Source organism: Gordonia phosphorivorans, from assembly GCF_042432625.1.
In the GTDB taxonomy this organism is placed as follows: domain Bacteria; phylum Actinomycetota; class Actinomycetes; order Mycobacteriales; family Mycobacteriaceae; genus Gordonia; species Gordonia phosphorivorans.
This window is the reverse complement of record NZ_JBHLWV010000013.1, coordinates 1-56,337: the sequence shown is the minus strand read 5'-3', so window position 1 is coordinate 56,337 and position 56,337 is coordinate 1. Positions and strand designations below refer to the sequence as shown.

Here is a 56,337-nt window from a genome sequence, read left to right as displayed (position 1 = left end):
CCAGATACGATGGTCGGCATGAGTGTGGCTACCGACGACCTGATGGATTTCGACGAGGCTCTCCAGCGATTCGATCCCGTGATGGGCATGGAGGTGCACGTCGAACTCGGCACCGCATCCAAGATGTTCTGCGGCTGCCCGACCACCTTCGGCGGCGACCCCAACACCCAGGTGTGCCCGGCGTGCCTGGGCCTGCCGGGCTCGCTGCCGGTGGCCAACAGCAAGGCCATCGAGTCGGCCGTGCGGATCGGTCTGGCGCTGAACTGCTCGATTCGCAGGTCGAGCGTGTTCGCGCGGAAGAACTACTTCTACCCGGACCAGCCGAAGAACTACCAGATCAGCCAGTACGACGAGCCCATCGCCTATGAGGGCCACCTCGACGTGATCCTCGACGACGGCACCACCTGGCGGGTGGAAATCGAACGCGCGCACATGGAGGAGGACACCGGTAAGTCGCTGCACGTCGGCGGCAGCACCGGCCGCATCCACGGGGCCAGCCACTCGCTGCTGGATTACAACCGCGCCGGGGTGCCGCTGGTGGAGATCGTCTCCAAGCCCATCGTCGGCGCAGGGGAACGCGCCCCCGAGGTGGCCCGCGCCTACGTGACCGCCCTGCGTGATCTGCTGCGCGCCCTGGAGGTCTCCGACGTCCGCATGGACCAGGGTTCGATGCGCTGCGACGTCAACCTGTCGCTGATGGCCAAGGACGCCACCGAGTTCGGCACGCGCACCGAGACCAAGAACGTGAACTCGCTCAAGAGCGTCGAAGCGTCGGTGACCTACGAGATCCGTCGGCAGGCCGCGCTCCTGACCTCCGGCGGCGAAGTGATCCAGGAAACGCGTCACTTCCACGAGGCCGACGGCAGCACGTCGGCCGGCCGCCGCAAGGAGACGGCCGAGGACTACCGGTACTTCCCGGAGCCGGACATGCCGCCGGTGATCGCCGAGCCCGCCTGGGTGGACGAACTGCGCGGCACCCTGCCGGAGCTGCCGTGGGTGCGCCGGGCCCGGATCCAGGCCGACTGGGGCGTGTCCGACGAAGTGATGCGCGACCTGGTGAACGTCGGCGCCGTGGAACTGATCATCGCGACGGCCGAGGCCGGTGCCAGCCCGGACGCCGCCCGCAGCTGGTGGGTGTCGTTCCTGGCGCAGCAGGCCAACACCCGCGGCGTCGAACTCGACGGCCTGGCCATCACCCCCGGCCAGGTGGCCGAGGTGATCGGGTTGGTGGACGAGGGCAAGCTCACCAACAAGCTGGCCCAGCAGGTGGTCGTCGCCGTGCTCGACGGCGAGGGCGAGCCCGCCCAGATCGTCGCCGACCGCGGCCTGGAAGTGGTGCGCGACGATTCGGCGCTGCAGAAGGCCGTCGACGACGCCCTGGCCGCCAACCCCGACATCGCCGACAAGATCCGCAGCGGCAAGGTGCAGGCCGCGGGCAAGATCGTCGGTGACGTGATGAAGGCGACCCGCGGTCAGGCCGACCCGGCCCGCGTCAAGGAACTGGTGCTGGCCGCCTGCCAGTAGGCCCGAACAGCCGACGGCCCGGCACCACCCGCTTCCGGGTGGTGCCGGGCCGTTCGCGTCGGCGCTCCAGGCGTTGTCTGCGTCAGGTGTTGTCGTCGGCGGAGGACGCGCCACCGGTGTAGATCGCCACCCGATCGTTGGTGGTGGTGGGCGGAGCCCCCGGCACCGACTTGTTGACGGTGGCGATCTGCATCGCCGCGCCGAACGAGGTCATCCGGCCCACGGCGCCGTACTGCTCCTTGACGTCGCCCTGCTGCGGGTTGCCCACCGCGGGGTTCGCATTGGAGGGCGCGGCCAGCGAATCGATGCGGAAGGCTTTGGCCATCGACACCGAGATCACGCCGCCGGACACGGCGCAGCCGGTGATCCCCGGCCGGTCGGCCCAGGTCCACAGGCTCCGCAGCCCGCCGGCCTCCACCTGCTGCAGCCGGTCGCCGGCCGGTCCGCTGTCGGCGACGAAGAGGTTGCCGCTCTCGGGGTCGGGGCACAGCGCGACGTTGGCTCCGAATCCCGAGGCGATGATCTTGGGTCGCGGCTCGGTGAGGTTCGGGTCGATGGTGAACAGCTTGCCGGCCAGGGACCCCGGGTCGGCGGCAGCGGCCGCGTTGCCGGCGTTGCCGGTGGCCACCCGCAGTTCGGTGGGGGACACGAAGCTGATCGACCCCATGTTCCCGGTGGCGCCCTTGGGGATGCCGGTCAGGATCGGCTTGACCGAACTGCCCGAGGCGATGCGGACCACCCGATTGTCCGAGCCGGTGCTGATCAGCGCGTAGATCATCTGATCCTGCAGGTAGGTGGGGGACAGTTCGAAATCGATCAGCCCACCGTCCCCGGCGGCGTCGACCGGCACCGTCGCCACCGTGCGCTGCGGACCGTACCGCTGCGAGATGATGATCTTGCCGGTGGTGCGCTCGGCCACGTAGGTGGACTTGCCCTCTGGATCCGCTGGACGGACACCGCTCGTGGTGCCCAGGCAGGTGGCGATCACCGCCGGATTGGGATCGACGCACGGGCCGCTGGGCACCGGTCGGTCCTCTTCGGTGGGCGGTGGTGGAGGAGGCGGCGGCTTGGGGCCCGCGGCGCCGTCGGGCACCGTCGTGAAGCTCCCCGCCTCGGCGGAGCGCTCCTGCTCGCTGAAGTCCGCGCAGCCCGCCGCCGACAGCACGGTGATCGCGGCCACAGCGGTGGCCGCGAGCGCACGACGGGAGGCGATTCCCGGGATCGGCAAAGGCATGCCCCAACACTATGCGATCGTTACCAAATCGTCGGGTGGCGATCCCCCGGTGCGCGCGCGGGCGCACCTACCCTCGAGGGTGTGAGTAGTTCAGACGACGCCCGACCGGCGCGGCGACCGCAGCCAGACCGGGATTCCTTCTACGACAAGCATGCGCGCACCCCTGCGCCCGCCGTTGTCAACGACATCGACGACGACGTGCCCGCGACCACCGTCATCAACACCTCCGACGACGACGCACTGCCGACGGTGCAGATTCAGCAGCCGGACGACGACGAGACCACCGAGACCCCCGCGGTGCGGTCGGGTGCCACCCGCACCGACGTGCGCAGCGACTCGGACACCGTGGTGACCGAGCCCTTCGTCGACGTCGACGACGAGACCGCCGACGAGGCGGCGTCCGCCCAGAAGCGGCGGGCCGCCGAGCACCTCACCGAGGATCCGCTGCCGTACATCGAGCCGCAGCCCACCGCGCGCCTGGACTGGGAGGACGAGCCGCCGGTGCCCGAAGCGGGTACCGCCTACGCGGCCGCGCCGGTGGAACCGGTCGACGAGCCCGGTCGCGACCGCGACGACGAGGCCGACGTGGAACCGGTCGGTCGCGGCACCGCCGACCTGGGTCTGCTGATTCTCCGCGTCGTGGTCGGCATCGTGTTCGTGATGCACGGGCTGCAGAAGCTCACCACCTGGACCTGGCTCGACGGTTTCGGGATCGACGGCTTCGCCGCGTTCCTCGCCAACACCGCGCCCGGAGCGGACCCGAACCTGGGCTTCGACCCCGACGTCACCCGCACCCTCGCCCTGCTGGGCGGGCTCACCGAGACCATCGGCGGCGCGTTCCTGATCCTCGGCCTGATCACGCCGATCGCCGGGTCCGCCGTGCTCGGGGTGATCCTGGTGGCCGGCGCCTACAAGATGACGCTCGCCGGCGGCGTGTGGTTCTTCACCGCCCAGGGCGGCGGAGGCATCGAGTACGAGCTGGTGCTCGCGGCCGCGGCCGTCGCCCTCATCCTGTGCGGGCCGGGCACCTACTCGTTCGACCGCCAATGGGGCTGGTCGCGTCGACCCGCATGGGGCTCGGCCGCGTGGCTCATCATCGCGATCGCCGCGGCGGTGGCCGTGTGGGTTGTGTTCAATGGGTCCAACCCGCTCCTCGTCGGGGCCTGAGCTGCTTCTTCTCTTCGTCGTGTCCGCGCGGGCGGGCACCCACGATTCTCACTAGTCCTCGCCGATCGGCGAGGAGGGTCCCCTCGCGCGTCAAGGTAATCGGCTGCGGAGGGTTCGAATCGCGGGTGCCCGCCCGCGCTGCGCGTGTGGGTGTGCCCCGGCTTGAGGGTCCGCGCGGGCGGGCGCCCTCGATTCTCACTGGTCCTCGCCGATCGGCGGGGAGGGTGCCGTCGCGCGTGAGGGTAATCGGGCTCTTCCCAGATGAGGGTGTAGGTCGGTCGGGCGCGTCGGTCCGCAGATAGACGTCGAGGTCTCCCGACGATGGAGGTTCCTACGCCATCCATCCGAAAGACCTCGACGTGACCGACACAACCCCGCCGGCCGGCTTCGGCCGCCCTGACCTCACCGCCTTCGCGGCTCATCCCAATCGACCCTGATCGGGTCTGCTGACCCCCTCGACGAGAACGCAGCGACATCACAGCCACCCAACCCCGACCGTCCGGGAAGCTGGGGCACGTCACACGGCCTGTGCTGCGGGCGTGTCGAGTGGGTCGTCCAGGGGCGACGCAGGAGCGTCGACGCGACGTGCTGAGAGGTGGTTCCAACCGAGCGCTAGGACACTGGCTACAGGCATGGCGATAGGTCAGGAACGGCGTCGCTCCCTGCGCAGGAGGGAGCGCAGAGTCTCGGCGTTCGCGTAGCCGACCCGTAGCGCGATCTCGGCGGAGGTGAGGTCCGTGGTTGCTGAGAGGTGCCGAGCTCGTTCGATGCGAAGCCGTTGGACGAAGCCGAGCGGAGTGAGGTTGAGCGCCGCACGGACTCGTCGTTCGAGGGTGCGCCGGCTGGTGCCGAGCGACTGCGCGACGAAGGCGACGCTGAACGGCTCGTCCAGGCGGGCGCGCACGAAGCGTTCGAACTCGACGACGATCGGGTCCTCGTGCCGGAGATGTTCGTAGGCGACGAAGGCCGCCTGCGACGGACGCTCGTCTATGATGAGGAGCTTGGCGACATGTTGGGCCAGGTCGGGGCTGATCGATCGCACGAGTGAGAGCGCGAGGTCGATGTGGGCGAACGCGGCGCCGGCGGTGACGAGGTTCCCGTCGACCACGACCATGGTGTCGAGATCGAGGGCGACGGTCGGATAGCGCTTCAGGAACTCCGGCCCCAGGAACCAACTGGTCGTCGCCCGCCGATGATGCATCCGTCCGGTCTCGGCGACAGCGAACACGCCGGTGCACGCCGCGGCGATCCGGGTGGTCGCCTCGTCGAGGCGCCCGAGCGAGGCGATGACCGAACGAGCATCTCGGCTCTGGAGGGCGTCGTGGGTCGCGGCGGCCGTGAGGGTTCCAAGCGCAGGGACGACGACCACGTCGAACTCTCCGGACTCCGACAGCGGGTGGTCCACCGACAGGGTCATCGATGCCGTCGTGGTCACTCGCCGTTTCGGTCCGAGGATGGCGAGTTCGATCGCGTCGATCCGCGGGTCGACATCGCTGCGGGCTCCGTCGGCCACCCGCACGATGTCGATGATCGACGCGACAGCCGAACCGAAGCAGCCGTCGATCGCGATCAGTCCGATACGCATGGCGCAAACAATAGCAATACTGCCGTATACGCCACTTCTCACATGCCCTTGCTCGTCATACGCTGAACTCGCTTCACCAAGAAACCTCGACACCTAGGAGAACCCCTCATGTCCACACCCGCATCACTTCCGTATGCCTTCGTCGCCAAGATCGTCGCGGCCGATGGACAGCACGACGCGCTCGCCGATCTGCTCGCCGGCGCTGTCGCGCTCGCCAACGAAGAAGTAGGAACGATTGTCTGGTTCGCGGTCAGGACCCACGCCGACACCTTCTGGATCTTCGATGCATTCCCCGACGAGGCCGCTCGCGACGCCCACGCCAACGGCGCCATCGTCGCAGCCCTGATGGCCAACCAGCACCTCCTCGGCGCAGCACCCGAGATCCTGGCGGCCGACGTCCTCGCGTCCAAGCTTCCGTAGTCCGCCAACGCACGAGACGATCGCGCCCCGCCGAGCCGTCGCCAGGTCGCGACGCAGCGCCACGCTGCGTTGCCGAGCGGTGCGAGGCCTATCGGCACACGGACAGGATGTCCGAGCGTTCATCCGGCGAGGGGTCCGTCGCAGAGGAGAGCGACGTCGGGTGTCGGGCAGAGCGGTGAGGCCAGCGCATCGCGCGACCATCAGAACCGAACCGCCCCTGCCCTACGTTTCCGCAGGTCAGGGGCTGTTCGCCGGAGCCGCCTGTCGGAATCGAACCGACGACCTAATCACGTCGGCTTTGCGTCTATCGCCTGATGCGCCCACTGGGCGAACGAGCCGCTGACCTGCGCGAACGCCGAGCGTGGGGGACGCCGCCATCCGGTGGTGACCGACGACGACCGACTAGTACCGACCGTTTCACCGGAGCTTGCGGCGGCGTCGAAGCCGAGCAAGCTCCATTCTTTTAGCTCACCGCGCCCTCCTCCTCGCCGGTCCCGTCTTCGTCGAAGACGTTTCAGGGGTCTTCTCAGATGCCGGTGTAGGTCGGCCGGGCGCGTCGGTCCGCAGATAGACGTCGAGGTCTCCCGACGACGGAGGTTCCTACGCCATCCATCCGAAAGACCTCGACGTGACCGACACAACCCCGCCGGCCGGCTTCGGCCGCCCTGACCTCACCGCCTTCGCTCGACTCGACGGCCTCGGTCTGAGCGTGACCGGACAACGACTTGAACCGGATCGTGCGGTCCTAGCGTGCCGCGTGGTGGAACCAGATCAGTGGTGCCGACGGTGCGGCAGCGAAGGCGCTGCTCGTGACACCGTGATCCGGCGGTTGGCCCACGAGCCGCTGGGCTGGCGACCGACCGTGCTGGAAGTTGTAGTGCGCCGCTACCGCTGTGCCGACTGCGGACACGTGTGGCGCCAAGACACCAGCGCCGCTGCGGAGCCACGCGCGAAGCTCTCGCGCACCGGGCTGCGGTGGGCGCTGGAAGGGATCGTGGTCGCACACCTCACCGTCGCCCGTGTCGCCGAGGGACTCGGGGTCGCGTGGGACACCGCCAACAACGCGGTCCTGGCTGAAGGCAAGCGGCTGCTGATCAACGACCCCACGCGGTTCGAGGGCGTGAAGGTCATTGGCGTCGATGAGCACGTCTGGCGCCACACCAGGCGTGGCGACAAGTACGTCACCGTGATCATCGACCTCACCCCGGTCCGCGATGGCGCCGGCCCAGCAAGGCTGCTGGACATGGTCGAGGGCCGGTCGAAGGCGGCGTTCAAGACCTGGCTCGCCGACCGCGACGACGCCTTCCGTGACGCGGTCGAGGTGGTCGCGATGGACGGCTTCACCGGGTTCAAGACCGCCGCTGCGGAGGAGATCCCGGACGCGGTCACGGTGATGGATCCCTTCCACGTCGTGCGCCTGGCCGGTGACGCCCTCGACAGGTGCCGGCGCCGGGTCCAACTCGCGATCCACGGGCACCGTGGGTTCAGGGACGACCCGCTCTACAAGTCGCGGCGCACGCTGCACACCGGCGCGGACCTGCTCACCGACAAGCAGAGCGACAGGCTACGCGCGCTGTTCGTTGATGACGCTCACGTCGAGGTCGAGGCGACCTGGGGTGTCTACCAGCGCATGATCGCCGCCTATCGCCACGAGGACCGGCAACGTGGCCGCGAGCTCATGGAGAAGCTGATCACCGACCTCAGCGCCGGCGTCCCCAAGGTGCTCACCGAGCTCACCACCCTGAGCCGGACCCTGAAGAAGCGAGCCGCTGACGTGCTCGCCTACTTCGAACGACCCGGCACCAGCAACGGGCCGACCGAGGCGCTCAACGGACGGCTCGAACACCTGCGCGGCTCCGCACTCGGGTTCCGCAACCTGACCAACTACATCGCCCGAAGCCTGCTCGAGACCGGCGGCTTCAGACCCCAACTCCTACACCCCCGATTGGGATGAGCCGGTAATCGGCTGCGGAGGGTTCGAATCGCGGGTGCCCGCCCGCGCTGCGCGTGCGCCCGGCCCCCCGCGTTCGCGCCGGTCGGACGCGTTCGCGCCCGCGGGGTGCGTTCGCGTCGAACGGGAGCGACGCGAGGGTGCGCGAGGGGCGCGAACGGGAGCGGAAAGCACTCGGGCGGCGGACACGTGAGTGCCCGCCGCCCGAGTTTGTGCGGTGTGTCAGTCGACGACGCGGACGGCGCCCTTGTCGGCGGAGGAGGCCAGCTTCGCGTAGGCGCGCAGCGCCTGGGTCACCGGACGCTCGCGGTCCTTCGGCTGCCAGGGACGCTCGGAGGCCTCCATCTTGGCGCGCCGGTCGGCGAGGGTCTGGTCGTCCACCAGCACCTTGAGGGCGCGGGTCTCGACGTCGATCAGGATCTGGTCGCCGTCCTCGATCAAGCCGATGGTGCCGCCGCCGGCCGCCTCGGGCGAGACGTGGCCGATCACCAGGCCCGAGGAGCCGCCGGAGAAGCGGCCGTCGGTCACCAGACCGCACTTCTTGCCCATGCCGGTGCCCTTCATGAAGGCGGTCGGGTGCAGCATCTCCTGCATGCCGGGGCCGCCCGCGGGACCCTCGTAGCGGATCACCAGCACCTCACCGGCCTGCAGCTGCTTGGACAGGATCGCGTGCACGGCGTCCTCCTGGCTCTCCACCACGCGGGCCGGGCCCTGGAAGTGGAACAGGTCTTCGTCGATGCCCGCGGTCTTGAGCACGGCGCCGTTCTCGGCCAGGTTGCCCTGCAGCACGCAGAGGCCGCCCTCCACCGTGTAGGCGTTCGCCAGGTCGCGGATGCAGCCGCCCTCGGCGTCGGTGTCGAGCGAGCTCCAGCGGTTCTCGGTGGAGAACGGCTCGGTGGTGCGCACACCGCCGGGCGCGGCGTAGAACAGGTCGACGGCGTCGTCGGTGGCCTTGCCGCCGCGGATGTCCCAGTCGTCGAGCGCGGCGCCCAGGCTGGGGGCGTAGACGGTGGGGACCGAATCGTCGATCAGTCCGGCGCGACGCAGCTCACCGAGGATGGCGGGGATGCCGCCGGCACGGTGCACGTCTTCCATGTGGTAGTCGGAGTTGGGCGACACCTTCGACAGGCACGGCACCTTCCGGCTGATCGCGTCGATGTCGGCCAGGTCGAAGTCGACCTCGCCTTCCTGGGCCGCGGCCAGAATGTGCAGCACCGTGTTGGTGGACCCGCCCATCGCCACGTCGAGCGCCATCGCGTTGGCGAACGCGGTCGAGGTCGCGACACTGCGGGGCAGCACCGATGCATCGTCGTCCTCGTACCAGCGCTTGGCGGCCTCGACCACGGTGGTGCCGGCGCGCTGGAACAGGCGACGACGGTACTCGTGGGTGGCCAGCGTCGAACCGTTGCCCGGCAGCGACAGGCCCAGGGCTTCGGTGAGGCAGTTCATCGAGTTGGCGGTGAACATGCCCGAGCAGGAACCGCAGGTGGGGCAGGCGGACAGTTCCACCTCGGTCAGACCCGCATCGTCGACCGCGTCGTTGGCCGACGCCGAGATCGCGGTGATGAGGTCGGTGGGGGCCTGGGCCACGCCGTCGACCACCACGGCCTTACCGGCCTCCATCGGACCGCCGGAGACGAACACGGTCGGGAGGTTCAGCCGCATCGCGGCGTTGAGCATGCCCGGGGTGATCTTGTCGCAGTTGGAGATGCACACCAGCGCGTCGGCGGTGTGCGCGTTCACCATGTACTCCACCGAGTCGGCGATGATCTCCCGGCTGGGGAGCGAGTACAGCATGCCGCCGTGACCCATGGCGATACCGTCGTCGACGGCGATGGTGTGGAACTCGCGCGGCACGCCACCGGCCTCGCGCACCGCCTCGGCCACGATGTCGCCGACGTTCTTCAGGTGCACGTGCCCGGGCACGAACTGGGTGTACGAGTTCGCGATCGCGACGATCGGCTTGCCGAAGTCGTCGTCGGTCATTCCGGTCGCTCGCCACAGCGAGCGTGCTCCGGCGGCCTCCCGGCCGACAGTGGTGGTGCGAGACCGCAGTGCGGGCATGTTTCCTCGTTCGTAGCAGGATTGACGGGGCTGGAGTCGACTCATCGACCCATCAGAGGAGTTTACGCGTCCGCCGCGAGGCGAAGCCGCCTGCACCCGGCGCGCTGGCGCGAGTGCAGGCGCCCGAGGCGAGGAAGTCCGGCGTTAGATCCCGAGGACCGTCTTGGCGATCATGAAGTAGATGATCAGGCCGGTGGCATCGCAGAAGGTGGAGATGAACGGGGTGGAGAACACCGCCGGGTCCACGCGGACGGTCTTGGCCAGCAACGGCATCAGGCCACCGACGGTGGCGGCCATGGTGCACACCGACAAGATCGTCAGCCCGATCACGGTGCCGATGTCGAGGCCGTAGACGGCCGCGGCCACGCCGAAGCCGGCCAGACCCAGCGCCGCACCCATGGTGAATCCGACCCGGATCTCCTTGCCGGCCACCCGTCCGACGTCGCGCGGGGCCACCTCGCCGGTGGCCAGCGCGCGCGTGACCGTGGTGGCCGCCTGCGACCCGGTGTTGCCGCCGATCCCGGTCAACAGCGGGATGAACAGGGCCAGGGCGACGCGTTGCTCCAGGGTGCCCTCGAAGAACTCGAGCACGTTGACGGTCAGGATCGCCGACACGGCCAACACGAACAGCCACACCACCCGCGAGCGGGTGATGGCGAACACCGACGCCAGCAGGTACGACTCGCGCAGTGGTTCGCGGGCGCCGGCGCGGGCCTCGTCCTCGTCGCGGGCGGCGTCGACGATCTCGATCGCGTCGTCGAGGGTCAGCACGCCCACCAGACGGTCCTCGGCGTCGACCACCGGCATGGCCGAGATGCCCCGGTCCACGCAGCGGTCGGCGGTGGTCTCGGCGTCGTCGAGGGCGTGCGCGAAGATCGGGGTCTTGGCGATCGGCCCGACCGCTTCCTCGGGTTCGGCCAGCAGCAGGTCGCGCAGGCTCACCACGCCGAGCAGTCGTCGGGAACGATCGACCACCGGGACGATGTAGATCGAGGACACCTGGTGGCCGCGGGCCCGCACCCGGTCGAGCACCTCGTCGGCGGTGTCGTCGGCGAAGGCGTGAATGAACTCCGGGCTCATGCGGCGACCCACGGAACTGCGCGGGAAGCCGAGCACCACGGCGGTCAGTTCCCGCTCCTGGGGGGACAGGGTGCGCACGAGTTCCTTGGCGACGGAGGCCGGGAGCTCGTCGAGCAGCTCGGCCCGGTCCTCCGGGTCGAGATTGTCGAAGGCCTCGGCGACGTGCGCCGAACCGAGCTCGCCGATCAACTCCACCTGAACCTCGGCGTCGAAGTCGTCGAAGATCTCCACCGCCTGGTCCTTGGGCAGCAGGCGGAAACCGATGGTGCGCAGCTGGGGCGGCATCTGCTCCAGCAGCGCCGCCACCTCCTGCGGAGCCAGCGAGGACAGCAGGGCCGCAGCCTCGGGGAGGCGCTTGTCGCGCAGGGCCTGTTCGAGTGTGCGCAGACTGGCCGTGGTCATGGACGTTCGGGGCGATCGGTCTCGGACGAGTCGTCGGCGTCGAGCTGCTCCGCGGTTGCGGCCTCGCGGGCGGCGGCGTACGGGTCGGGGACACGACCGCCGGAAATGGCCGAGAGCGCCGGCAGGTCGGCGAAGGTCACCGCGGGCAGGCTCACGGTGCCGCCGTCCGGCCGGACCGCCTTGACCGCCGACCACTTGGGAAAGCGCAGACCGGCGACGTCGTCCCAGGAGATTCTCGTCGAGCCGAACAGGCGCATGGCTTCCAGTCCGTTCCGGTCGGCCTCGGTGCGCACGCGAGCGATCCACCAGATCTGGACGATCGGGACGAGCACGGTCCACCCGAACCATGCGGGCGAGATGCCGATCATCATCAACACCACGATCAATGTCACCAAGACGGTGAGGTAGGCCAGCCGCGAGATCGCGAAGGTCGCGGACTGCGGGGCGCCGGTGGTCGAATGGGGGGCGGGGCGGGAGGCGGCAGAGTCGGACACGCTGCCATTGTGGCACTGCCGGGTGGATTTGACGTGGCTGCGGCCGCTGCCTTACCGTGGCACGGTGATGAACAAGAATCTTCTCGTAGTAATCGGTCGGCGCGTCCACGCCTGATCGGTCACTTTTGAGACCTTTCGAATTTCATCGACGCGCCCCTCGCACAGCTTCGCTGTCGGGGGTTTTTTCTTGTCAGGACTACCAGGATGAGGATCGTGCAGTGAGCACTCCAACAGCCCGCGGGGCGGCTCGGCCGCAGTCGCCGTCCACCGAATCTCTGCGCTCGGGCGTGACCGTCGCCCCCGAGCGGGTCACCGGCGCCCAGTCCGTCGTGCGGACGCTCGAAGAGCTCGGTGTCGAGATCGTCTTCGGCATTCCCGGTGGTGCGGTACTCCCGGTGTACGACCCGCTGCTCGATTCGCAGAAGGTGCGCCACGTCCTGGTCCGCCACGAGCAGGGCGCGGGCCATGCCGCGACCGGCTACGCGCAGGTCGCGGGCAAGGCCGGCGTCATGATGGCCACGTCCGGTCCGGGCGCCACCAACCTGGTGACCCCGCTGGCCGACGCCCAGATGGACTCGGTGCCGGTGGTGGCCATCACCGGCCAGGTCGGCCGCGCGCTGATCGGTACCGACGCCTTCCAGGAAGCCGACATCTCCGGCATCACCATGCCGATCACGAAGCACAACTTCCTGGTCAGCGCCGCCGCGGACATCCCGCGGATCATCGCCGAGGCCTTCTACATCGCCGAGAGCGGCCGCCCCGGCGCGGTCCTCGTCGACATCCCGAAGGACATCCTGCAGGCGCAGACCACGTTCTCGTGGCCGCCGCAGTTCGACCTGCCCGGCTACCGCCCGGTGACCAAGCCGCACGGCAAGCAGGTGCGCGAGGCCGCACGCCTGATCGCCGAGGCCAAGCAGCCGGTGCTGTACGTCGGCGGCGGCGTCATCAAGGCCGAGGCCGCGCCGGAACTGCTCGAACTGGCCGAGCTGACCGGCATCCCGGTGGTCACCACGCTGATGGCGCGCGGCGCGTTCCCCGACAGCCACGACCTGCACATGGGCATGCCCGGCATGCACGGTGCCGTCGGCGCCGTCGGCGCGCTGCAGCGCAGCGACCTGCTCATCACGCTGGGCGCACGCTTCGACGACCGGGTCACCGGCCAGCTCGACTCGTTCGCGCCGAACGCCAAGGTGATCCACGCGGACATCGACCCGGCCGAGATCGGCAAGAACCGCGAGGTCGACGTGCCCATCGTCGGCGACGTGCGCAACGTGATCATCGATCTGATCGAGGCACTGCGCAACGACGAGGCCACCGGTGGCCGCCGCACCGACCTGACGCAGTGGTGGGCGTACCTCAGTAACCTCCGCTCCACCTACCCGCTCAGCTACGACAAGCAGTCCGACGGCTCGCTGTCGCCGGAGTTCGTCATCTCCGAGCTGGGCAAGGCCGCCGGACCCGACGCGGTCTACTGCGCCGGCGTCGGCCAGCACCAGATGTGGGCCGCGCAGTTCGTCAAGTACGAGAAGCCGCGTACCTGGCTCAACTCGGGCGGCCTGGGCACCATGGGCTACTCGGTCCCCGCCGCCATGGGCGCCAAGGCGGCCTCGCCGGAGACCGAGGTGTGGGCCATCGACGGCGACGGCTGCTTCCAGATGACCAATCAGGAGCTGGCCACCTGCGCGATCGAGGGCATCCCCATCAAGGTGGCCCTGATCAACAACGGCAACCTCGGCATGGTGCGGCAGTGGCAGACGCTGTTCTACGACCAGCGTTACTCGAGCACCGACCTGGCCACGCACACCCGGATGATCCCGGACTTCGTGAAGCTCTCCGAGGCGCTCGGCTGCGTCGCCATCCGCGTCGACCGCGAAGAGGACGTCGCCCCGGCCATCGCCAAGGCGCGCGAGATCAACGACCGACCGGTCGTGATCGACTTCATCGTCGGCAAGGACGCACAGGTCTGGCCGATGGTGGCCTCCGGCTGCGGCAACGACGAGATCATGGCGGCCCGGGACATCCGGCCGCTGTTCGACGACGACGAGTCGGCCGGCGACACCCCGGCCGACATCCACGACACCATGGTGCGTCCGCGCGAGCAGGCACCGGAAGGGGACGACTCGCTGTGAGCACCCATACCCTCAGCGTCCTGGTGGAAGACCGTCCGGGCGTGCTGGCTCGTGTGTCGGGCCTGTTCTCCCGGCGCGGATTCAACATCGAGTCGCTGGCCGTCGGCCCGACCGACCTGAAGGGCATCTCGCGGATGACCATCATGGTCTCGGTGGACGACTTCCCCCTGGAACAGGTCACCAAGCAGCTCAACAAGCTGGTCAACGTCATCAAGATCGTCGAGCAAGAACCGGAGAACTCGGTCTCTCGCGAACTGATGCTCATCAAGGTCCGGACCGATTCGACCAATCGTTCCGAGATCGTCGACGTGGTGAACCTGTTCCGCGCCAAGGTGATCGACGTGTCGCCGGAGTCGTTGACCGTGGAGGCCACCGGCACCTCGGACAAGCTCGAGGCGCTGCTGCGCATGCTCGACCCGTACGGTATTCGGGAGATCGCGCAATCGGGCGGCGTCACGCTCGGACGTGGACCCAAGAGCATGTCGGCTAACCGCTGACGGAACAATCAATACCTAACCGAACAACACCAACGCCTCGCCGACGCCGGTCGGGGCACATCGAAGGGAAAACACTGTGGCTGTCGAGATGTTCTACGACGACGATGCCGACCTGTCGCTGATCCAGGGCCGCAAGGTCGCTGTGATCGGCTACGGCAGCCAGGGCCACGCGCACTCGCTGTCGCTGCGTGACTCGGGCGTGGACGTCGCCATCGGTCTGCGCGAAGGCTCGGCCTCGCGCGCCAAGGCCGAGGAGCAGGGCCTCAAGGTCATGACCGCCGCCGAGGCTTCCGCCTGGGCCGACGTCATCATGCTGCTGGCACCGGACACCAGCCAGGCCAAGATCTTCACCGAGGACATCGAGCCGAACCTGAAGGACGGCGACGCGCTGTTCTTCGGCCACGGTCTCAACATCCACTTCGGTCTGATCAAGCCGCCGGCCAACGTCACCATCGCCATGGTCGCGCCGAAGGGCCCGGGCCACCTGGTCCGTCGTCAGTTCGTCGACGGCAAGGGCGTCCCGGCGCTCATCGCCGTCCACCAGGACCCGAAGGGCGAGGGCCAGGCGCTGGCGCTCAGCTACGCCAAGGGCATCGGCGGCACCCGCGCGGGCGTCATCAAGACCGACTTCAAGGAAGAGACCGAGACCGACCTCTTCGGCGAGCAGGCCGTGCTCTGCGGCGGTACCGAGGAACTGGTCAAGACCGGTTTCGAGGTGCTGATCGAGGCCGGCTACGCGCCGGAGATGGCCTACTTCGAGTGCCTGCACGAGCTGAAGCTGATCGTCGACCTCATGTACGAGGGCGGCATCGCTCGCATGAACTACTCGGTGTCGGACACCGCTGAGTTCGGCGGCTACCTGTCCGGCCCGCGCGTGATCGACGCCGACACCAAGCAGCGCATGCGCGACATCCTGAGCGACATCCAGGACGGCACCTTCGTCAAGCGTCTGGTCGCCAACGTCGAGAACGGCAACACCGAGCTCGAGACCCTGCGCAAGGAGAACGCCGAGCACCCGATCGAGGTCACCGGCCAGAAGCTGCGCGACCTGATGAGCTGGGTGGATCGTCCGATCACCGAGACCGCCTGAGTCTTGTTCCCACCGCGGTCGCGGCGGCACCGCCGCTGACCGCATCCGGGACGTTCCGACAGCCCCGCATCCCGATGGATGCGGGGCTGTCGGCATCTGTGCCGGGCGGCACAGTCGCGGCCGGGACCGGCTACCATTCGGCCGAGGCCACACCGCGGTCGTCGGTGCTCGTCGAACCGCGCGCACCCCAGAGGAAACCAGGAGTCACGCATGGGTCAAGTCCGGCACGAAGTGTTCATCAACGGTCCGCGGGAGAAGGTGTTCGCCTACATCGACGACTACCGCAACGTGCCCGAGTACATGTTCGGGGTGGGCCGCTTCACCCCGACCACCGAGCAGACCTCCGGGCTCGGATCGGTCTTCGAGACGGCCATCAAGGTGGGCCCGAAGGAACTCAAGGCCACCGTCAAGTGCACCGAATGGACCCGGAACGAGCTGATCCGCATGGAGTCGGTCTCCGGCTTCGGCGCCGACACCTGCTGGTCGTTCGCCGACGGTCCGGAACCGGGCACCACCGTGCTCCTGGCCGAGTTCGGCTACACCCTGCCCGGCGGACTGGCCGGCAAGGTGCTCGGCGGGTTGATGGGTCCGTTCGCCGACCAGGCCGTCAAGCACACCGAGAACAAGGTCAAAGCGGCCGTCGAGGGCTGAGCCCCGACGTCCGCCACCGGCATTCACCGAAGAGCCGGCACTCACCGAAGAGCCGGCGCTCACCGAAGAGTCGGCATTCACCAAGAGATTGAGGAGATCGTATGAGCCAGATCGTCAAGGGTGTCATCGCCCGCGCTAAGGGTGCACCCGTCGAGACGGTCAACATCGTCGTGCCCGACCCGGGGCAGGGGGAGGCCGTGGTGAAGATCCTCACCTGCGGCGTCTGCCATACCGACCTGCATTATCGCGAGGGCGGCATCAACGACGAGTTCCCGTTCCTGCTCGGGCACGAGGCCGCGGGCATCGTCGAGGCCGTCGGCGACGACGTGACCGACGTGGCCCCCGGCGACTTCGTGGTGCTCAACTGGCGCGCGGTGTGCGGCCAGTGCCGGGCGTGCAAGCGCGGGGAGCAGCAGTACTGCTTCGACTCCCAGAACGCGACGCAGAAGATGACCATCGCCGACGGTGAGGGTGCCGGCACCGAGCTGTCCCCGGCCCTGGGCATCGGCGCCTTCGCGGAGAAGACCCTGGTGGCGGCCGGCCAGTGCACCAAGGTCGATCCGCAGGCCCGGCCCGCGGCGGCCGGTCTGCTGGGTTGCGGCGTGATGGCCGGCCTCGGCGCGGCGATCAACACCGGCGGCGCCGGGCGCGGCAAGTCGTTGGCCGTGATCGGCTGCGGCGGCGTGGGCGTGGCCGCGATCGCCGGCGGCGCGCTGGCCGGCTCGATGCCGATCATCGCCGTCGACATCGACGCCAAGAAGCTCGAAGCGGCCACCAAGCTGGGCGCCACCCACACCGTCGACTCGTCGAAGGTGGATCCGGTGGCGGCCATCGCGGAGATCTGCGACAAGTACTACCCGGGCGCCGAGGGCGCGGACGTGGTGGTCGACGCCGTCGGTATCCCGGCCACCTGGAAGCAGGCATTCTACGCCCGCGACCTGGCCGGCACCGTGGTGCTGGTGGGCGTGCCGAACCCCGGGATGACGGTCCCGGAGATTCCGCTGGGCGACGTCTTCGGGCGCGGCGGGGCACTCAAGTCCAGCTGGTACGGCGACTGCCTGCCCAGCCGCGACTTCCCGATGCTCGTCGACCTCTACCGCGACGGCCGACTGGATCTGGACGCCTTCGTCACCGAGGAGATCGGCATCGACGACGTGGAGGCGGCGTTCGAGAAGATGCACCACGGTGACGTGCTGCGTTCGGTGGTGGTGATCTGATGACCGCGCGGATCGACCACGCCGTCACCTCGGGCACCTTCAGCCTGGACGGGGAGACCTTCGACGTCGACAACAACGTCTGGGTGATCGGCGACGGCGACGAGTGCATCGTGCTCGACGCGCCGCATTCGGTGGAGCAGATCCTCGAGGTGGTGGCCGGCCGCAAGGTGGTCGCGATCGTGTGCACGCACGCCCACGACGACCACGTCCGGTTCGCACCGGAACTGGCCGCCGCCACCGGCGCCCCGATCTGGCTGCACCCGGACGACGCGCCGCTGTGGGAACTGACCCACCCCGGGCGCGCCTGGGACGCGGATCTGACCGACGGTCAGCGGATCGAGGTCGGCGGCACCACGCTGACGGTCCTGCACACCCCGGGTCACGCGCCCGGCGGGGTCTGCCTGTACGCCCCCGACCTGGGCGTGCTGTTCACCGGCGACACCCTGTTCCACGGCGGGCCGGGCGCCACCGGGCGCTCGTTCTCCAGCCGGGAGCTGCTGGAGGACTCCATCCGCAGCCGCCTGTACGGCCTGCCCGACGACACCGTCGTGCACACCGGCCACGGTGACAGCACCACCATCGGCGCGGAGAAGGCGGCCCTGGGCTGACGCCTCGGCACCCGCGAGAGACAGCGAGGGCGGCCCGGGAGATTCCCGGGCCGCCCTCGCGGTGTCTTCGGCGGTGAGCCGGTGCGCCTGACGGCGTCAGACCACCTTGAATCCGGGGTACCCGGTGGCGTTCAGACGACGCACGATGGTGCCCATGTTGGTACCGGTCTCCGGGCCGACGCAGGAGACGAAGTAGTAGGCGTTGACCATGCCGACCAGGGTGTCGCCGACGACGACGGGGCTGCCGGAGTCGCCTTCGATGACGCACATCTGCGAGAAGTGCGCGGTGCGGTCGGAGAACCAGGCCACGCCGCAGGTGTTGCCGGTGGTCCGGCCTTCCTTGCAGACGATGGTCGGGAAGCCGACCGGACGGGTGCTGTAGCGCTTGATGGTCACCCCGCCGACGGTGCGGACCGGGCGGACCTTGGCGGCGTCGAGTTCGATGACCGCCAGGTCGATGTCGCTGTAGCTGCGAGTGATGGTGCCGATGACGCCGCGGTTCTGGGCGCGCTCGGCGAGCACCAGCTGGCCGGGCTTGCCGCAGTGACCCGCGGTGAGGGCGATCAGCTTGCCGTTGTTCGGTCCCGAGGTGGGACGGCCGACGGCGGTGACGGTGCAGGCCGAGGCGGAGTTCCCGCCCTTGAGAACCAGGATTCCGGAACCGCCGCCGAGTGAAGTCTTGGGGGTGGCAGCCGTACTGGCGCCCAGTCCGATCCCGGTGAGGGACAGGATCGCGGCGATGATGGCCGCGAAGACCAAGCTGGTCTTCTTCATGTAGATACTCCACTCGTCATGTTCTCGACGCCGCAGCGTCGCGGACGTGCCCAGTCTATTCAGGGTCCCCCCGATTCCCGCTATGGAGAAGGCACGGCTCGCTGAAGCCGTGTCCTAAACGAGACACGCTGCATGAATCTACCCTGCGGGGGGTGGCGGACACCACATCGGCGGGCGGCCGAATGTGCTGACCGCGGCCGCGACGCTTAAAGTAGTGGCGATAGACGTATGTGCACGCACATGCCGCACCGATCGAATCTGGAGATACCTATAGTGACCGCATCCGGCCGTCCAGTCGTCCTGATCGCCGACAAGCTCGCTCCTTCTACCGTCGAAGCGCTCGGCAACGACGTAGAGGTCCGCTGGGTCGACGGTCCCGATCGTCCGAAGCTCCTCGAGGCCGTCGTCGACGCCGACGCGCTGCTGGTGCGGTCGGCCACCACCGTCGACGCCGAGGTGCTCAACGCGGGTCCGAACCTGAAGATCATCGCGCGCGCCGGTGTCGGCCTGGACAACGTCGACGTGCCCGCGGCCACCGAGCGCGGCGTGATGGTGGTCAACGCGCCCACCTCCAACATCCATTCGGCCGCCGAACACGCGGTGGCGCTGCTGATGGCCGCCGCCCGTCAGGTGCCGGCCGCCGACGCCACCCTGAAGGACAAGACCTGGAAGCGGTCCTCGTTCAACGGCGTCGAGCTCTTCGACAAGACCGTCGGCGTGGTCGGTCTGGGCCGTATCGGGCAGCTCGTGGCCGCCCGCCTGGGCGCCTTCGAGACCCACCTCATCGCGTACGACCCGTATGTGTCGGCCGCTCGCGCCGCCCAGCTGGGCATCGAGCTGGTGAGCCTGGACGAGCTGCTCGAGCGCGCGGACTTCATCACCATGCACCTGCCCAAGACCAAGGAGACCGCGGGGCTGATCGACGAGGCCGCGCTGGCCCGTACCAAGCCCGGCGTGATCATCGTCAACGCCGCACGCGGTGGCCTGATCGACGAGGCCGCGCTGGCCGCGTCGATCAAGTCCGGTCACGTGCGGGCGGCGGCGCTGGACGTCTACGCGACCGAGCCGTGCACCGATTCGCCGCTGTTCGACCTCGACGAGGTCGTGGTGACCCCGCACCTGGGTGCGTCGACCTCGGAGGCGCAGGATCGCGCAGGCACCGATGTGGCCAAGAGCGTGCAGCTGGCCCTGTCCGGCCAGTTCGTGCCGGACGCGGTCAACATCACCGGCGGCCCCGTCGACGACGAGGTGGCCCCCTGGCTGGACCTCTCGCGCAAGCTGGGCCACCTGGTCGGCATCCTGGGCGAGGCCCAGCCGACCGCGGTCACCGTGGAGATCCGCGGCGAGCTGGCCGCTCGGGACGTGCACGTGCTGGGCCTGTCGGCCACCCGCGGCCTGTTCTCGGCCATCGTCGACGAGCCGGTCACCTTTGTGAACGCGCCGAGTGTGGCCGCCGAGCGCGGGGTCGACTGCGAGGTCACCACCGCCACCGAGAGCCCCAACCACCGCAGCATGATCGACGTGCGCGCGGTCTTCGCCGACGGCTCGCACGTGAACGTGGCCGGCACCCTCACCGAGCCGCGCGAGGTGGAGAAGATCGTCAACATCAACGGTCGTAACTTCGATCTGCGCGCCGAGGGCAAGAACCTCATCATCAGCTACTCCGACCAGCCCGGCACGCTCGGCAAGATCGGCACCCTGCTCGGCAACGCCGGCGTGGACATCTGCGCCGCCGGTCTGGCCCAGGACCTGGAGGGCCCCGGCGCCACCACGATCCTGCGTCTGGACCGTGCCGTCGACGAGGCCACGCTCGAGGCCGTCGCCGACGCCGTGTCGGCCACCCTGATCAAGCAGGTGGACTTCTCGTGAAGATCGCTCTGATCCCCGGTGACGGCATCGGCCCCGAGGTCGTCGACCAGGCGCTGCGGGTGCTGACCAAGCTGCACCCCGAGGTGGAGACCACCGAATTCGATTTCGGCGCCCGTCGCTACCACGCGACCGGCGAACTGCTGACCGACGCGGACATGGCGGCGCTGCGCGAGCACGACGCCATCCTGCTCGGCGCGATCGGCGATCCGTCGGTGCCCTCGGGCATCCTCGAGCGCGGTTTCCTGCTGAAGCTGCGGTTCCTGATGGATCATCACGTGAACCTGCGGCCGTCGATCCTGTTCGACGGTGTCGCCTCGCCGCTGGCGAATCCGGGCACGATCGATTTCGTCGTGGTCCGCGAGGGAACCGAGGGGCCGTACACCGGCAACGGCGGCGCCCTGCGCGTGGGCACCCCGCACGAGATCGCCACCGAGGTGAGCGTCAACACCCGCTTCGGTATCGAGCGCGTGGTGCGCGATGCGTTCGCACGCGCCCAGGCCCGCGGCAAGAAGCTGACGCTGGTGCACAAGAACAATGTGCTGACCTTCGCCGGTTCCATGTGGGCGCGGACCGTCGACGAGGTGGGCAAGGAGTTCCCCGAGGTCGCGACCGACTACCTGCACATCGATGCGGCGACCATCTTCATGGTCACCGACCCGGCGCGCTTCGACGTGATCGTCACCGACAACCTGTTCGGCGACATCATCACCGACCTCGCCGCCGCGGTCACCGGCGGCATCGGCCTGGCGGCGTCGGGCAACATCGACGCCACCGGTGTGAGCCCGTCGATGTTCGAGCCGGTCCACGGCAGCGCACCGGACATCGCCGGTCAGAACCTGGCCGACCCGACCGCCGCCATCCTGTCGGTGGCCCTGCTGCTGCGTCACCTCGGTGACGTCGACGGTGCGGCCCGCGTGGAGGCCGCCGTGGCCTCCGACGTCGCCTCGCGAGGCGAGACCCGCGGATCGACCACCGAGGTCGGCGACCGGATCCTGGCGCTCGTCTGACCCGCTTTTCTCTCCCGCGATGACCGTGGGCGCGAGTTCCTCGCACCCACGGTCATCGTCGTCTCACGGGGGCGGTTCGTCGTGGTGGTCCCCGTCGTCGGGTCGGCCCCCGATCGGTCCTGCTAGCGCTCGGTCCTGCTAGTCCAGGACCGGTTCTTCGCGGCGGACCGGATCGCCCGGAATCAGGGGGAGGGCCAGCACCGGCGCCACCGCGACGAGGCCGAACGCCGCCGAGTAGCCGACCCGTTCGATGAGCGCGCCGAGCAGCGGGGTGGTGACGGCCATCGTGACGAACTGGGCGGTGTTCTGCACGCCCAGTGCCCGCCCGCTCCAGAACGGCCCCGCGGTCTCGGCGATCGCGGTGAAGGCCAGCCCGTTGTCGGCGACGGTGGCGATGGACGCCAGCACCATCAGCACCGGCGCGAGCACCGAGTCGAACTGGTCGGTGAGTGCCAGCAGCGCGAGGCTGACCGCGGCGGCCACCGCGATGACCCGGATGGGGGCCATGCGTGAACCCACCACGTCGGACACGCGACCGGCCACGATGCGGCCCAGTGCGCCCATGATCTGGGTGACGGTCACCAGCACGCCCGCGCTCAGCGGGCTCCAGCCCTGCGCCAGAATCAGCCACGCCGGGACGAACGTCCACAGCATGCTCTGACCGATCACCAGCAGCACGCTGAAGGCGTGGATCCGCCACAGATAGGCGCCGGATCGGTACGGGTTCCCGGTCGGCTGCGCGGTCAACTGCGAGGGCGGCAGCTCCGGGTCCACGATGCCGGCGTACACCACCACCAGCCCGAGGACGGCGACGACGGCGGGCACGGCCAGGGCCGCGGTCACCGAGACGCGCTCGGCCAGGACCGGCATGGTCAGGGCCAGGACGGCGATGCCCAGGGGCTGGGCCATCTGCCGGATGCCCATCGCGGTGCCGCGCTGATCGGCGGGGAAGAAGCCCACCACGATCCGTCCGCTGGCGCCGTTGGCGGCTCCCGAACCGATGCCGCCGACCAGCAGTGCCGCGCCCAGCGCGAGGGGTCCGGCGTCGGTCGCGACCGCCAGGACGGCGCCGACGGTGCCCAGGACGGTGACCGACAGGGAGGCCAGCAGGATGCGCCGCTCGCCGAACCGGTCCAGCGCCCAGCCCCACGCGATGATCGCGGCGGTGATGCCGACGGTGGGGACGGCGGCGAGCAGGGCCGCCGTGCTCAGCGGCATGCCCGCCGACTGCAACTGCGGGATCACATAGGCGAAACCGCTGGTCGCGGCCGTGGCGGTGAGGGCCGCGATGAGGGCGCAGACCAGGATGGTCCACCGACGTCGCGTCGACAGCGCGGACGGGTGCGCGGACATGCCGACCTCCACCGGTTGATATCTCAATGAATGGGATTGCAGTATCAGAGTATAGAACACGCGCCGGGCGTCGGCGGCGGGGGCGGCTGCGCTAATCTGGCGCTATGAAACTGGCTCGTGTCGCGACTCCGGACGGAATGGCCTTCGTGGCCGTAGAGGGCGAGCAGGGCGCGGAGGTGGTGCGCGAGATCGCCGAGCACCCGTTCGGCGATCCGACGTTCACCGGACGCAGCTGGCCGCTGAGCCAGACCCGCCTGCTGGCGCCGATTCTGGCGGGCAAGGTGATCGCCATCGGTAAGAACTACGCCGATCACGCCGCGGAGATGGGCTCGCAGGCCCCGGCCGATCCGGTGATCTTCCTGAAGCCGAACACCTCGATCGTCGGGCCCGGCGTGCCGATCGTCCGGCCGCGGGTGGTGGGTGATCCCGACGGTGCCTTCGAGCGCGTGGACTACGAAGGCGAACTGGCCGTCGTCATCGGTCGACCCTGCCGGAACGTGAAGGCGGCTGACGCCGCAGGCGTGATCCTCGGCTACACCGTCGCCAACGACGTGACGGCGCGGGATCAGCAGCGCCACGACGGGCAGTGGACCCGGGCCAAGAGTCACGACACCTTCTGCCCGCTCGGCCCGTGGATCGAGACGACCCTGGATCCCTCGGATCTGGCCCTCACCACCACCCTGGACGGGCAGACGCGCCAGTCCGGCCGCACCTCGGCGATGATCCACGACATCGGCGCCATCGTCGAGTGGATCTCGGCCGTGATGACGCTGCTGCCCGGCGACGTGATCCTGACCGGTACGCCGGCCGGGATCGGTCCGATGACGGGCGGGCAGAGCGTCTCGGTGACCATCGAGGGCATCGGCACCCTGACTAACCCGGTGGTCGACAAGTAGCGTCGACCACCGACCCCGGGCCCGCGCGGTCGGCGCCTGCGGGCGGCTACCGTCCGGACTGCTTCGCGCGGTCGACGAGGGCGGCCAGCAGGGTCGCGCCGGTCTCGGCGTCGTCGACCACCACGCCGAAGCTGCGGCCGTTGGTGCGTTCGACGACGATGGCCGGTCCGCGCCGCGGCACCACTCCGGTGCGGGTGCCGATGCGTCGGATGCCGTAGCCGCCGTAGTCGCCCAACGGACGCACCTCCGGGTTCACGCGGACCTCCACGATGTCCTCCAGCGGCACCCGCAGCCGGGGCAGGCCCGCGACCGAGGACACCGTGAGACCACGCTCGTCCACCCGGACCCGGAACGCGACCGTCATCGCGATGGCCAGCAGGATCAGCAGCGTGACCACCGCGGCGCCGACGACGGCTCCGGTGCTCTCGCCGGTGGCCCAGGTGTAGATCGTGGTCAGCAGGGCCAGGACGAAGCCGCCCACCGCCAGGGCGGCGGTGCCCGTCGAGGCCGCGGTGGTCCGCAACCACGCGGCGCGCTCGTCCGGGGCCAGACTCAGCCCCGAGGCCACGGCGGCGCGGTCGGCGCCGGCCGGCGGTATCGGCAGCAGTGCGGCGGCCACCGCGCCGCAGGCCACGGCCGCCAGTGCGGCGACGCCGACCACGCCGGCCACCGGCACGGTCCGGCCGTCGGTCTGGTACCACGCGGTCGCGGTGAACAGGATCGTCAGCAGCACCACCACGCCCAGGGACGTGCCGCCGAGGACGCGATAGACCCAGCCGCCGTCGCCCTGGGCCAGGGGGCGGACCGCGGGCGCCGTGATCAGGGCGACGGTCAGGAGCCCGAGCACGGCGGTGGTGAGCGGCAGCGACCAGGCGGGCGCCCAGCGGTCCGGTTCCCCGGCGAGGTTCCAGTGCATGGCGATCTGGTCGGGCAGCGAACCCAGGAGGGACAGTTGAACCGCCGTCGCCAGCACGATCGCGAACACCGGCAGCAGGATCGCGACGGCGGTGAAGGCGATCAGCGGTCGGCGGCGGGCGAGCTCGTCGGCGGACAGGGTGGGCTGGCCGGAGTCACCGGTCATGGGGCGTTCGGTGGGCATGCGAGGCCTCCTTCACGAGGGCGGACAGGGTTTCGGGACGGATGTCGTGGGCGGCGGCCTTGGCCGTGAGGGCGGCGATGTCGGCGTCGAGTGCGCGCAGGCGCTCCCCGGTCTCGGTGACCACCGCGCCGCGTCCGCGGCGCAGTTCCACCAGACCTTCGTCGCGCAGGTCCTGGTAGGCGCGCAGCACCGTGTGCATGTTGACCTGCAGTGCCGAGGCCACCTCGCGGGCCGGTGGGAGACGGTCGCCGCTGCGCAGGCCGCCGGTGCACAGCTCGGCGCGGACGGCGTCGGCGATCTGCCCGAAGATGGGCTCCTCGCTGCCTGGCCGGATGCGGAACAACATGCAAATAGTTCTACTTCACCTAGAACAATCCGGCAACCGGGGTCGAAGAAGGGCGGCTCCCGTCGTCCGCGGACGTCGTGCGGGCGACTACGCTGACCTGCATGACCGTCCGCGTTCGCTTCTGCCCTTCACCCACCGGAACCCCCCATGTCGGCCTCGCCCGCACCGCGCTGTTCAACTTCGCGCAGGCCCGGCACGACGGCGGCACCTTCGTCTTCCGTATCGAGGACACCGACTCCGCCCGCGACAGCGAGGAGAGCTATGCGGCCATCCTGGATGCGCTGCGCTGGCTCGGTCTCGACTGGGACGAGGGCCCCGAGGTGGGCGGTCCGTACGGCCCGTACCGGCAGTCCGAGCGCAAGCAGCTTCACCTCGACGTCGTCGACCGCCTCGTGGAGGCGGGTTTCGCCTACGAGGCCTACTCCACGCCGGAGGAGGTGGAGGCGCGCCACCGCGAAGCCGGGCGCGACCCGAAGCTGGGCTATGACAACTTCGATCGCGACCTGACCGACGAGCAGCGCGCGCAGCACCGGGCGGACGGCCGTGCGCCGGTGATCCGGCTGCGGATGCCCGACGAGGACATCTCCTGGGACGACCTGGTGCGGGGCACCACCGTGATCAAGGCCGGCACCGTGCCCGACTTCGCGCTCACCCGCGGCTCCGGCGACCCGCTCTACACGTTGGTCAACCCCGTCGACGACGCGATGATGAAGATCACGCACGTGCTGCGCGGCGAGGACCTCCTCTCGTCGACGCCGCGGCAGATCGCGCTGTACCGCGCCCTGCAGGCCATCGGGGTGGCCGACGAGGTGCCGGAGTTCGGGCACCTGCCGTTCGTGATGGGCGAGGGCAACAAGAAGCTCTCCAAGCGCGACCCGGAGTCGAGCCTGTTCCACCACCGCGATCGCGGCTTCCTGCCGGAAGGTCTGATCAACTACCTCGCCCTGCTGGGCTGGGGGCTGTCCGGCGACAACGACATCTTCACGCTCGACGAGATGATCGCGGCCTTCGACGTCCGCAACGTCAACTCGAACCCGGCGCGATTCGACCAGCGCAAGGCCGACGCGATCAACGCCGAGCACATCCGGCGCCTGGAGCCGACCGACTTCGCCGGCCGCCTGCGCCGCTTCCTCGTCGAGCACGGTCACCTGAACGAGCCGGTCGACGACGCGGTGTTCCTGCCGCTGGCCGAGCTGGTGCAGACCCGGATCCAGGTGCTCAGCGAAGCGTGGGACCTGATGAAGTTCGCCTACGTCAGCGACGAGGACTTCACCTTCGACGAGAAGTCCGCGGCCAAGAACCTCAAGGGCGATGCCGTCGCCGTACTCGACGCCACGATCGCCGCGTGCGAAGCGGTCGGGGAGTGGACCACCCCCGGACTGGAGGAGGCGCTCAAGGCGGCGCTGATCGACGGACTCGAGCTCAAGCCGCGTAAGGCCTACGGTCCGGTGCGCGTGGGCGTCACCGGTGCGGCGGTCAGCCCGCCGCTGTTCGAGTCCATGGAGATCCTGGGTCGGGAGAAGACGCTGCGCCGGCTGGCGCAGGCGCGCGCAGTGGCGGCGGCGGCCGAGTAGTCCGCGCACCTACACCCGCCGATTCACCCGCTGTGAAGTTCCTCACAGTGGGTGAATTCTTTTCCTGCCCGCCCGGTGTGCCCGTGGCCGCCCGCGGCGCCTTTTCGTCCGGCGGCGAAGGCCGTGCGATGCGCCCGTAGTGCGAATTTGACCCCTCTGACCTGGCGATTTGTAGTTTAGGGGTGGTGTCTTGGTAGTGTTCTTCTCGGTTCGGAACGACGCGGAGAGCTCGCCGCGGAAGATCCGGGAAAACCCTTGGGGTATGGTGTAATTGGCAACACAGCTGATTCTGGTTCAGCCATTCTAGGTTCGAGTCCTGGTACCCCAGCGAGATACACGGGGATACCCGTGTGCCTCATAATTGAATAGCTCGCTCGGTGAAGTCAGTCGAGCAGTTCTAGGGCCCCGTCGTCTAGCGGCCTAGGACGCCGCCCTCTCAAGGCGGTAGCGCGGGTTCGAATCCCGTCGGGGCTACAAATGAGGAAGACCCCCGGATCGCTATGCGATCCGGGGGTCTTCCTCATTTGTATATTCAGCAGAGCGATTCGAGGAGGAGCGAAGCGACGGAGTCCCGTCGGGGCTACTCGAAGCGAGTGGGCCCTTTCGTATCGGAGCGACCCCGGCTCCCCGCTCCCTGAGCTTCCCGCCCACTCCCCGAGCCTGTCGAAGGGCGCCTCCCCGAGCCCGTCGTAGGGCGCAGCCCTGAACCTGTCGTAGGGCGCCGTCCCGAGCCTGTCGAGGGTTCAGCTGTAGAACTGGGCGGTGCTGCCGGCGAGCGGGAGCTCGGGGAGGTTCAGCTTGCGGTGGTCCCAGGACCGGACCCGCTGCGGCACCACGCGCACCGCGACGCGCTTGTGCATCATCGCGTCGACGGCGGGGCGCAGTTCGTCGGTGTACGGCCCGTTGTAGCGCTCCCAGACGCTGATACCCGTCTGCAGGCAGGTCTCGGCGTCGTCGAAGATCTCGGCGGTGCCCTCGATGGCGACCCCGCGCAGGGTGTCGTAGGTGAGGCCGTCCTCGATCATCACCGTCAGGCGCGCGTCGCGGCGCAGGTTCACGGCCTTCTGCGACTTCGCCTTGGTCTCGAACCACAGCTCCGGCAGGGCGCCGTCGCCGTCGGCCACGCCGAACCACATGGCGACCAGATGTGGCTGGCCGTCGGCGCCGACGGTGGCCAGGGTCGCGGTGCGGTTGCGGTGAATGAACTCGGTGATCTCGTCATCGGACATGACGATCTGACTGCGCTGCTTGGTTCCCATGGGCCGACGCTAGCGCAGCGGCGGGGACAATCGTGTGCCGATGCGGGTGGCGGCGACGACGAGGTGGTCGGCCCATCGTTCGCCGGGGCGGCGGCCCATCCGGTCGATGGGGCCGGACACCGAGACCGCGGCGATCACGTCGCCGGCGGCGTCGTACACCGGGGCCGAGACGCTGGCGACGCCGTCGGCGCGCTCGCCGGCGCTGTGCGCCCAGCCCCGCTTGCGCACGTCGGACAGGGTGCGTTCGGTGTACCGGGCCTCGGCGAGCAACTCGGTGCGGGCATCCGGGTGTGCGAACGCCGCCAGCACGCGGGCGGCCGAGCCGGCGGTCATCGGCAGTCGGGAGCCCACCGGCACGGTGTCGCGCAGCCCGGTGGGGGGCTCGACGGCGGCCACGCACACGCGCTCGTGCCCTTCGCGGCGATACAGCTGGACGGATTCGCCGGTGGCCTGCTGCAGCTCCGGGAGGAGGGGCAGTGCAGCCTCCAGCAGGGCATCGGGCGCGGCGGCGGCCAGGCTGTGCAGGGCCGGACCCGGCGTCCACCGGCCGGTGGCGTCGCGGGTCAGCAGCTGGTGCGTCTCCAGCCCGACGGCCAGGCGGTGCGCGGTGGCGCGCGGCAGGCCGGTTGCCTCGGTCAGCTCGGCGAGGTTGCAGGGTTGCTGCGCGAGCGTCTGCAGGACCAGCACCGATTTGTCTAGGACGCCGATTCCGCTAGTATTTCTCATACGGCGATATTAGCCGTCCACATATTGAGATTGCCAGTCCCGCCTCGGCGACAGCCCCGAAGCCGGTGGAACAGGTAAGACGCGAAAGTCGAGCATGCTCATGACGCAGTCAGCAGCAGCCGGCGTGCCCCGCACGCTGGCCGAGAAGGTCTGGGACGCCCACGTGGTGGTGCCCGGAAAGGTCGACGACAACGGCGAGGCCGCCCCGGACCTGATCTACATCGACCTGCACCTGGTGCACGAGGTGACCAGCCCGCAGGCCTTCGACGGCCTCCGCGTGGCCGGCCGCCCGCTGCGTCGACCGGACCTGACCATCGCGACCGAGGACCACAACGTCCCGACCACCGACATCTTCAGCCCGATCGCCGACCAGGTGTCCGCGCTGCAGGTGGAGACGCTGCGCCGCAACTGCGAGGAGTTCGGCGTGCGGCTGTACCCGATGGGCGACGCCGAGCAGGGCATCGTGCACGTCGTCGGACCGCAGCTGGGGCTCACGCAGCCGGGCATGACCGTCGTCTGCGGCGACAGCCACACCTCCACGCACGGCGCCTTCGGTGCCATCGCCATGGGCATCGGCACCTCCGAGGTGGAGCACGTGATGGCCACCCAGACCCTGTCGCTGCGTCCGTTCCGGACCATGGCGATCAACGTCGACGGCGAGCTGCCGGCGGGCGTCACCGCCAAGGACCTGATCCTGGCGATCATCGCCGAGATCGGCACCGGTGGCGGCCAGGGCCACGTCCTGGAGTACCGCGGATCGGCCATCGAGAAGCTGTCGATGGACGCGCGGATGACCATCTGCAACATGTCGATCGAGGCCGGTGCCCGCGCGGGCATGATCGCGCCCGACCAGATCACCTACGACTACCTGAAGGGCCGTCCGCACGCTCCGGCCGGCGAGGAGTGGGACCGCGCGGTGGAGTACTGGGACAGCCTGCGCACCGACGAGGGCGCGGTCTTCGACCGAGAGGTCCACATCGACGCGTCCGCGTTGACGCCGTTCATCACCTGGGGCACCAACCCCGGTCAGGGACTGCCGCTGGGCGCCAACGTGCCCGACCCGGCCGACATCGTCGACGAGACCGAAGCGCTCGCCGCGGCCCGCGCGCTGGAATACATGGACCTGAAGGCGGGCACGCCGCTGCGCGACGTGGCGGTCAACACCGTCTTCGTCGGCTCCTGCACCAACGGTCGCATGGAGGACCTGCGGGCGGTCGCCGACGTGCTCAAGGGCCGCAAGGTGGCCGACGGGGTGCGCATGCTGATCGTGCCCGGCTCGATGAAGGTGCGCGCCGAGGCCGACGCCGAGGGTCTCGGCGAGGTCTTCGAGGCGGCCGGCGCCGAATGGCGCATGGCGGGCTGCTCGATGTGCCTGGGCATGAACCCCGACCAGTTGGCGCCGGGGGACCGCTGCGCGTCGACGTCGAACCGCAATTTCGAAGGGCGACAGGGCAAGGGCGGTCGCACGCATCTCGTCTCGCCCGCCGTCGCCGCCGCGACCGCGGTGCGCGGCACGCTGTCCTCACCCGCAGACCTGGCCTGAACTTCCACCGAGAAAGACGCTCATGGAACCCATCGTTAAGCACACCGGCATCGGAGTCGCGTTGCAGCGCAGCAACGTCGACACCGACCAGATCATCCCCGCCGTCTACCTCAAGCGGGTCACCCGCACCGGCTTCGAAGACGGCTTGTTCGCCGCCTGGCGCGGCGACCCCGACTTCATCCTCAACAACGAACCGTGGAGCAAGGGCTCGGTGCTCGTCGCGGGGCCCGACTTCGGCACCGGCTCCTCGCGTGAGCACGCCGTCTGGGCGCTCATGGACTTCGGCTTCCGCGTGGTGCTCTCCGCACGCTTCGCCGACATCTTCCGCGGCAACGCCGGCAAGGCGGGACTCGTTGCGGCACAAGTGAATCAGGACGACATCGAGCTGCTGTGGAAGCGGCTAGAGGCCGAGCCCGGACTGGAGCTGACCGTCGACCTCGAGACGCGGACGGTGAGTGCCGGCGACCTCGTGGTCCCGCTGCAGATCGACGACTACACCCGCTGGCGCCTGATGGAGGGTCTCGACGACATCGGCCTCACCCTGCGGGAGGTCGACGCGATCAGTGAATTCGAGCAGAAGCGGCCCGGCTTCCTGCCCGTGACTCTTCCCTGATCGTCGTAACTGAACAATCGCTTATCGAATTCCTTACCGCCCGAACCGGATTCGGGTGGTAAGGAATTCTTCTTATGCGGCCACGACGGTCCGTGAGTGCGTTTACCGTGAGGATCAGCCGGTCCGGCTAGCGAAAACAACGCGCGGAGGAACGCATGAATAAGGCCCAACTCATCGAAGAGCTGACCAAGCGCCTCGATGCAGATCGCAAGACCGCCACCGAGGCGGTAGAAGCCGTCATCGACACCATCGTCCGCGCCGTGAGCAAGGGGGAGAGCGTCACCATCACGGGCTTCGGCGTCTTCGAAAAGCGGCGCCGCGCACCGCGAGTGGCGCGCAACCCGCGGACCGGTGAGACCGTCAAGGTCCGCGCCACCAACATCCCGGCCTTCCGTCCGGGTGCCCAGTTCAAGGAGATCATCGCAGGCCGTAAGCGTCTGAAGGCGGGCGAACCCGCGGTCAAACGGACCGCGCCGGCCATCGAGGAGAAGGCGCCGGCCAAGAAGCCCACTGGAACAAAGGCCGCTGGAACAAAGGCTGCTGGGGCGGATAAGGCCACTGCGGCGAAAAAGACTACTGCAGCGAAGAAGACCACTGCGGCAAAGAAGACCGCGACCAAGAAAACTACCGCCGCGAAGAAGACCACCGCCGCGAAGAAGACCACTGCGGCAAAGACGTCCGCGGCGAAGACGTCCACTGCGGCGAAGACGACTGCCGCGAAGAAGACCACGGCCAAGAAAGCCACTGCGGCAACGAAGTCCACCCCAGCGACGAAGGCGACCCCGGCGAAGAAGACGGCTGCGGCAAAGAAGTCCACAGCCGCCCCGAAGACTGCCGCCGCGAAGAAGGCGCCGGCGACCAAGGCCACGGCGACCAAGACCGCGGGGACCACGGCCAAGAAGGCGCCCGCCAAGAAGACAACCACCGCTGCCAAGACCACGGCTGCCAAGAAGGCTCCCGCGAAGAAGGCGCCGGCCAAGAAGGCCGCCGGAAAGTAGTCGGCGGGGCACTAGTCGGCGCGGAATCAGTCAGCGCCGATCAGTCAGCGGCGGTCCTGCTCGCCGAACGGGCTCGGCAGGTAATCGGCCTGCACCAGGGTGTCGCCCCGCAGCGTCAGCATCCACGTCGCGCCCTTGCGCGTCCGGGTCGAGGGCAGCGTGACGCCCGCTTCCTGGGCCCAGCGCTTGAGCAGCGGACCGATCGCCTTGCCCTGACTGCAGAGCACGCGCACCCCGGCGGTCGGCGCGGCGAGCTCGCGCAGCCGCGCATAGGAGGCGTCGGGGTCCGCGGCGCAGGCCTCCTCGGTCAGCGTCGGCTCGATCACGATGTCGGAGCGCAATTCCCGCGACAGCGGCTCCAAGGTCTGCACGCAGCGGCGACGATCGGCGGCGTGCAGGTGCGCGGGTCCGAACAGGCCGAGCAGCCCCACCAGGGCTCGGGCCTGCTCCGCACCGTTGTCGTCCAGTGCACGCGCATGATCCTTGCTCGAGCGCGAGCGGCGACCGGCGGTGGCATGACGGACCACCACCAGCTGGTGCAGCTCGTCGGCCGGGTAGGCGCTGAAGGCGGCCAGGATCGCACGGTCGGCGTCGTAGGACACCGTGCGCGCGGCACCGTCCACCGGTAGCCATTGCACGTCGTCGGTCTCGTGATTGGCGACGAACCGGCCGCCGCCGGCGGCGATCGACCAGTAGGCGACCTTCTTCTCGACGCCGGGTTTCAGCGTGTACTCGACGGTGCCGAGATGCCGCCCCACCCGGCCGTCGTAGCCGGTCTCCTCCACCGTCTCGCGCGCGGCCGTCGCGATCAACAGCTCGCCGTTGTGCGTCTTGCCCTTGGGCAGCGACCAGTCGTCGTACCTCGGCCGGTGCACCACCGCCACTTCCACACCGTCGCGTGACGAGGTGCGCCACAGCACGCCGCCGGCGGCCCACTGCGTCCGCGGCGTCGGGGTCATGCGCCCGATCCGGACTCGGAGTAGGCGCGGGTGCGCAGCCCCATCTGGCGCTGATGGTCGCGGACCTTCTCGCCCGCGGCGGGGGAGGCGGTCCACGCGCCGTCGGGCTGCAGTTCCCAGCAGCGCGTGCGCGGGTCGAACGCGGAGTCGAAGATCTTCTGCAGATCGGCCGTCAGTCGACGCTCGCGCACCTGCACCATCACCTCCACGCGCCGGTCCAGGTTGCGGTGCATCATGTCGGCGCTGCCGATCCAGTACTCGTCGGCGGCACCGAAGACCAGGATGCGCGAATGCTCCAAGAACTGGCCGAGGATCGAGCGGACGGTGATGTTCTCGCTGAGGCCGGGGACGCCCGGGCGGAGCGCACAGATGCCGCGGACGAAGATGTCCACCGGCACACCGGCCTGGGAGGCGCGGTACAGCGCGTCGATCACCTGTTCGTCGACCAGGGCATTGGCCTTGAGCTGGATGCGAGCGGCGGTGTTGCCGGCGCGCAGCGCGGCCACCTCACCGTGAATCCGTTCGATGATGCCGGTGCGAATGCCGTGCGGGGCCACCAGCAGGTTCCGGTACTCCTTCTTCCGGGAGTACCCGGTCAGGGTGTTGAACAGGTCGGTGAGGTCCGCGCCGATCTCCGGGGCCGCGGTGAACAGGCCCACGTCCTCGTACAGCCGGGCGGTCTTGGGGTTGTAGTTGCCGGTGCCGATGTGGCAGTAGCGGCGGATGGCCGCGCCCTCGCGCCGCACCACCAGGCAGGTCTTGCAGTGCGTCTTGAGTCCGACGAGGCCGTACACCACGTGGACGCCCGCCTGCTCCAGCTTGCGCGCCCACCGGATGTTGGCGTGTTCGTCGAAACGCGCCTTCAGCTCCACCAGGGCGACGACCTGCTTGCCCGCCGCGGCCGCGTCGATCAGGGCATCGACGATCGGGGAGTCGCCGGAGGTGCGATACAGCGTCTGCTTGATGGCCAGCACCTGGGGATCGGCGGCCGCCTGCTCGATGAACCGCTGCACGCTGGTGGAGAAGCTGTCGTACGGGTGATGCACCAGCACGTCGCCTTCCTGCAGCGTCGTGAAGATGCTCTTGGGCGTCTCGCGTTCGCCGAACGCCGGGTGGGTCTTCGGGACGAAGGGGCGTTCCTTGAGTGCGGGTCGGTCCACGGCGTAGACCTCGAACAACGCGGTGAGGTCGAGCAGCCCCGGCACCCCGATCACATCGGCGGGGTTCACGTCGAGCTCGCGCAGCAGCAGCTCGAGCATGTGCTCGCTCATGTCGTCGCCCACCTCGAGGCGCACCGGTGACCCGAAACGACGACGCGCCAGTTCGCGTTCGAGGGCCTGCAGCAGATCCTCGTCCCGGTCCTCGTCCACCTCGAAGTCGGCATTGCGGGTGATACGGAAGACGTGCTGCTCCACCACCTGCATGCCCGGGAACAGGAACTCCAGGTTGGCCCCGATCAGCTTCTCCAACGGCAGGAAGACGGCCGGCTGGTGCCCGTCCGGGCCGGCCGGGGTGTCGCCGGGAATCAGATGGTCGACGCGGATGAAGCGATTGATGTTGTTGGGGACCTTGACGCGGGCGAAGTGCTCGCCGCCCTCACCCACGTCGCGAACGGTCACCGCGAGGTTCAGAGACAGGCCGCTGATGTAGGGGAACGGGTGTGCCGGGTCCACCGCGAGGGGAGTCAGTACCGGGAACAGCTCGTTCTGGAAATACTCGGTCAGACGTGTCTGCTGCAGCATCGACAGGTCGTCCCAGTCGGCGATGTGCACGTTGGCCTCTGCGAGCGCCGGGAGCACCGAGTCCAGGAAGACGCGGGCGTGCCGGTCGGCGATCTTCTGGGTGCGGGCGGCGATCAACTGCAGCTGCTCGCGCGGCGATCGCCCGTCGGCCGACCGGACCGACAGGCCGGTTTCGTCGCGACGCTTCAGACCCGCCACCCGAACCATGAAGAACTCGTCCAGATTGGACGAGAAGATGGCCAGGAACTTGGCGCGCTCGAGGAGGGGGAGCGAGGGGTCCTCGGCGAGTGCCAGCACACGGGAGTTGAAGTCGAGCCAGCTCAACTCGCGATTGAAGTAGCGCGCGGGCGGGAGATCCGCGGACTCGTCGGGGTCGACGGTCTCGGCCGGAAGCGCAGCGGGAAGCGCGGCGTTCGAGGGTTCGGTGGTCTCGTCCGTGGCAGTCACGGGGCTATTCTTCCCTATCCGTCGCGATTGCGCGCGGCGTCCGAATGCGTGACGAGCAACGCCGCATCCGTGCGCGCACCCAGGCCGAGCGCCGCCGCCGCGCGCAGATCGTCGGGGGTGTCGACGTCGCAACGCAGGTCCGCCCAGCGGGCGTGCGTCGGGTCCAGTTCCACCGCGCCCGCGCCGCGGTGCGCCGCGGCCGATTCCGGGCCGAAAGCCGGGACGAAACGCACACCGGCGGCGACGGCCAGCAGCGAGGTGCCGGTGCCGTGTCGGTCGGCGACGAAGGCGACGCGATGGGCGTCGGCCGCGGTCAGCGCGTCGGCGAACGAGGCGGGCCGCAGCGCGGGCAGGTCGGCCTGCAGGTAGACCACACCGCCGGGGGCGCCGCGTGCGCCGTGCGCGAGTGCGGCGTTGAGGCCCTCGCCGCCGTCGGGCTCGGCCACCGGGCGGCAGCCCAAGTCGCGGGCCAGGCCGAGTACCTGCGGGTCCGGACTGACCACCACCACGTCGCGATACCCGGCGCCGACCACCGCGTCGACGGTGTCGGTGAACATTGCGGCGACGAGCTTCTCCCGCCGATCGTCGACGCGATACTCCTCGCCGAGCCGACTCTTGGCATCGCGCAGTGCCTTGAGTGCCAGCACCACCGCGACCGCATCGGACATGACGTCCATGGTGCACGGTGCGTGTGCGGCGCGCTCAGCGGGGCGGGGCGTCGAACGATTGCCGCGATCGGAATTCCACGACGCCGCGAGCCACTAGGGTGGGTGGTCTATCAGTGGTTCGGACGAGGAGTGGTGCGGTGCGCGCGGTAGTCATGGGTTCGGGGTCGTGGGGCACGGCTGTCGCGAAGATTCTGGTGGACGCGGGCAACGAGGTGACGATGTGGGCGCGCCGCCCGGAACTCGCCGAACAGATCAACACCGAACACGAGAACCGCGACTACCTGGCAGGCATCCGACTTCCGGACGCGCTGACCGCGGTCTCCTCGATTCCCGAAGCCCTCGCCGGGCGGGAACTCGTGGTCTGCGCGGTGCCCTCGCAGTCGTTGCGGGAGAACCTGACGCAGTGGCGCGAGCATCTGCCCGACGACGCGATCCTGCTGTCCCTGGCCAAGGGCGTCGAGATCAGCACCGGCGACCGGATGAGCCAGCTGATCAAGGAGGTCACCGGGTTCGACGACAGCCAGATCGCGGTGCTGTCCGGGCCCAATCTGGCCCGGGAGATCGCCGAGGAGCAGCCCGCCGCCACCGTGATCGCCTGTACCGATGAGGCTGTCGCACAACGCATTCAGCAGGCCTTCGCCGCGCCGTACTTCCGCCCGTACACCAACACCGATGTGGTCGGCACCGAGATCGGCGGCGCCGCCAAGAACGTGATCGCGCTGGCCTGCGGGATGGCCGCCGGCATGGGCTTCGGCGAGAACACCCTGGCCACCCTGATCACCCGCGGGCTGGCCGAGACCATCCGGCTGGGTACCGCTCTCGGCGCGGACATCACCACGCTGGCCGGCCTGGCCGGTATCGGCGACCTCGTCGCGACCTGCTCGTCCCCGCTGTCGCGGAACCGGACCTTCGGTGCGCGCCTCGGCGAGGGCGCCTCCCTGGAGGAGGCGCAGGCGGCCACCAACGGACAGGTCGCCGAGGGCGTCAAGTCGTGCCGTTCGGTGCGGGCGCTGGCCCGCGAGCACGGCGTGGAGATGCCGCTCACCGAGGCGGTCTACCAGGTCTGCCACCAAGACTTGGCGGTCGCCGACATGGTGGGCATGCTGCTCGGTCGCACCACCAAACCCGAGGTCTACGGCGCCCAGCAGTGACCCGTCGGTTCAGGTCTCGCTGAACGACTGCCAGCCGTGCAGATCGCCCACCGGCTGCGCGTCGACGGTGGGGCCGCCGCCCGCGTCGCCGACGGCGCCGATGACGGTCCAGCCCGGCGGGACGTCGCCGGGGGCGAAGGTGGCCAGCAGTTCGTGGTCTTCTCCGCCGGAGAGCGCCCAGCGGACCGGGTCCACCCCCAGTTCTGCTGCCAGCGCGTCCAACCCGTCCGGGCGCGGCACCGCCGCCGAGTCCACGTCGACGGCCAAGCCGGAGGCGCCCGCCATCGTCGTGATCTCCTCGACGAGCCCGTCGGAGACGTCGGTCATCGCGTGAGCGCCGGCCCGAGCCGCGATCGGTCCCTGCGTCAGGTCGGGCTGGGGCAGTCGATATCGGTCGACCAGCGCGGAGAAGCGGTGCGCCAGACCGGGGTCGGCCCCGTGCTCGATGGCCGACAGCACCGCCAGTCCCGCGGCCGCGCCGCCGAGCGGACCGCTCACCGCCAGGACGTCGCCCGCGCGTGCGCCGGACAGCGTGACCGGGGCGAGGTCGGCCAGCGAACCGAGCGAGGTGACGGTCAGCACGACCACCGGGGCCGACACCAGGTCGCCGCCGAGGACGCGACCGCCGAGGCGATGCGTCTGTCGGACCATGCCCTCGTTCAGGGCGAGGACGCGATCGACCGGGGTCGCCGGCGGGCAGCCGATCGACACCACCAGTCCGGTGAGCGCACCGCCCATCGCGGCGATGTCGGCGGCGCTCTGCACCACGGCCCGCGCGCCGATCTGCTCGGGGGCCGACCAGTCGAACCGGAAGTGCCGCCCGGCCACCGCGGTGTCGGTGCTGACCACCACCGGACCGCCGGCGGCCAGCACGGCCGCGTCGTCGCCGGAACCGATCACCACGTCGTCGGCGTTGTCACTGCGTTCCGCCGCCGCCGCGGTGAACAGGGCGATCATCGCCCGTTCACCCACCTCGCCTACCGTCTGCACGGCGCCGACCTTACGCCTCGATAGGCTTGTGTCATGACCGAGAAGGACTCCACGCCCGCTGAGGAACCGCGCGACGACGTCGAAACGGCGCCCGACGCCCCGTCGCCTCGGCAGCCCGAGGGCGCGGGGTTGAGCCCGGCGCTGATCGCGACCCTGGTCGCGATTCCGGCCATGGTGATCGCGGTGTTCATCGTGTTCGCGGTGTTCAAGAACAACGAGCAGGTGAGCACCCCGGTCGATTCCTATGCCACCGTGGAGCAGGACGCGGCCGCCTGCGGTCCGCTGATCCAGAAGCTGCCCGAGTCGTTCGGGGACTTCGGTGGGCGCGAGATCGACGGCGACACCGTCCGCTGGACGTCCTCGGTCGACGGTGAGGACGGCGATCCGCTGGTGTTCAAGTGCGGTGTGGCCCGTCCGGAGGCGCTGGCGCCCACCAGTGCGCTGCAGGTGATCAACCCGACGCAGTGGTTCATCACCGACACCGACGAGGAGCGGGGACAGGCCTACGTCCTGGTCGACCGCCGCCCCTACGTGGCCGTGTGGGTGCCGAAGGCCGCGGGCAACGGTCCGCTCACCGACATTTCCGGTCTCATGGCGCAATTGCCCGCGGCGCCTTTGGATTTCGGCGACAACTGAGCGGCGCCGGAGCCGCGCTGGTCGGTGTCGGCGACCGGATGTCGGGTCGATGGTTAGATCGACCCATGGCTGTGTACGCGCTCGGTGAGCGAGAACCCCGACTCGGCAAAGACGTCTACGTGCATCCGGACGCGACGGTGATCGGCGATGTGACGCTCGGCGACGGTGTCTCGGTGTGGCCCGGCGCCGTGCTGCGCGGCGATTACGGCACGATCGAGATCGGTCCGCGCACCAACATTCAGGACGGCACGGTCATCCACTGCACGTTCAAGGACCCGACGGTGATCGGCGCCGGTTGCGTGGTGGGCCACAACGCGCACATCGAGGGCGCGGTGATCGGCGACGACTGCTTGATCGCCTCCGGCTCGGTGGTGCTCAACGGTTCGGTGATCGGTGCGGGCAGCGTCGTCGGTGCGGGCGCGGTGGTGCCCTACAACACCGAGGTCGGGCCGCGTTCGATGGCGGTCGGCGTGCCGGCCAAGGTGCGCGAGGGCGTGGAGGTGCCCGAGGGGCACCTGATCGCCAACGTCGAGTTGTACTTCCAGAACGCCCAGTACTACGCGCGCGAACTGCGCAGGCTCGACTGATGGCGACGCCGCTGGCCGACCTGATCGATCCGGGATGGGCGCGCGCGCTGGCCCCGGTCGAAGAACTCATCGCCGAGATGGGGCAGTTCCTCCGTGCGGAGATCGCCGCCGGGCGCGGCTACTTTCCGGCGGGCAAGAACGTGCTGCGCGCGTTCTTGCAGCCGTTCGACGATGTGCGGGTGCTCATCGTCGGGCAGGATCCGTATCCGTCGCCGGGACACGCGGTGGGTTTGAGCTTCTCGGTCGAGCCGGAACTGACACCGCTTCCGCGGTCGCTGACCAACATCTTCAAGGAGTACTGCGACGATCTCGGCTATCCGCCGCCGACGAACGGGGATCTGTCGCCGTGGGCGAGCGAGGGCGTGCTGCTGCTCAACCGCGTGCTGACGGTGCAGCCGGGCGAAGCGGGATCGCACCGCGGCAAGGGATGGGAGACGGTCACCGAGTGCGCGATCCGTGCCCTCGCCGCCCGGGACGAGCCGCTCGCCGCGATTCTCTGGGGCAACGACGCGCGGCAGGCCGAGCAGTGGCTGCCCGACGTTCCGGTGGTCACCTCCCCGCATCCGTCGCCGTTGTCGGCCTCGCGGGGATTCTTCGGCTCGCGCCCGTTCAGCCGGGTCAACGAGGAACTGTTGGACCTCGGTGCCGATCCCATCGATTGGCGCCTGCCCTGAGCGGCGGTTCCTGCCGAATCCTCCAAAGTTGCGGGCCGGAATTCGTTCATTCGTACATATGTGCTACGGCGATATGTGCCTAGGATGGACCTGAGTCCTTCGGGATCGTGACTCTCGGATTCATCCCGATTCACCCCGGTACGACTCGACGGCGCTGAGTGGCCGCTCGGCTTCAGAAAGTGCGGCTCGACCGGCGTGCGGTGTTGTTTGAGAATTTCATAGCGGTCTCCGCGGCACCTCGGGTCGAGATGCCGCGGAGGGCCGGCCGGCTCAGTTGCGGGCGCTGGGGAAGTCGGGGGCGCGCTTGGCCAGGAAGGCGTTCACGCCCTCCACGCCTTCGCCGGTGATCGACAGATCGGCGATGGCGTCGGCTTCGGCGATGACGTGCTCGGACAGGGTGTTCGAGTAGGTGGTCATCAGCAGTCGGCGGATCGCGGCGTAGGCGCCGGTCGGTCCGTTCGCGAGGTCGGCGGCGATCTCGCGGGCGCGCGTGTACACCTGGTCGGCGTCGACGAGCTCGCTGAGCAGCGCCAGGTCGAGGGCGGTCTGCGCGTTCAGCACCTCGTCGCGCATCAGGATGGTGCGGGCCCGGCCCAGGCCGACGATGCGCGGCAGCAGCCAGGACATGCCGCCGTCGGGGGACAGTCCGATACCGGGGTAGGCCGGACGCAACCGGGTGCCGGGCTCGCCGACCGCGAAATCGGCGTGCAGGGCCAGGCTCATGCCCGCGCCGGCGGCCCAGCCGCTGACGGCGGCCGCGGTCGGCAGCTGGGTGGCGTACAGCGCGTCGGTGAAGGTGTTGAGGTCGTGAGCGAGGCCGCGCAGGAACTGGCGGCGGTCGTCGGCGCCGCCGAAGTGGGCGACGTTGCCGCCCGCGCAGAAGTTCTTGCCCTTGCCGACGAGCAGTACCGCCCGGGCCTTGCGGTGGCCGCGCATCACCTCGTGCAGGGCGTCGGTGCCGTTCCGGATGGAATCGCCGTCGAGGGAGTTGCCCGCGGATTCGAGGGAGATGGGGATCTCGAGGACCCCGTCGTCGTGGAGAGTGGTCAGATCATCGCTCATGGCTGTCACTCTAGGCGGTGGTCGTCGCCGCCTTCGCGCGGTCTCCGGCTCCCGCCCGCGGCGGCGACCTCCGGACCCCGAAGACAGCGAAACGCCGCTCGGAGCGAGCCGAGCGGCGGTCGTTGTCGTTCTAGCGGGCTGTTACGCCGAAGCGGTCTTGCCGGCCTTCAGGCACGAGGTGCAGACGTTCTTGCGCGTCTTGTTACCGGAAGCAAGCGCAACGCGAACCGACTGGATGTTCGGATTCCAGCGACGGTTGGTACGGCGGTGCGAGTGCGAGACCGACTTGCCGAAGCCGGGGCCCTTGCCGCAAATGTCACAAACGGCAGCCATGTCGAACTCCCTTGGTTGAAAATGTCAGTGGTACTCACCTGTCGCAGGCGCAGCGAGGAGCTGCGGCGACAAGCAACCCGACAAGATTAACCGTCGGACTGTCCCGGTGACAAATCGCGACGCCTCGGATGCGGGCGGCGGCCCCCGCGCCGTAATCTCGGAGGCCAACGACGGCCGCGAAGTGGCGTCGGTGCTGGAGCGTCGAGGAAGGGGTCGGGGAGTGCGACGGATCGGGGATGCGGTGCCGGTCAATCCCGCGCTGATTCGGGACTGGGCGTATGCCTGTGCCAAGGGTTTGGACGAGCAGCGCTCGGAGATCAACGACCTCAACGTCTTTCCGATCCCGGACGCCGACACCGGCAGCAACATGGCCTTCACCATGGCCGGTGCGGCCGGCGCGTTGGACTCGGTCAGCGCCGACGCCGACCTGAGCACCGTGACCCGGACACTGGCCGACGGCGGGGTGGCCAACGCACGCGGCAACTCCGGCATCATCCTGTCGCAGATTCTGATGGGTCTGGCGGATGCGGCCGATCTGGCCGCAGCCGAAGAGGACCCCAGCTTCAACCGGTTGGTCAAGAACGGGCTGCGACTGGCGGCGCTGTCGGCGCGGCGCGCGGTCAGCATGCCGCGGGAGGGGACCGTCCTCACGCTCCTGCGGGTGGCCGCCGATGTGGCCGCCGCCGAGGTCTCCGCCTCGCCCGCGGATCTGGTGCGCGCGGTGGCCGACGAATGCGCGGTCGCTTTGGAAGAGACCACCGAGCAGATGATCGAGCTGTCCAACGCCGGCGTGGTCGACGCCGGCGCCCGCGGCTTCCTGGTGATGCTCGACGCGATGGTGCTGGTGGTCGCCGGCGTGGCGAACCGGCGGCGCGCCTACCGCGGTTCGATGGCCGACACCGGCCACGGCGACGACGAATGCGCCGGCTCGGGCGATACCGACTTCGAGGTGATGTACCTGCTCACCGCCGCCGACGGGACGCGGATCGGCGCACTGCGGACCGAGCTGGGCGAGCTGGGCGATTCAGTGGTGATCGTCGGCGACAGCTCGACCGCCTCCGAGCAGTTCTCCGTGCACGTGCATACCGATGAGCCGGGCGAGGCCATCGAAGCGGGTCTGCGGGTGGGGCACGTGCGCGACATCCGCATCAGCTGCTTCCTGCTCGACGAGCACCGCAGTCGGCCGGGCGCCAACGAGCCGCCGCCGCGGAACAAGCGCGCGGTGTTGGTCTTGGCGCAGGGCGACGGTGCGCAGGAGTTGTTCACCGCGGCGGGGGCCGCGGTGGTGCGCACCGACCACGGCGTGCATCCGGCGACGGTCGCCGAGGCGATCCGGTCCGCCGACAGTGCGCACACCATCGTGATGGGCAACGGCATGATCGCCTCGGCCGACCTGGTGTCGGTGGGCGCCAAGGCCCGCTCGGCCCTGCGCTCGCTGGTCTTCCTGCCGACGCTGTCCATGGTGCAGTGCCTGTCGGCCCTGGCCGTGCACGATCCGGGGGAGTCACCGGACGTGGATGCGTTCGCCATGGCGGAGGCGGCCGCCGCCACCCGCTGGGGGTCACTGCGTCGGTCCAACAGCAAGATCATGACCCTGGCCGGCACCTGCGAGATCGGCGACACCCTCGGGCTGATCGGTTCGGACGTGTTGGTGATCGCCAAGAATCAGGCCGAGGCGGCCACCGCCTTGATCGACCTCATGCTGGCCACCGGCGGCGAGATGGTGACGATCCTGGCGGGCGCGGAACTGAGCGACCAGGTGCGCGAGGACATCGGGCACCACCTGCGGCGGGAGTATCCCGGCATCGAGCTGGCGCTCTACCAGGGCGGGCAGTCCAGCCAGCTGCTCCAGATCGGCGTGGAGTAGCGCCATGTCCGACCATCGCGGGTCGTTGACGCTGACCACCGAACTGTCGGCGACGGCACTGGCGCCCGAGTCGGTGGCCAAGCTCGCCGATCTGGAGTTGGTGACCGTCGGCGAGCTGTTGCGCTATGCGCCCCGGCGGTACCTGGTGCGGGGCCGCAACAGCGACACCGAACGCCCGGAGCCTGGTACGTGGATCAACGTGATGGGCCACGTGAAGCGCACCGAGACGATCCCGATGAAGCGCAAGCCCGGCAGCTTCCTCAAGGTGGTGGTCAACGACGGGCGGCGCGACTACGAGGTCAGCTTCTTCAACGCCAAGTGGATGAAGCGCAAGCTGTTACCGGGTACCCACATGGGTCTGGCGGGCACGGTGAAGTACTTCCGCGACCAGATCCAGCTGTCCCATCCGGAGTGGCTGATCCTGCCCGACCTGGCGCACGAGGATGCCATCGGCACCACCCTGCTGACGGACATGTACACCGACCAGGCAGAGCAGGATCCGGACCGGGTCGCCACCGCGGAGGACATGGACTCGTTCGCTCGCGACCTGGTGCCGATGTATCCGGCGACCAAGAAGATCCAGACCTGGGAGATCTGGCGCGCGGTGCGGCGGGTCCTCGCCGACCTCGGGCCCACCCCCGACGCGCTCACCGAGCAGCAGCGCGCCGAGCGGGGTCTGATGACCAGCGATGAGGCGCTTCGCCTCATCCACCTGCCCGACTCCCAGCACGACGTGGACGCCGCCGCGCGGCGGCTCAAGTTCGACGAGGCGCTCGCCATGCAGACCACGCTGGCGCAGCGGCGGATCGCGGCGGGCACCGAATCGGCCCACGCGTGCCCGCACGTGCCGGGCGGGTTGGAGGATCAGCTGCTGCAGCGGCTGCCCTTCGAGCTGACCGCCGGGCAGCGCACGGTGGTCGACGAGATCGCGGCCGACATCGGCGCCGCGCACCCGATGAACCGCCTCCTGCAGGGTGAGGTGGGCTCGGGTAAGACACTCGTCTCGCTGCTGGTGATGCTGCGGGTGGTGGACAACGGTCATCAGTGCGCGATTCTGGCGCCGACGGAAGTTCTTGCGGCGCAGCACTATCGCACCGTGCTGACCATGCTGGGCGACCTGGCCCGCGGCGGCCAGCTGGGCGCGGCCGACGGTGCCACCCAGGTGGCGCTGCTCACCGGTTCGCAGAAGACGGCCGAGCGCAAACAGAATCTGCTGGACATCATGACCGGGCAGGCCGGCATCGTCATCGGCACGCACGCCCTGTTGGAAGACAAGGTCGACTTCTTCGATCTGGGCCTGGTGGTGGTCGACGAACAGCACCGCTTCGGCGTCGAGCAGCGGGACGTCCTGCGCGAGAAGGGGCGGATCAACCGTCCGCACTTCCTGGTGATGACCGCGACGCCGATTCCGCGGACGGTCGCGATGACCACGTTCGGCGATCTGGAGACCTCCACCCTGACCGAGTTGCCCCGTGGGCGTCAGCCGATCGCGAGCACCGTGGTCCCGATGGGCAACGCCAAGTGGGTCGACCGGGTGTGGGAGCGGGCCGCGGAGGAAGTGGACCAGGGGCGCCAGGTGTACGTGGTCTGCACCCGTATCGGCGATGAGAAGTCCAAGGTCGACGACAAGGGCGGGGTCCCGCCGGTCTCGGTGCTCGACCAGTGGCAGGCGCTGGCCGAATCCGGTCCGCTAGCGCACCGGTCCATCGACTACCTCCACGGCCGCATGCCCGGCGACGAGAAGAACGAGGTGATGGACCGGTTCACCCGCGGGGAACTGGACGTTCTCGTCTCCACCACGGTCATCGAGGTCGGTGTGGACGTGCCCAACGCGACGATGATGGCGATCGTGAACGCCGAGCGTTTCGGGGTGAGTCAGCTGCACCAGCTGCGCGGTCGTGTCGGGCGTGGTCGGCACGCCGGGCTGTGCCTGCTGATGACCACCTTCGCACCCGGCACCAAGGCCTATGACCGCCTCGAGGCGGTGGCCGGGTCCAACGACGGTTTCGAGTTGGCGCGCATCGACCTGGAGGCGAGGCGCGAAGGCGATGTGCTGGGATCGGCGCAGTCCGGCGGCAACTCGTCGCTGCACTTCCTGTCGCTGCTCGACGACGCCGAGGTGATCGCCGATGCGCGGGAGGTGGCCACCGAGATCGTGTCGGCCGACCTGCCCCTGGCCGACCATCCCGCGCTGGCGGCGCTCGTCGACGCCATCCTGCTGCCCTCCAAGTTGGGGTATCTCGAGAAGTCCTGACCCCGGGCGGGCGCCGCGTGGCGCGGGAACCGGATCGGCGCCGGCCGCGTCTAAAGGTCGGGGCTCATCAATGCACGCACTGCACCGGGACATCGCCGTACGCATCGCGACCGCGCGGCACCGCCGTCGGGACGGTCGCATCCCGCTCACCGGCCGGCACTGGACGGCGCTGGTGGGTTTCGCCGTCACCGCGGTGCTGGTGGCCGTCGGACTCGGCCTGCCGTCTGCACCCCAAGCGCCACAGGTGCCGGCCGAGCGGGTGGCGCGGGCGCGTACGGAACTGGCCGCGCTCGACGTGGTCGGGGGCAGGCTGACGCCGCAGGCGGCCTATCTGCGGACCGCGTTCGGCGCCGCGTGGACCGATCACGGCGGGGTCGGGGAAGCGGGCAACGGCTGCGATACGCGCAACGACATCCTGCGGAGGGACCTGGCGGTGACCAAGTCTCTTCCGACGTCGGGATGCCCGGCGGCCGTGGCGGCGGGTCGGCTGCGCAGTCCGTACAGCGGTCGCGAGATCGTGTTCGCGCGGGGCGCCGGGTCGGCGCGGGTGCAGATCGATCACCTGGTGCCGCTGGCGTACGCGTGGGACATGGGCGCGTGGGCCTGGCCGCCGTCGCGTCGGGTGGCCTTCGCCAACGATCCCGCGAACCTGCTCGCCGTCGACGGACCGAGCAACCAGGCCAAGTCGGACCTGGAACCGGCGCGGTGGATGCCCGAGCTCCGCGGCTTCTGGTGTCAGTACGCGATCGGCTTCGTCACGGTCTCGGCCGCCTACCGACTCCCGGTGGACGCGGGGTCGCGCCGGGTGCTGGCGACGGCTCTCGACGAGTGCCGCTAGGGGCGGTTCGGATCGTCGGGGGTCGAGGGCCGGTAGTCCTCGGGTCCGCCGGGCTGATAGTCGGGCTGACCCGAGTACGGCTGACCGGGGTACGGCTGACCCGGGTACGGCTGGCCGGGGGCCTGCTGGCCGGGGTAGCCGCTGATCGGATACTGCGGGCCGGGCTGCCAGGCGGCGGGCGGTGGGGTCTTGGCGCGATTGGCGCCCACGGCCCACAGGATCACCCCGATCACCAGCAGGAGCCCGCCCAGGCCGCCGCCGAAGACCGCCAGGAGCACGCCGCCCGCACCGGTGAGGATGCCGCCGACCGGCAGTTCCGGTCCGGCGACCACCACGGAATCACAGTCGATGGTGTAGGTGCCGGCCTGCGGGAACCGGAGCGAGCCGAACGAGGTCACCGAGTCGCCGTTGAAGTCGAAGGTCATGTCGCCGGACACCGTGCCGCGCTCGACGGGAGCGGGACCGGTGGCGGCGCAGTCCGGAGTGAGGATGCCGGTGCTGGCGGAGTAGAGGACCAGCTTCGAGTCGGCCTCGGCCACGTACTCGGTGGGGCCGGTGATGCGGAACGAGTCGTTGACGACGTCGGCCAACTTACCGAAGCCGATGACCGCCAGGACGATGCCGACGGCCACCGCGACGATGGCGATGACGAGCCCGGACCAGGTGAGCCACTTGCCGATCTTCTTCATCGCCCCATTTTGTCACGAATGCCCTGGCCGGGGGTGGTTCCCCGCGCAACGACATGCTGGGTGCGCGCAGCACGATCGCGGCCGCCGCGATCGCCCGGCGGACGGCCGTGCCGGGGACTCTCGTCGTCGACTGACCGCGGGGGCTTCATGGCCGACGACGGCCACTCGCCGACGGCGTCTAACCTGGACGGCATGAGTGTGAGCACCCCCGAAACCCGCGACGCGCAGACCGTCGACGAGGTGGTCCGCGCGCAGGCCCAGGCCGCGAAGAAGGCAGCCCGCGGGCTGACCACCCTGACCACCGCCACCAAGAACGAGGTGCTCCTCGCGGCCGCCGCCGCATTGGACGCCGCGGCCGAGGAACTGCTGGCCGCCAACGCCGAGGACGTGGCCCGCGCCGAGGCGAACGGCACCGAGGCCGCCCTCGTCGACCGCCTGCGGCTGACGCCCGAGCGGATCGCGGGCATCACCGACGGCCTCCGCCAGGTGGCCGCGCTGCCCGACCCGGTCGGGGTGGTGGTGCAGGGCAAGACCCTGCCCAACGGTCTGGAACTGCGGCAGGTGCGCGTCCCGCTCGGCGTGGTCGGCTTCGTGTACGAGGCGCGCCCCAACGTGACCGTCGACGGTTTCGGCATCTCGTTCAAGGCGGGCAACGCCGTGCTGCTGCGCGGCTCGTCGTCGGCCGCGAGCTCCAACAAGGCGCTGGTCGAGGTCTTGCGCGGGGTGCTTGTGGACCACGGGATCAATCCGGACGCCGTCGCCCTGCTGCCCAGCGAAGACCGCGCCAGCGTCACCGCGCTGATCCAGGCGCGCGGCCTGGTGGACGTGGTGATCCCCCGGGGCGGGGCCGGCCTGATCTCCACCGTCGTGGAGAACGCCACCGTGCCCACCATCGAGACCGGCTCGGGCAACTGCCACATCTACGTTCATTCCGCGGCCGACCTGGACACCGCGTTGAACGTCATCCTCAACGCCAAGACCCGACGCCCCAGCGTGTGCAACACCGTCGAAACGGTGCTGATCGACCGGGCCATCGCCGACGTCGCGCTGGCGCCGATCGTGACCGCGCTGCAGGGGCAGGGGGTCACCGTGCACGGTGAGGAGCCCGGCATGGAGCCGGCCACCGAGGCCGATTGGCACGCCGAGTACCTGTCGCTGGACGTCGCGCTGAAGGTGGTCGACGACCTCGACGCCGCCGTCGACCACATCGAGACCTACGGCACCGGCCACACCGAGGCCATCATCACCGGCGAGTCGTCGGCGGCCCGCGACTTCACCGCCCGCGTGGATGCGGCCGCGGTGATGGTCAACGCCTCCACCGCGTTCACCGACGGCGAGCAGTTCGGCTTCGGCGCCGAGATCGGCATCTCCACGCAGAAGCTGCACGCCCGCGGACCGATGGGTCTGCCCGAACTGACCTCGTCCAAGTGGATCGTCTGGGGCGACGGACAGGTGCGTCCGGCATGAGCGCCGCCGACACCATCGTGCCGAGCTTCGAGAGCACCGCCGACGTGGTGGCCAAGCTCAAGACCACCGGCTATCTCGCCGACGAAGCCACCGCGACCGCCGCCTACCTGGCCGACCGCCTCGGCAAGCCGCTGCTGGTGGAGGGGCCGGCCGGCGTCGGCAAGACCGAACTGGCCCGCGCCATCGCCGGCGCCACCGGCGCCGACCTGGTCCGGCTGCAGTGCTACGAGGGCATCGACGAGGCCCGCGCGCTGTACGAGTGGAATCACGCCAAGCAGATCCTCGCGATCCAGGCCGCCGGGCAGCGCGACTGGGATGCCACCAAGGACGACATCTTCTCCGAAGAGTTCCTGCTGGCCCGACCGCTGCTCACCGCGATCTCGCGCGAGACGCCGACCGTGCTGCTGATCGACGAGATCGACAAGGCCGACGTCGACATGGAAGGTCTCCTGCTGGAGATCCTCTCCGACTTCGCGATCACCATTCCGGAGATGGGGACGGTCGTGGCACAGCGTCGGCCCATCGTGCTGCTGACGTCCAACGCCAACCGGGAACTGTCCGAAGCGCTCAAGCGGCGCTGCCTGTACCTCTACATCGACTTCCCCGACGCAGATCTCGAACGCGAGATCCTCGCCTCCCGTGTGCCGAACCTGCCGGAGAACCTGGCTGCCGAGGTGGTGCGCATCGTGGGTGTGCTGCGCGGGCTGGACATCCGCAAGAAGCCGTCGGTGGCCGAGACCATCGACTGGGGCAACACGCTGCTGGCGATGGTCACCGGAACGGCGGAGGAACACGACGGCCGGGTGTCGGACTCGCTGCTCAAGCGCACCCTCGGCGTGGTGCTCAAACACCGCGCCGACGTCCTCACCGCCGTGCGCGAGCTGAAACTGGACTAGCGGTGACCGACTCCCGCCCGCCGCGGCCGCAGCCTGGCGCCGCGCAGGAACTCGTCGACACCCTCACCGGTTTCGTCGAGGATCTGCGCGCGCGGGGCATCGTCGTCGGTCCGTCGAATCTGATCGACGCCGGCCAGGCGATGGAAGTCCTGGACCTGCTCGATCGCAACAGCCTGCGCGAGGGATTGGCGGCGACTCTGCTGTCCGATCACCTGCACCGGGACACGTTCGACCTGTGCTTCGAGCTGTGGTTCCCGCTGGGCCACACCGCGCGGGCGGGCGCGTTGGCGGTGCCGCGGACCGCGGACGGCGAGGTCGACGTGGAGGCGCTGCGCGAGATGACCGCCGACATCCTGGCCGACGACGAGGCACGCGCCGACGGGCGGTTCGATCAGCTGGTGGCCGCCATCGTCAACGAGGTGGGCCAGTACGACTCGGCGCGCGGCGAAAGCTACTCGGTGTATCAGGCGATGTCGGCGATCTCGCCGCAGACGCTGATCGCCCGCATCGCGGCCGCGATGGCGGCGGGCATGCCGCGCGAGGACGGGGAACGGGCAGGCACCGACGCCCTCACCCGCCGCGCCGCCCGCGATGCCACCCTGCAGCTGCGGGCGGCCGTGGAGACCGAGGTGCAACGCCGGATGTCGGCGCTGCGCGGCCGCGACGAGGTGGCCGCCTACGCGGTGCCGAAGCTGCCCGAACAGATCGACTTCTTCTCCGCCAATCCGCAGGACATGGCCAAGCTGCGGCGCACCATTGATCCCATCGCGCGCCTGCTGGCGGCCAAGCTGGAGTTCCGGCGTCGGCGCAACAACAGGGGAGCGGTCGACATCCGGTCCACGCTGCGCGCTTCGATGTCGACCGGCGGAGTGCCCATCGAACTGCGGCACCGCAAGCCGCGCCCGGGCAAACCCGAACTGGTGGTGATCTGCGACGTCTCCGGCTCGGTGTCCGGCTTCTCGTCGTTCACGCTGCAGCTGGTGTACGCACTGCGCCAACAGTTCTCCAACGTGCGCGTGTTCGCCTTCGTCGACACCGTCGACGAGGTGACCGACTACTTCGACAGGTCCAACGCCGACGACCAGTTCGGGGAGCGGATGACCACCATGCTGCGCGAGGCCCGCATCAGCACCCGCGGCGGTCATTCGGACTACGGGCACATGCTCCGCGGTTTCGTCGAGAACTACCTCGACTCGCTGACCCATCGCGGTGCGCTGCTGATCCTCGGGGACGCGCGCAACAACTACGCGCTCTCCAGCGTCGATTCGCTTGCGGTCCTGCGGGAACGGGTGCGCAACGCGTACTGGCTCAATCCCGAACGGCGTGAGAACTGGGACACCGGCGACTCCATCGCCGGCCGGTACGGCGAGGTGATCGACATGTACGAGTGCCGCAACGCCGAGCAACTCGGCCGGGTGATCGCGAACCTGCTGCCGGTGTGACACCGGACGCAGGCCGCCCGAGCGCACGCGTAAGCTCTGCATCCATGTCTGATGTGCCGTACACCCCGCGCCGAATCGGCATCATGGGTGGCACCTTCGATCCGATTCACAACGGGCACTTGGTGGCCGGCAGCGAAGTGGCGCACCAGTTCGGGCTCGACGAGGTGATCTTCGTCCCCACCGGACGTCCCTGGCAGAAGGAGGGCACGGCCGACGGCGTCGTCGCCCGCACCGTGTCCGCGGCCGAACACCGGTATCTGATGACGGTGATCGCGACCGCGTCGAACCCGGACTTCACCGTCAGCCGCGTCGACATCGATCGGTCCGGCGTCACGTACACGGTGGACACACTCGGTGACCTGCGCCGCGAGTACCCGCGGGACGAATTGTTCTTCATCACCGGAGCCGATGCGCTCGAGACCATTCTGACCTGGCAGAATTGGGAGGAATTGTTCGAGCTGGCGAGTTTCATCGGCGTCTCACGCCCGGGATACGCCCTCGACGTCACCCACTTGGCCGACTATCTGGCGACCAAACCCGCCGATGCACTGCAGACCATGGAGATCCCGGCCCTGGCGATCTCGTCCACCGATTGCCGCGTTCGCGCTCGGCAGGGTCGCCCGGTCTGGTACCTGGTGCCCGACGGCGTGGTCCAGTACATCAGCAAGCACGGCCTGTATCGAAAGGAATCCCCGTGACCGCAACCGAAGACGCCCGCGCACTGGCGACCGTCGCCGCGCACGCCGCGGCCGCCCGCAAAGCCGAGAACGTCGTGGTGATCGACGTGTCCGATCTGCTGGTCATCACCGACCTGTTCGTGATCGCCTCCGCCGACAACGAACGTCAGGTGAACGCGATCACCGAGGAGATCGAGGACCGCCTCCGCGAGGCCGGGCATCAGCCGCTGCGTCGCGAGGGCACCCGGGAGGGTCGATGGGCCCTCCTGGACTACGGCGACGTGGTGATCCACGTCCAGCACGGTGAGGAACGCGACTTCTACGGCCTCGAACGGCTGTGGGCCGACGGCCCGATCGTGGAGATCGAAGGGCTCGAGGCCGCCGCGGACGAGGCATGAGTTTCGAACCCGATCAGGGCGACACCAGCGTGGAGCGGCTCACGCCGATCGTGCGGCGCCTCGTGCTGTTCCGGCACGGCCAGACCGACTACAACGTCGGCCGTCGGATGCAGGGGCACCTGAACACCGAGCTGTCGCCGGTGGGGGTGACCCAGGCCGAACGCGCGGCCAAGGTGCTGGCGGCCCGGTCTCCGCGGATGATCCTGTCCTCGGATCTCAAGCGCGCCTACGACACCGCGCTCGCGCTGGGCGCGGAGACCGGCCTCGAGGTGATCGCCGACTCCCGCCTGCGTGAGACGCACCTGGGCTACTGGCAGGGGTTGACCCACCACGAGGTGGATGCGGCCATGCCGGGCGCCCGCCGCATCTGGCGCGACGACGCCACCTGGACGCCGCCCGGCGGCGAGAGCCGCGTGGACGTCGCCGCTCGAGCGGTGCCGGTGGTGACCGAACTGGTCGACGCGTTGCTCGACTGGGGGCAGGGCGCCAATCCCGAGGCTCCGGTGGTGATGGTGGCGCACGGCGGCGTGATCGCCGCGATGACCGCCCGCCTGCTGGACCTGCCGGTGGCCAACTGGCCGGTGCTCGGCGGGTTGGCCAACACCAGTTGGGTGCAGTTGTCCGGGCACAGCCTGCCCGGTGAGCCGCCGACGTGGCGCCTGGACGTCTGGAATGCGCTGGACGTGTGGAATCAGACCGACCCCGCCGACCCGGGAGTGCAGTGACCGAGAAGACCACGCCCACCGAACCGGGATCGATCCTGGTGCTGGCGGATTCGCTGTCGTTCTACGGCCCGGTGGGCGGCCTGTCCGCCGACGACGAACAGATCTGGCCCAACCGGGTCGGCGCCGCCCTCGGGCGGCCGGTGGAACTGCACGCGCGCATCGGCTGGACCAGTCGCGACATCTGGTGGGCGGTGACGCAGGATCCGCGGATCTGGGCCAACCTGGGCAAGGCCGACGTGGTGGTGCTCGCCTACGGCGGCATGGATTCGCTGCCGTCGCCGCTGCCGACCGCGTTCCGCGAGCAGATCCGATACGTGCGCCCGGCGGCCCTGCGGGAACGGGTGCGCGGTGCGTACGGGTGGCTGCAGCCGCGGCTGTCGGCGCTCGGCTGGCCGATGGCGTTGCCGCCGACGGTGACCGTCGACTACTACGAGAAGGTGCGCGCCTCCCTGGCGCACCTGCGCCCGGAACTGCCGATCATCGTCGCGCTGCCGCCGACGCACGCCAGTCCCTACTACGGTCACGCGCACCCCGGTCGGGTGCCGACCAGTTCGGCCATCGAGCGGTGGGCGCGCCGGCACGATCTGCCGATCGTCGACTTCTATCCGATCACCGCGGCCGACTTCGCCGACGCGCCGGAGACCATGAACCCCGACGGCATCCACTGGGGTCTGCACACGCACGAGGCGATCGCCGAGCTGGTCGCGCCCGCGGTGGCCGCGCAGCTGCCGGGCGGCGGGAGCGGGGTTGAGCGCTCCGGCTAAGTTGTAGGGGTGCCTGTCATCGTCGTCACCGACTCGTCGTCGCGGTTGCCCGTGTCACTGGCCGACCGCTATGGAGTGGTGCAGGTCCCGCTGCACGTGACCATGCCCGACGGCGTCGAGTATCTCGAAGGCATCGACGACATCCCCAGCGACGTGATCTCCACGCCGGGAGCCACCACCTCCGGGGCCAACCCGCAGGACCTGATCGACGTCTACCGCGCGGCCATCGAGCGCAGCGACGGCGACGGAGTGGTCGCGGTGCACATGTCCCGCAGGCTGTCCGGCACCTGGGCGGCGGCCCGGCTGGCCGCCGAAGAACTGGGCGACATGCTGCGTGTGGTCGATTCGCGGGCCGCGGGAGTGTCGGTGGGGTTGACCGTGCTCGCGGCCGCACAGGCGGCCGAGGCCGGCGCCGACCGGGACGGGGTGTACGAGGCCGCCGTGCGCGCCGCCGCCACCGCCGAGTCGTTGATGTGCGTGCAGACCCTGGAGAACCTGCGCAACAGCGGTCGGATCAGCACGGCCAGTCACCTGCTCGGGTCGGCGCTGTCGATCAAGCCGATCCTGCAGATGTCCGACGGCGTGCTGGCCCTGCTCGAACGCCAACGCACCATGACCAAGGCCGTGAAGAAGATGGTCGACACCATCGTCGAGTCGGTCGGCGACGACGAGGTGACCCTCGCCGTTCAGCACTGCCACGCGCCCGAGCTGGCGGTGCAGGTGCACCAGAGCGTGCTCGATCGTCTGCCCCACGTCACCTCGTCGATCGTGGTGGATCTGGGTGCGGTGCTCGGCATTCACGTCGGTCGCGGCGCGGTCGGCGTCACCGTCGGCCGCGGTCTGACCCGGCTCGACTGACCCGGCCCGGCCGCAACCCCGCCGTCGGCGGCGTGTGGATACTCGTCGGTCTCCACAGGGTGCGCGCCGACAGTCTCGAACCAGGACACGGCGGCGGCTTAACGTCGCGGTATGACCAGGCGATCCTCCAGCACCGCGAGCAACCCGCTCGATCGCATCCTCCCGCGTGGTCGGCCGGACGATTCCGCGCCGCCACAGACGCTCGATGAGTGGGGCGCCACCGAGATGCCCCGCTGGTTGGACACACCCGCCGGTCGGCGCGCCTGGTCCGGGCGGCCGGGGTCCGGGGAGTCGGGGTCAGACGGGGACGGGGCCGGAACCGTTGAGGCGTGGGATGAGGTCCTCGACGCCGAGCCGGAACCCGAACCGTTCGACGAGGATTACGGCGACGGGGACTACGGCGACGAGGATTACGGCGACGAGCGCCGTGCGGACGGTTCCGAGACCGACGGGTTCGGGGACGACTGGGGTGAGCCGCCGCGGCGACGCCTGGCCATGCTCCCGCCCGCGGCCCTGGCACTGATCGGCGTCGGCGTCCTCGCCTGCGTGATCGCGGGCTTCACGCTGGTGCGCAGTACCGAACCGGCGGCGCCGCTGGTGGACCTGCCTGCCTCGGCCGGGCCGACGCCCAGCGCCGAGGCCGGCGGCGATCCCGGCCCACCGGCGGACGGGCAGCCCTCGGACGGGCAGGCACCGGACGGGCCGCCGTCGGCGACGTCGCCGGGCACCGAGATCGTGGTCAGCGTCGCGGGGCTGGTGCACAAGCCGGGGCTGGTCCGCTTGGCGCCGAACTCGCGGGTGGCGCAGGCCCTGGAACGGGCGGGCGGGACGCGCGCGCAGGCCGACGTGCTCAGCCTGAACCTGGCGCAGATCCTGCACGACGGCGACCAGGTCCTCGTCGGCACGCGCGAGCACGGCGCCGCCTCGGTCCGCAGCGCGGTGGTGTCCTCGGGCGGCGGCCCGGCAACAGGCGGCGGGGCGGCAGGCGACGGGGCGCGCGGCGGCCGCGCACCCGTCGCCGCGGCCAAGGTCGATCTCAACACCGCCACCGTCGCCCAGCTCGACACCCTGCCCGGCGTCGGACCGGTGACCGCCCAGGCGATCATCGCCTGGCGCGAGCAGCACGGCGGCTTCACTTCGGTGGATCAGCTGGCCGAGGTGGACGGGATCGGCCCGGCACGGTTGGCCAAGCTGCGCGATGCGGTGACGGTGGGCTGAGCGCCGTGGACCTGCGGCTGGCCGGCCCCGCGGCGGCGTGCTGGGTGACGTGCGCGTTGGCGTTGTGGCTGCCGCTGGGCGCCACGCTCCTGTTCACCGCGGGGTGGATACTCGCCGCGGCGGTGGGCTGGATCCTGTTGCGGCACCGACGGGCGGCGATGGCGGCCACCGTGGCCGGGGTGTGCGGGGTGGCCGCCGCCGCGGGGGTGGTGTGCGCGATCCGGATCGGCCTGGTCGAGTCGTCGCCGGTGCGCACCCTGGAGGGCAAACCTCGGGTGACGGTGCAGGTGACCGGCGACGGACAGGTCTTCGCCGGCAACGGCGGCGTCCGGTTGCCGGTGAAGATACTCGCAGCCGAGGGACGCCGGCTGCGGCAGGTCGACGCCGTGCTGCTGGCGCGCCTGTCCGAGCTGCCGGAAACCGTTCCCGGGGAGCGTCTTTCGGTGCGGGTACGGGTTCGGCCGGCGTCGCCAGGACCCGCCGATCGCCTGGTCGCGGCCCGGCTGACCGCCGTCGACGAGCCACGGGTGGTGGGGGCCGCGCCGGCGTGGCAGCGGTGGGCCGGTCGGGTCCGCGCCCGGCTGCGGGAGTCGGCGGCGCGCGCGTTGCCGCCGCGCGCGGCGGGGCTGCTGCCGGGACTGGTGCTCGGCGACACCGGTGAGCTCGACCACGGTTTGCGAACCAACTTCTCGTCGGCCGGCCTGACCCATCTGACCGCGGTCTCCGGGGCCAACTTCTCACTGGTGTGCGGGGCGGTGGTGCTGGGGGTGCGGTTGCTGGGCGCGTCGACGCGGCTCACGGTGGCGATGGGGTTGGTGGCGATGC

At 69.7% G+C, this 56,337-nt stretch carries 52 protein-coding genes and 2 tRNA genes; 36 read left to right on the top strand and 18 right to left on the bottom strand.

What is annotated here, in order from left to right; translation table 11 throughout:
* Window positions 1–18 precede the first annotated feature (18 nt).
* A complete protein-coding gene (gatB, locus tag ACFFJD_RS04890) occupies window positions 19–1,524 on the top strand; it encodes an Asp-tRNA(Asn)/Glu-tRNA(Gln) amidotransferase subunit GatB (RefSeq protein ID WP_382361754.1) in 1,506 nt (501 codons plus the stop codon).
* 82 nt (window positions 1,525–1,606) lie between these two features.
* On the opposite strand, the gene ACFFJD_RS04885 is transcribed toward gatB, so the two are convergent.
* Entirely contained in the window at window positions 1,607–2,758 is a 1,152-nt protein-coding gene (locus tag ACFFJD_RS04885; protein ID WP_382361752.1) for a PQQ-dependent sugar dehydrogenase, read from the bottom strand.
* Window positions 2,759–2,839: 81 nt separating this feature from the next.
* Here ACFFJD_RS04885 and ACFFJD_RS04880 point away from each other — a divergent pair, with 81 nt between their 5' ends.
* Window positions 2,840–3,925, top strand: a complete 1,086-nt coding sequence (locus ACFFJD_RS04880; protein WP_382361750.1) for a DoxX family membrane protein — start codon at window positions 2,840–2,842, stop codon at window positions 3,923–3,925.
* Between the two features lie 643 nt (window positions 3,926–4,568).
* On the opposite strand, the gene ACFFJD_RS04875 is transcribed toward ACFFJD_RS04880, so the two are convergent.
* Window positions 4,569–5,510: a GlxA family transcriptional regulator gene (locus ACFFJD_RS04875; RefSeq protein ID WP_382361748.1), complete on the bottom strand. Its 942-nt coding sequence runs from the start codon at window positions 5,508–5,510 to the stop codon at window positions 4,569–4,571.
* A gap of 108 nt (window positions 5,511–5,618) precedes the next feature.
* Here ACFFJD_RS04875 and ACFFJD_RS04870 point away from each other — a divergent pair, with 108 nt between their 5' ends.
* On the top strand, window positions 5,619–5,930 hold the full coding sequence (locus ACFFJD_RS04870; protein WP_003941073.1) for a putative quinol monooxygenase: 312 nt from the start codon (window positions 5,619–5,621) through the stop codon (window positions 5,928–5,930).
* 628 nt (window positions 5,931–6,558) lie between these two features.
* Entirely contained in the window at window positions 6,559–7,884 is a 1,326-nt protein-coding gene (locus tag ACFFJD_RS04865) for an ISL3-like element ISPfr2 family transposase (RefSeq protein WP_068568956.1), read from the top strand.
* Between the two features lie 219 nt (window positions 7,885–8,103).
* Here ACFFJD_RS04865 and ilvD read toward each other — a convergent pair whose 3' ends face one another.
* The 3 genes from ilvD to ACFFJD_RS04850 form a co-directional block, all read right to left on the bottom strand.
* On the bottom strand, window positions 8,104–9,945 hold the full coding sequence (gene ilvD, locus ACFFJD_RS04860) for a dihydroxy-acid dehydratase (RefSeq protein ID WP_382361746.1): 1,842 nt from the start codon (window positions 9,943–9,945) through the stop codon (window positions 8,104–8,106).
* Window positions 9,946–10,089: 144 nt separating this feature from the next.
* Window positions 10,090–11,427 (bottom strand): magnesium transporter, encoded by a 1,338-nt coding sequence (mgtE, locus tag ACFFJD_RS04855; protein WP_382361744.1) that lies wholly within the window; start codon window positions 11,425–11,427, stop codon window positions 10,090–10,092.
* On the bottom strand, window positions 11,424–11,921 hold the full coding sequence (locus ACFFJD_RS04850) for a PH domain-containing protein (RefSeq protein ID WP_382361742.1): 498 nt from the start codon (window positions 11,919–11,921) through the stop codon (window positions 11,424–11,426). Before ACFFJD_RS04850 ends, mgtE begins: the two co-directional genes overlap by 4 nt.
* Window positions 11,922–12,139: 218 nt before the next feature.
* Between ACFFJD_RS04850 and ACFFJD_RS04845 the strand changes: the two genes are divergently transcribed.
* From ACFFJD_RS04845 to ACFFJD_RS04820, 6 genes are all read left to right on the top strand, one after another.
* Entirely contained in the window at window positions 12,140–14,050 is a 1,911-nt protein-coding gene (locus ACFFJD_RS04845) for an acetolactate synthase large subunit (RefSeq protein WP_382361740.1), read from the top strand.
* Complete coding sequence (ilvN, locus tag ACFFJD_RS04840) at window positions 14,047–14,547, top strand: acetolactate synthase small subunit (protein WP_382361738.1); 501 nt, start codon at window positions 14,047–14,049, stop codon at window positions 14,545–14,547. The genes ACFFJD_RS04845 and ilvN overlap by 4 nt, the downstream gene beginning before the upstream one ends.
* A gap of 76 nt (window positions 14,548–14,623) precedes the next feature.
* A complete protein-coding gene (gene ilvC / locus ACFFJD_RS04835; protein WP_512700350.1) occupies window positions 14,624–15,637 on the top strand; it encodes a ketol-acid reductoisomerase in 1,014 nt (337 codons plus the stop codon).
* Between the two features lie 210 nt (window positions 15,638–15,847).
* Window positions 15,848–16,288, top strand: a complete 441-nt coding sequence (locus ACFFJD_RS04830) for an SRPBCC family protein (protein WP_382361736.1) — start codon at window positions 15,848–15,850, stop codon at window positions 16,286–16,288.
* 101 nt (window positions 16,289–16,389) lie between these two features.
* Window positions 16,390–17,505, top strand: coding sequence for an S-(hydroxymethyl)mycothiol dehydrogenase (locus ACFFJD_RS04825; protein ID WP_382361734.1), 1,116 nt, complete (start codon window positions 16,390–16,392; stop codon window positions 17,503–17,505).
* On the top strand, window positions 17,505–18,113 hold the full coding sequence (locus tag ACFFJD_RS04820) for an MBL fold metallo-hydrolase (RefSeq protein ID WP_382361732.1): 609 nt from the start codon (window positions 17,505–17,507) through the stop codon (window positions 18,111–18,113). Before ACFFJD_RS04825 ends, ACFFJD_RS04820 begins: the two co-directional genes overlap by 1 nt.
* Before the next feature lie 96 nt (window positions 18,114–18,209).
* Here ACFFJD_RS04820 and ACFFJD_RS04815 read toward each other — a convergent pair whose 3' ends face one another.
* Window positions 18,210–18,887, bottom strand: coding sequence for a chymotrypsin family serine protease (locus ACFFJD_RS04815; protein WP_382361730.1), 678 nt, complete (start codon window positions 18,885–18,887; stop codon window positions 18,210–18,212).
* Between the two features lie 273 nt (window positions 18,888–19,160).
* Between ACFFJD_RS04815 and serA the strand changes: the two genes are divergently transcribed.
* Complete coding sequence (gene serA / locus ACFFJD_RS04810) at window positions 19,161–20,756, top strand: phosphoglycerate dehydrogenase (protein ID WP_382361728.1); 1,596 nt, start codon at window positions 19,161–19,163, stop codon at window positions 20,754–20,756.
* Window positions 20,753–21,763 (top strand): 3-isopropylmalate dehydrogenase, encoded by a 1,011-nt coding sequence (locus ACFFJD_RS04805; RefSeq protein WP_382361727.1) that lies wholly within the window; start codon window positions 20,753–20,755, stop codon window positions 21,761–21,763. Before serA ends, ACFFJD_RS04805 begins: the two co-directional genes overlap by 4 nt.
* 138 nt (window positions 21,764–21,901) lie before the next feature.
* Here ACFFJD_RS04805 and ACFFJD_RS04800 read toward each other — a convergent pair whose 3' ends face one another.
* A complete protein-coding gene (locus tag ACFFJD_RS04800) occupies window positions 21,902–23,116 on the bottom strand; it encodes an MFS transporter (protein WP_382361725.1) in 1,215 nt (404 codons plus the stop codon).
* Window positions 23,117–23,220: 104 nt separating this feature from the next.
* On the opposite strand from ACFFJD_RS04800, the gene ACFFJD_RS04795 reads away from it, so the two are divergent.
* Window positions 23,221–24,012 (top strand): fumarylacetoacetate hydrolase family protein, encoded by a 792-nt coding sequence (locus ACFFJD_RS04795; protein WP_382361723.1) that lies wholly within the window; start codon window positions 23,221–23,223, stop codon window positions 24,010–24,012.
* 46 nt (window positions 24,013–24,058) lie between these two features.
* Here the strand turns inward: ACFFJD_RS04795 and ACFFJD_RS04790 are convergent, their stop codons facing one another.
* The gene (locus tag ACFFJD_RS04790; RefSeq protein WP_382361721.1) at window positions 24,059–25,111 is read right to left on the bottom strand and encodes a DUF1648 domain-containing protein; all 1,053 of its coding nucleotides are present in this window, start codon (window positions 25,109–25,111) and stop codon (window positions 24,059–24,061) included.
* Entirely contained in the window at window positions 25,083–25,457 is a 375-nt protein-coding gene (locus ACFFJD_RS04785) for a GntR family transcriptional regulator (protein ID WP_382361719.1), read from the bottom strand. Before ACFFJD_RS04785 ends, ACFFJD_RS04790 begins: the two co-directional genes overlap by 29 nt.
* Before the next feature lie 101 nt (window positions 25,458–25,558).
* Here ACFFJD_RS04785 and gltX point away from each other — a divergent pair, with 101 nt between their 5' ends.
* The 3 genes from gltX (at window position 25,559) to ACFFJD_RS04770 (ending at window position 27,505) form a co-directional block, all read left to right on the top strand.
* The gene (gene gltX, locus ACFFJD_RS04780) at window positions 25,559–27,031 is read left to right on the top strand and encodes a glutamate--tRNA ligase (RefSeq protein ID WP_382361717.1); all 1,473 of its coding nucleotides are present in this window, start codon (window positions 25,559–25,561) and stop codon (window positions 27,029–27,031) included.
* Window positions 27,032–27,287: 256 nt separating this feature from the next.
* Window positions 27,288–27,359, top strand: a tRNA-Gln gene (locus ACFFJD_RS04775).
* Window positions 27,360–27,432: 73 nt separating this feature from the next.
* Window positions 27,433–27,505: transfer RNA gene (locus tag ACFFJD_RS04770), tRNA-Glu, on the top strand.
* A 269-nt stretch (window positions 27,506–27,774) separates the two neighbouring features.
* On the opposite strand, the gene ACFFJD_RS04765 is transcribed toward ACFFJD_RS04770, so the two are convergent.
* Together ACFFJD_RS04765 and ACFFJD_RS04760 are read right to left on the bottom strand one after the other, a co-directional pair.
* Window positions 27,775–28,290, bottom strand: a complete 516-nt coding sequence (locus tag ACFFJD_RS04765) for a pyridoxamine 5'-phosphate oxidase family protein (RefSeq protein WP_382361714.1) — start codon at window positions 28,288–28,290, stop codon at window positions 27,775–27,777.
* Between the two features lie 9 nt (window positions 28,291–28,299).
* Window positions 28,300–29,016: an IclR family transcriptional regulator gene (locus ACFFJD_RS04760; protein WP_382361711.1), complete on the bottom strand. Its 717-nt coding sequence runs from the start codon at window positions 29,014–29,016 to the stop codon at window positions 28,300–28,302.
* A 100-nt stretch (window positions 29,017–29,116) separates the two neighbouring features.
* Between ACFFJD_RS04760 and leuC the strand changes: the two genes are divergently transcribed.
* The 3 genes from leuC to ACFFJD_RS04745 all read left to right on the top strand — a co-directional run bounded on the left by leuC (window position 29,117) and on the right by ACFFJD_RS04745 (window position 32,170).
* Window positions 29,117–30,559 carry a 3-isopropylmalate dehydratase large subunit gene (gene leuC, locus ACFFJD_RS04755; protein WP_382361708.1) on the top strand — a complete coding sequence of 481 codons (1,443 nt, stop codon included), beginning with the start codon at window positions 29,117–29,119 and terminating at the stop codon, window positions 30,557–30,559.
* 22 nt (window positions 30,560–30,581) lie between these two features.
* On the top strand, window positions 30,582–31,172 hold the full coding sequence (gene leuD, locus ACFFJD_RS04750; RefSeq protein WP_382361705.1) for a 3-isopropylmalate dehydratase small subunit: 591 nt from the start codon (window positions 30,582–30,584) through the stop codon (window positions 31,170–31,172).
* A 155-nt stretch (window positions 31,173–31,327) separates the two neighbouring features.
* Complete coding sequence (locus ACFFJD_RS04745) at window positions 31,328–32,170, top strand: HU family DNA-binding protein (RefSeq protein WP_382361702.1); 843 nt, start codon at window positions 31,328–31,330, stop codon at window positions 32,168–32,170.
* A 44-nt stretch (window positions 32,171–32,214) separates the two neighbouring features.
* On the opposite strand, the gene ACFFJD_RS04740 is transcribed toward ACFFJD_RS04745, so the two are convergent.
* Genes ACFFJD_RS04740 through cofC form a run of 3 tightly spaced genes read right to left on the bottom strand, consistent with a single transcriptional unit; the run spans window position 32,215 to window position 35,986 of the window.
* On the bottom strand, window positions 32,215–33,129 hold the full coding sequence (locus ACFFJD_RS04740; protein ID WP_382361699.1) for an NUDIX hydrolase: 915 nt from the start codon (window positions 33,127–33,129) through the stop codon (window positions 32,215–32,217).
* Window positions 33,126–35,318, bottom strand: a complete 2,193-nt coding sequence (locus ACFFJD_RS04735) for an RNA degradosome polyphosphate kinase (RefSeq protein WP_382361696.1) — start codon at window positions 35,316–35,318, stop codon at window positions 33,126–33,128. Before ACFFJD_RS04735 ends, ACFFJD_RS04740 begins: the two co-directional genes overlap by 4 nt.
* Window positions 35,319–35,332: 14 nt before the next feature.
* Window positions 35,333–35,986, bottom strand: a complete 654-nt coding sequence (gene cofC / locus ACFFJD_RS04730; protein ID WP_382361693.1) for a 2-phospho-L-lactate guanylyltransferase — start codon at window positions 35,984–35,986, stop codon at window positions 35,333–35,335.
* Between the two features lie 137 nt (window positions 35,987–36,123).
* Between cofC and ACFFJD_RS04725 the strand changes: the two genes are divergently transcribed.
* The gene (locus ACFFJD_RS04725) at window positions 36,124–37,137 is read left to right on the top strand and encodes an NAD(P)H-dependent glycerol-3-phosphate dehydrogenase (RefSeq protein ID WP_382361690.1); all 1,014 of its coding nucleotides are present in this window, start codon (window positions 36,124–36,126) and stop codon (window positions 37,135–37,137) included.
* A gap of 9 nt (window positions 37,138–37,146) precedes the next feature.
* Here the strand turns inward: ACFFJD_RS04725 and ACFFJD_RS04720 are convergent, their stop codons facing one another.
* Entirely contained in the window at window positions 37,147–38,127 is a 981-nt protein-coding gene (locus ACFFJD_RS04720) for a thiamine-phosphate kinase (protein WP_382361687.1), read from the bottom strand.
* Between the two features lie 33 nt (window positions 38,128–38,160).
* Between ACFFJD_RS04720 and ACFFJD_RS04715 the strand changes: the two genes are divergently transcribed.
* From ACFFJD_RS04715 to ACFFJD_RS04705, 3 genes are all read left to right on the top strand, one after another.
* Complete coding sequence (locus tag ACFFJD_RS04715) at window positions 38,161–38,763, top strand: DUF3515 domain-containing protein (RefSeq protein ID WP_382361684.1); 603 nt, start codon at window positions 38,161–38,163, stop codon at window positions 38,761–38,763.
* 65 nt (window positions 38,764–38,828) lie between these two features.
* On the top strand, window positions 38,829–39,350 hold the full coding sequence (locus ACFFJD_RS04710; RefSeq protein WP_382361681.1) for a gamma carbonic anhydrase family protein: 522 nt from the start codon (window positions 38,829–38,831) through the stop codon (window positions 39,348–39,350).
* On the top strand, window positions 39,350–40,024 hold the full coding sequence (locus ACFFJD_RS04705) for a uracil-DNA glycosylase (RefSeq protein WP_382361678.1): 675 nt from the start codon (window positions 39,350–39,352) through the stop codon (window positions 40,022–40,024). The genes ACFFJD_RS04710 and ACFFJD_RS04705 overlap by 1 nt, the downstream gene beginning before the upstream one ends.
* Before the next feature lie 270 nt (window positions 40,025–40,294).
* On the opposite strand, the gene ACFFJD_RS04700 is transcribed toward ACFFJD_RS04705, so the two are convergent.
* A complete protein-coding gene (locus tag ACFFJD_RS04700; protein WP_382361675.1) occupies window positions 40,295–41,086 on the bottom strand; it encodes an enoyl-CoA hydratase/isomerase family protein in 792 nt (263 codons plus the stop codon).
* A 141-nt stretch (window positions 41,087–41,227) separates the two neighbouring features.
* The gene (gene rpmB / locus ACFFJD_RS04695) at window positions 41,228–41,419 is read right to left on the bottom strand and encodes a 50S ribosomal protein L28 (protein WP_382361672.1); all 192 of its coding nucleotides are present in this window, start codon (window positions 41,417–41,419) and stop codon (window positions 41,228–41,230) included.
* Between the two features lie 220 nt (window positions 41,420–41,639).
* On the opposite strand from rpmB, the gene ACFFJD_RS04690 reads away from it, so the two are divergent.
* The 3 genes from ACFFJD_RS04690 (at window position 41,640) to ACFFJD_RS04680 (ending at window position 46,378) form a co-directional block, all read left to right on the top strand.
* Window positions 41,640–43,286, top strand: a complete 1,647-nt coding sequence (locus ACFFJD_RS04690) for a fatty acid kinase ATP-binding subunit FakA (protein ID WP_382361975.1) — start codon at window positions 41,640–41,642, stop codon at window positions 43,284–43,286.
* A gap of 4 nt (window positions 43,287–43,290) precedes the next feature.
* Window positions 43,291–45,540 (top strand): ATP-dependent DNA helicase RecG, encoded by a 2,250-nt coding sequence (recG, locus tag ACFFJD_RS04685; RefSeq protein WP_382361669.1) that lies wholly within the window; start codon window positions 43,291–43,293, stop codon window positions 45,538–45,540.
* Between the two features lie 70 nt (window positions 45,541–45,610).
* A complete protein-coding gene (locus ACFFJD_RS04680; protein WP_382361667.1) occupies window positions 45,611–46,378 on the top strand; it encodes an HNH endonuclease family protein in 768 nt (255 codons plus the stop codon).
* Here the strand turns inward: ACFFJD_RS04680 and ACFFJD_RS04675 are convergent.
* Window positions 46,375–47,067, bottom strand: coding sequence for a hypothetical protein (locus tag ACFFJD_RS04675; RefSeq protein WP_382361665.1), 693 nt, complete (start codon window positions 47,065–47,067; stop codon window positions 46,375–46,377). The genes ACFFJD_RS04680 and ACFFJD_RS04675 overlap by 4 nt on opposite strands.
* A gap of 192 nt (window positions 47,068–47,259) precedes the next feature.
* On the opposite strand from ACFFJD_RS04675, the gene ACFFJD_RS04670 reads away from it, so the two are divergent.
* The 10 genes from ACFFJD_RS04670 to ACFFJD_RS04625 all read left to right on the top strand — a co-directional run.
* A complete protein-coding gene (locus tag ACFFJD_RS04670) occupies window positions 47,260–48,534 on the top strand; it encodes a glutamate-5-semialdehyde dehydrogenase (RefSeq protein WP_382361663.1) in 1,275 nt (424 codons plus the stop codon).
* Window positions 48,531–49,430: an AAA family ATPase gene (locus tag ACFFJD_RS04665; protein ID WP_382361660.1), complete on the top strand. Its 900-nt coding sequence runs from the start codon at window positions 48,531–48,533 to the stop codon at window positions 49,428–49,430. Before ACFFJD_RS04670 ends, ACFFJD_RS04665 begins: the two co-directional genes overlap by 4 nt.
* Window positions 49,431–49,432: 2 nt before the next feature.
* Complete coding sequence (locus ACFFJD_RS04660) at window positions 49,433–50,872, top strand: VWA domain-containing protein (protein WP_382361657.1); 1,440 nt, start codon at window positions 49,433–49,435, stop codon at window positions 50,870–50,872.
* A gap of 44 nt (window positions 50,873–50,916) precedes the next feature.
* Window positions 50,917–51,570: a nicotinate-nucleotide adenylyltransferase gene (gene nadD / locus ACFFJD_RS04655; protein ID WP_382361654.1), complete on the top strand. Its 654-nt coding sequence runs from the start codon at window positions 50,917–50,919 to the stop codon at window positions 51,568–51,570.
* Window positions 51,567–51,947 carry a ribosome silencing factor gene (gene rsfS, locus ACFFJD_RS04650; protein ID WP_382361651.1) on the top strand — a complete coding sequence of 127 codons (381 nt, stop codon included), beginning with the start codon at window positions 51,567–51,569 and terminating at the stop codon, window positions 51,945–51,947. Before nadD ends, rsfS begins: the two co-directional genes overlap by 4 nt.
* Window positions 51,944–52,672: a histidine phosphatase family protein gene (locus tag ACFFJD_RS04645; protein ID WP_382361648.1), complete on the top strand. Its 729-nt coding sequence runs from the start codon at window positions 51,944–51,946 to the stop codon at window positions 52,670–52,672. Before rsfS ends, ACFFJD_RS04645 begins: the two co-directional genes overlap by 4 nt.
* On the top strand, window positions 52,669–53,436 hold the full coding sequence (gene octT / locus ACFFJD_RS04640; protein WP_382361645.1) for a diglucosylglycerate octanoyltransferase: 768 nt from the start codon (window positions 52,669–52,671) through the stop codon (window positions 53,434–53,436). Before ACFFJD_RS04645 ends, octT begins: the two co-directional genes overlap by 4 nt.
* A 9-nt stretch (window positions 53,437–53,445) precedes the next feature.
* Window positions 53,446–54,294, top strand: coding sequence for a DegV family protein (locus ACFFJD_RS04635; protein WP_382361642.1), 849 nt, complete (start codon window positions 53,446–53,448; stop codon window positions 54,292–54,294).
* Window positions 54,295–54,405: 111 nt separating this feature from the next.
* Entirely contained in the window at window positions 54,406–55,512 is a 1,107-nt protein-coding gene (locus ACFFJD_RS04630; protein WP_382361639.1) for a ComEA family DNA-binding protein, read from the top strand.
* A 5-nt stretch (window positions 55,513–55,517) separates the two neighbouring features.
* On the top strand, window positions 55,518–56,337 hold an 820-nt coding region (locus ACFFJD_RS04625), incomplete at its 3' end, for a ComEC/Rec2 family competence protein (RefSeq protein ID WP_382361636.1).

Excerpts from the sequence above, each read along its gene's own strand:
- ACFFJD_RS04705 (WP_382361678.1), top strand. The coding sequence starts at position 39,350 with ATGGCGACGCCGCTGGCCGACCTGATCGATCCGGGATGGGCGCGCGCG.
- ACFFJD_RS04795 (WP_382361723.1), top strand. The coding sequence starts at position 23,221 with ATGAAACTGGCTCGTGTCGCGACTCCGGACGGAATGGCCTTCGTGGCC.
- ACFFJD_RS04630 (WP_382361639.1), top strand. The coding sequence starts at position 54,406 with ATGACCAGGCGATCCTCCAGCACCGCGAGCAACCCGCTCGATCGCATC.
- leuC (WP_382361708.1), top strand. The coding sequence starts at position 29,117 with ATGACGCAGTCAGCAGCAGCCGGCGTGCCCCGCACGCTGGCCGAGAAG.
- leuD (WP_382361705.1), top strand. The coding sequence starts at position 30,582 with ATGGAACCCATCGTTAAGCACACCGGCATCGGAGTCGCGTTGCAGCGC.
- ACFFJD_RS04680 (WP_382361667.1), top strand. The coding sequence starts at position 45,611 with ATGCACGCACTGCACCGGGACATCGCCGTACGCATCGCGACCGCGCGG.
- gatB (WP_382361754.1), top strand. The coding sequence starts at position 19 with ATGAGTGTGGCTACCGACGACCTGATGGATTTCGACGAGGCTCTCCAG.
- cofC (WP_382361693.1), bottom strand. The coding sequence starts at position 35,986 with ATGTCCGATGCGGTCGCGGTGGTGCTGGCACTCAAGGCACTGCGCGAT.
- ACFFJD_RS04740 (WP_382361699.1), bottom strand. The coding sequence starts at position 33,129 with ATGACCCCGACGCCGCGGACGCAGTGGGCCGCCGGCGGCGTGCTGTGG.
- recG (WP_382361669.1), top strand. The coding sequence starts at position 43,291 with ATGTCCGACCATCGCGGGTCGTTGACGCTGACCACCGAACTGTCGGCG.
- ACFFJD_RS04715 (WP_382361684.1), top strand. The coding sequence starts at position 38,161 with ATGACCGAGAAGGACTCCACGCCCGCTGAGGAACCGCGCGACGACGTC.
- ACFFJD_RS04745 (WP_382361702.1), top strand. The coding sequence starts at position 31,328 with ATGAATAAGGCCCAACTCATCGAAGAGCTGACCAAGCGCCTCGATGCA.
- ACFFJD_RS04790 (WP_382361721.1), bottom strand. The coding sequence starts at position 25,111 with ATGCCCACCGAACGCCCCATGACCGGTGACTCCGGCCAGCCCACCCTG.
- ACFFJD_RS04825 (WP_382361734.1), top strand. The coding sequence starts at position 16,390 with ATGAGCCAGATCGTCAAGGGTGTCATCGCCCGCGCTAAGGGTGCACCC.
- ACFFJD_RS04800 (WP_382361725.1), bottom strand. The coding sequence starts at position 23,116 with ATGTCCGCGCACCCGTCCGCGCTGTCGACGCGACGTCGGTGGACCATC.
- nadD (WP_382361654.1), top strand. The coding sequence starts at position 50,917 with ATGTCTGATGTGCCGTACACCCCGCGCCGAATCGGCATCATGGGTGGC.
- rpmB (WP_382361672.1), bottom strand. The coding sequence starts at position 41,419 with ATGGCTGCCGTTTGTGACATTTGCGGCAAGGGCCCCGGCTTCGGCAAG.
- ACFFJD_RS04665 (WP_382361660.1), top strand. The coding sequence starts at position 48,531 with ATGAGCGCCGCCGACACCATCGTGCCGAGCTTCGAGAGCACCGCCGAC.
- ACFFJD_RS04765 (WP_382361714.1), bottom strand. The coding sequence starts at position 28,290 with ATGGGAACCAAGCAGCGCAGTCAGATCGTCATGTCCGATGACGAGATC.
- ACFFJD_RS04760 (WP_382361711.1), bottom strand. The coding sequence starts at position 29,016 with ATGAGAAATACTAGCGGAATCGGCGTCCTAGACAAATCGGTGCTGGTC.
- gltX (WP_382361717.1), top strand. The coding sequence starts at position 25,559 with ATGACCGTCCGCGTTCGCTTCTGCCCTTCACCCACCGGAACCCCCCAT.
- ACFFJD_RS04885 (WP_382361752.1), bottom strand. The coding sequence starts at position 2,758 with ATGCCTTTGCCGATCCCGGGAATCGCCTCCCGTCGTGCGCTCGCGGCC.
- ACFFJD_RS04815 (WP_382361730.1), bottom strand. The coding sequence starts at position 18,887 with ATGAAGAAGACCAGCTTGGTCTTCGCGGCCATCATCGCCGCGATCCTG.
- mgtE (WP_382361744.1), bottom strand. The coding sequence starts at position 11,427 with ATGACCACGGCCAGTCTGCGCACACTCGAACAGGCCCTGCGCGACAAG.
- ACFFJD_RS04645 (WP_382361648.1), top strand. The coding sequence starts at position 51,944 with ATGAGTTTCGAACCCGATCAGGGCGACACCAGCGTGGAGCGGCTCACG.
- ACFFJD_RS04670 (WP_382361663.1), top strand. The coding sequence starts at position 47,260 with ATGAGTGTGAGCACCCCCGAAACCCGCGACGCGCAGACCGTCGACGAG.
- ACFFJD_RS04820 (WP_382361732.1), top strand. The coding sequence starts at position 17,505 with ATGACCGCGCGGATCGACCACGCCGTCACCTCGGGCACCTTCAGCCTG.
- ACFFJD_RS04700 (WP_382361675.1), bottom strand. The coding sequence starts at position 41,086 with ATGAGCGATGATCTGACCACTCTCCACGACGACGGGGTCCTCGAGATC.
- ACFFJD_RS04875 (WP_382361748.1), bottom strand. The coding sequence starts at position 5,510 with ATGCGTATCGGACTGATCGCGATCGACGGCTGCTTCGGTTCGGCTGTC.
- ACFFJD_RS04830 (WP_382361736.1), top strand. The coding sequence starts at position 15,848 with ATGGGTCAAGTCCGGCACGAAGTGTTCATCAACGGTCCGCGGGAGAAG.
- ilvD (WP_382361746.1), bottom strand. The coding sequence starts at position 9,945 with ATGCCCGCACTGCGGTCTCGCACCACCACTGTCGGCCGGGAGGCCGCC.
- ACFFJD_RS04870 (WP_003941073.1), top strand. The coding sequence starts at position 5,619 with ATGTCCACACCCGCATCACTTCCGTATGCCTTCGTCGCCAAGATCGTC.
- ACFFJD_RS04785 (WP_382361719.1), bottom strand. The coding sequence starts at position 25,457 with ATGTTGTTCCGCATCCGGCCAGGCAGCGAGGAGCCCATCTTCGGGCAG.
- ACFFJD_RS04675 (WP_382361665.1), bottom strand. The coding sequence starts at position 47,067 with ATGAAGAAGATCGGCAAGTGGCTCACCTGGTCCGGGCTCGTCATCGCC.
- ACFFJD_RS04710 (WP_382361681.1), top strand. The coding sequence starts at position 38,829 with ATGGCTGTGTACGCGCTCGGTGAGCGAGAACCCCGACTCGGCAAAGAC.